Origin of the sequence: Ancylobacter sp. VNQ12 (assembly GCF_049445835.1) — a bacterium.
GTDB lineage: Bacteria > Pseudomonadota > Alphaproteobacteria > Rhizobiales > Xanthobacteraceae > Ancylobacter.
The window spans coordinates 329,614-385,404 of sequence record NZ_JBMSDU010000002.1; the positions used below are offsets into that span (position 1 = coordinate 329,614).

The 55,791-nt window shown below is 68.5% G+C and carries 55 protein-coding genes (2 of these 55 cut by a window edge); 38 read left to right on the top strand and 17 right to left on the bottom strand.

What is annotated here, in order from left to right; translation table 11 throughout:
• The 6 genes from pstS to phoB form a co-directional block, all read left to right on the top strand.
• Positions 1-341, top strand: partial view of a phosphate ABC transporter substrate-binding protein PstS gene (gene pstS / locus ACO2RV_RS05195; protein WP_423290518.1) — the 3' end only. The gene continues 694 nt to the left of window position 1, outside the view; only the last 341 of its 1,035 coding nucleotides appear in the window; the start codon falls outside the window, past its left edge; the stop codon is at positions 339-341.
• 255 nt (positions 342-596) lie between these two features.
• Positions 597-1,574: a phosphate ABC transporter permease subunit PstC gene (gene pstC / locus ACO2RV_RS05200; protein WP_423290520.1), complete on the top strand. Its 978-nt coding sequence runs from the start codon at positions 597-599 to the stop codon at positions 1,572-1,574.
• Between the two features lie 14 nt (positions 1,575-1,588).
• Entirely contained in the window at positions 1,589-2,422 is an 834-nt protein-coding gene (pstA, locus tag ACO2RV_RS05205; RefSeq protein ID WP_423290522.1) for a phosphate ABC transporter permease PstA, read from the top strand.
• An 8-nt stretch (positions 2,423-2,430) separates the two neighbouring features.
• Positions 2,431-3,252, top strand: coding sequence for a phosphate ABC transporter ATP-binding protein PstB (gene pstB, locus ACO2RV_RS05210; RefSeq protein WP_423290524.1), 822 nt, complete (start codon positions 2,431-2,433; stop codon positions 3,250-3,252).
• 22 nt (positions 3,253-3,274) lie between these two features.
• Positions 3,275-3,988 carry a phosphate signaling complex protein PhoU gene (phoU, locus tag ACO2RV_RS05215; protein ID WP_423290526.1) on the top strand — a complete coding sequence of 238 codons (714 nt, stop codon included), beginning with the start codon at positions 3,275-3,277 and terminating at the stop codon, positions 3,986-3,988.
• 50 nt (positions 3,989-4,038) lie between these two features.
• Positions 4,039-4,740 carry a phosphate regulon transcriptional regulator PhoB gene (gene phoB / locus ACO2RV_RS05220; protein WP_423290528.1) on the top strand — a complete coding sequence of 234 codons (702 nt, stop codon included), beginning with the start codon at positions 4,039-4,041 and terminating at the stop codon, positions 4,738-4,740.
• Here the strand turns inward: phoB and ACO2RV_RS05225 are convergent.
• Together ACO2RV_RS05225 and ACO2RV_RS05230 are read right to left on the bottom strand one after the other, a co-directional pair.
• Complete coding sequence (locus ACO2RV_RS05225) at positions 4,704-5,816, bottom strand: bifunctional transcriptional activator/DNA repair enzyme AdaA (protein ID WP_423290530.1); 1,113 nt, start codon at positions 5,814-5,816, stop codon at positions 4,704-4,706. The two genes, phoB and ACO2RV_RS05225, sit on opposite strands and share 37 nt — an antisense overlap.
• 136 nt (positions 5,817-5,952) lie before the next feature.
• The gene (locus tag ACO2RV_RS05230) at positions 5,953-6,717 is read right to left on the bottom strand and encodes an SDR family oxidoreductase (protein WP_423290532.1); all 765 of its coding nucleotides are present in this window, start codon (positions 6,715-6,717) and stop codon (positions 5,953-5,955) included.
• A 129-nt stretch (positions 6,718-6,846) separates the two neighbouring features.
• Here ACO2RV_RS05230 and ACO2RV_RS05235 point away from each other — a divergent pair, with 129 nt between their 5' ends.
• Positions 6,847-7,743 (top strand): LysR family transcriptional regulator, encoded by an 897-nt coding sequence (locus ACO2RV_RS05235; RefSeq protein WP_423290534.1) that lies wholly within the window; start codon positions 6,847-6,849, stop codon positions 7,741-7,743.
• Here the strand turns inward: ACO2RV_RS05235 and ACO2RV_RS05240 are convergent.
• Positions 7,740-9,101, bottom strand: coding sequence for a polyhydroxyalkanoate depolymerase (locus ACO2RV_RS05240; RefSeq protein WP_423290536.1), 1,362 nt, complete (start codon positions 9,099-9,101; stop codon positions 7,740-7,742). The two genes, ACO2RV_RS05235 and ACO2RV_RS05240, sit on opposite strands and share 4 nt — an antisense overlap.
• Before the next feature lie 335 nt (positions 9,102-9,436).
• On the opposite strand from ACO2RV_RS05240, the gene ACO2RV_RS05245 reads away from it, so the two are divergent.
• A complete protein-coding gene (locus ACO2RV_RS05245; protein WP_423290538.1) occupies positions 9,437-10,807 on the top strand; it encodes an ActS/PrrB/RegB family redox-sensitive histidine kinase in 1,371 nt (456 codons plus the stop codon).
• A 122-nt stretch (positions 10,808-10,929) separates the two neighbouring features.
• Complete coding sequence (locus ACO2RV_RS05250; protein WP_423290540.1) at positions 10,930-11,478, top strand: ActR/PrrA/RegA family redox response regulator transcription factor; 549 nt, start codon at positions 10,930-10,932, stop codon at positions 11,476-11,478.
• Between the two features lie 4 nt (positions 11,479-11,482).
• Here ACO2RV_RS05250 and ACO2RV_RS05255 read toward each other — a convergent pair whose 3' ends face one another.
• Entirely contained in the window at positions 11,483-12,304 is an 822-nt protein-coding gene (locus ACO2RV_RS05255) for a class I SAM-dependent methyltransferase (protein ID WP_423290542.1), read from the bottom strand.
• A gap of 99 nt (positions 12,305-12,403) precedes the next feature.
• Positions 12,404-13,402, bottom strand: a complete 999-nt coding sequence (locus ACO2RV_RS05260; RefSeq protein WP_423290544.1) for an adenosine kinase — start codon at positions 13,400-13,402, stop codon at positions 12,404-12,406.
• Positions 13,403-13,531: 129 nt separating this feature from the next.
• On the opposite strand from ACO2RV_RS05260, the gene murJ reads away from it, so the two are divergent.
• Both murJ and trpS read left to right on the top strand, forming a co-directional pair.
• Complete coding sequence (gene murJ / locus ACO2RV_RS05265; protein WP_423290546.1) at positions 13,532-15,064, top strand: murein biosynthesis integral membrane protein MurJ; 1,533 nt, start codon at positions 13,532-13,534, stop codon at positions 15,062-15,064.
• A gap of 98 nt (positions 15,065-15,162) precedes the next feature.
• Positions 15,163-16,194, top strand: a complete 1,032-nt coding sequence (gene trpS, locus ACO2RV_RS05270) for a tryptophan--tRNA ligase (protein ID WP_423290548.1) — start codon at positions 15,163-15,165, stop codon at positions 16,192-16,194.
• Here trpS and ACO2RV_RS05275 read toward each other — a convergent pair.
• Positions 16,166-17,446 carry a sensor domain-containing phosphodiesterase gene (locus ACO2RV_RS05275; protein ID WP_423290550.1) on the bottom strand — a complete coding sequence of 427 codons (1,281 nt, stop codon included), beginning with the start codon at positions 17,444-17,446 and terminating at the stop codon, positions 16,166-16,168. The genes trpS and ACO2RV_RS05275 overlap by 29 nt on opposite strands.
• A gap of 279 nt (positions 17,447-17,725) precedes the next feature.
• Between ACO2RV_RS05275 and ACO2RV_RS05280 the strand changes: the two genes are divergently transcribed.
• The 18 genes from ACO2RV_RS05280 (at position 17,726) to ACO2RV_RS05365 (ending at position 34,198) form a co-directional block, all read left to right on the top strand.
• Positions 17,726-18,223, top strand: coding sequence for a universal stress protein (locus ACO2RV_RS05280; RefSeq protein ID WP_423290552.1), 498 nt, complete (start codon positions 17,726-17,728; stop codon positions 18,221-18,223).
• 9 nt (positions 18,224-18,232) lie between these two features.
• A complete protein-coding gene (locus ACO2RV_RS05285; protein ID WP_423290554.1) occupies positions 18,233-19,186 on the top strand; it encodes a glutathione S-transferase family protein in 954 nt (317 codons plus the stop codon).
• A 99-nt stretch (positions 19,187-19,285) separates the two neighbouring features.
• Entirely contained in the window at positions 19,286-19,840 is a 555-nt protein-coding gene (locus tag ACO2RV_RS05290) for a NifU family protein (protein ID WP_423290556.1), read from the top strand.
• Between the two features lie 103 nt (positions 19,841-19,943).
• On the top strand, positions 19,944-20,627 hold the full coding sequence (tsaB, locus tag ACO2RV_RS05295) for a tRNA (adenosine(37)-N6)-threonylcarbamoyltransferase complex dimerization subunit type 1 TsaB (protein WP_423290558.1): 684 nt from the start codon (positions 19,944-19,946) through the stop codon (positions 20,625-20,627).
• Complete coding sequence (locus ACO2RV_RS05300) at positions 20,624-21,121, top strand: GNAT family N-acetyltransferase (protein WP_423290560.1); 498 nt, start codon at positions 20,624-20,626, stop codon at positions 21,119-21,121. The genes tsaB and ACO2RV_RS05300 overlap by 4 nt, the downstream gene beginning before the upstream one ends.
• Positions 21,122-21,201: 80 nt before the next feature.
• Entirely contained in the window at positions 21,202-21,630 is a 429-nt protein-coding gene (locus tag ACO2RV_RS05305) for a Fur family transcriptional regulator (protein WP_423290562.1), read from the top strand.
• 9 nt (positions 21,631-21,639) lie between these two features.
• Complete coding sequence (locus tag ACO2RV_RS05310; protein ID WP_423290563.1) at positions 21,640-22,428, top strand: lysophospholipid acyltransferase family protein; 789 nt, start codon at positions 21,640-21,642, stop codon at positions 22,426-22,428.
• A gap of 251 nt (positions 22,429-22,679) precedes the next feature.
• Entirely contained in the window at positions 22,680-24,104 is a 1,425-nt protein-coding gene (miaB, locus tag ACO2RV_RS05315; protein WP_423290565.1) for a tRNA (N6-isopentenyl adenosine(37)-C2)-methylthiotransferase MiaB, read from the top strand.
• Positions 24,105-24,220: 116 nt separating this feature from the next.
• On the top strand, positions 24,221-25,312 hold the full coding sequence (locus tag ACO2RV_RS05320; RefSeq protein ID WP_423291046.1) for a PhoH family protein: 1,092 nt from the start codon (positions 24,221-24,223) through the stop codon (positions 25,310-25,312).
• On the top strand, positions 25,309-25,827 hold the full coding sequence (ybeY, locus tag ACO2RV_RS05325; protein ID WP_423290567.1) for an rRNA maturation RNase YbeY: 519 nt from the start codon (positions 25,309-25,311) through the stop codon (positions 25,825-25,827). The genes ACO2RV_RS05320 and ybeY overlap by 4 nt, the downstream gene beginning before the upstream one ends.
• Positions 25,828-25,833: 6 nt before the next feature.
• The gene (locus tag ACO2RV_RS05330) at positions 25,834-27,072 is read left to right on the top strand and encodes a hemolysin family protein (protein ID WP_423290569.1); all 1,239 of its coding nucleotides are present in this window, start codon (positions 25,834-25,836) and stop codon (positions 27,070-27,072) included.
• A 12-nt stretch (positions 27,073-27,084) separates the two neighbouring features.
• A complete protein-coding gene (gene lnt / locus ACO2RV_RS05335) occupies positions 27,085-28,677 on the top strand; it encodes an apolipoprotein N-acyltransferase (RefSeq protein WP_423290571.1) in 1,593 nt (530 codons plus the stop codon).
• Between the two features lie 111 nt (positions 28,678-28,788).
• Positions 28,789-29,199: a helix-turn-helix domain-containing protein gene (locus ACO2RV_RS05340; protein ID WP_423290573.1), complete on the top strand. Its 411-nt coding sequence runs from the start codon at positions 28,789-28,791 to the stop codon at positions 29,197-29,199.
• A 131-nt stretch (positions 29,200-29,330) separates the two neighbouring features.
• Complete coding sequence (gene metK / locus ACO2RV_RS05345; RefSeq protein ID WP_423290575.1) at positions 29,331-30,524, top strand: methionine adenosyltransferase; 1,194 nt, start codon at positions 29,331-29,333, stop codon at positions 30,522-30,524.
• 83 nt (positions 30,525-30,607) lie between these two features.
• Entirely contained in the window at positions 30,608-31,348 is a 741-nt protein-coding gene (gene trmB, locus ACO2RV_RS05350) for a tRNA (guanine(46)-N(7))-methyltransferase TrmB (protein ID WP_423290577.1), read from the top strand.
• Positions 31,349-31,438: 90 nt separating this feature from the next.
• On the top strand, positions 31,439-31,786 hold the full coding sequence (locus ACO2RV_RS05355; RefSeq protein WP_423290579.1) for a hypothetical protein: 348 nt from the start codon (positions 31,439-31,441) through the stop codon (positions 31,784-31,786).
• Positions 31,786-32,229: a phage holin family protein gene (locus ACO2RV_RS05360; RefSeq protein WP_423290581.1), complete on the top strand. Its 444-nt coding sequence runs from the start codon at positions 31,786-31,788 to the stop codon at positions 32,227-32,229. The genes ACO2RV_RS05355 and ACO2RV_RS05360 overlap by 1 nt, the downstream gene beginning before the upstream one ends.
• A gap of 118 nt (positions 32,230-32,347) precedes the next feature.
• On the top strand, positions 32,348-34,198 hold the full coding sequence (locus tag ACO2RV_RS05365) for a tetratricopeptide repeat protein (RefSeq protein ID WP_423290583.1): 1,851 nt from the start codon (positions 32,348-32,350) through the stop codon (positions 34,196-34,198).
• Positions 34,199-34,277: 79 nt separating this feature from the next.
• On the opposite strand, the gene ACO2RV_RS05370 is transcribed toward ACO2RV_RS05365, so the two are convergent.
• From ACO2RV_RS05370 to ACO2RV_RS05380, 3 genes are all read right to left on the bottom strand, one after another.
• Positions 34,278-34,703 (bottom strand): DoxX family protein, encoded by a 426-nt coding sequence (locus tag ACO2RV_RS05370; RefSeq protein WP_423290584.1) that lies wholly within the window; start codon positions 34,701-34,703, stop codon positions 34,278-34,280.
• 205 nt (positions 34,704-34,908) lie between these two features.
• On the bottom strand, positions 34,909-35,424 hold the full coding sequence (locus ACO2RV_RS05375) for a hypothetical protein (RefSeq protein WP_423290586.1): 516 nt from the start codon (positions 35,422-35,424) through the stop codon (positions 34,909-34,911).
• 214 nt (positions 35,425-35,638) lie between these two features.
• Positions 35,639-36,886, bottom strand: a complete 1,248-nt coding sequence (locus ACO2RV_RS05380) for an MFS transporter (RefSeq protein WP_423290588.1) — start codon at positions 36,884-36,886, stop codon at positions 35,639-35,641.
• Between the two features lie 295 nt (positions 36,887-37,181).
• On the opposite strand from ACO2RV_RS05380, the gene ACO2RV_RS05385 reads away from it, so the two are divergent.
• Positions 37,182-37,859, top strand: a complete 678-nt coding sequence (locus ACO2RV_RS05385) for a L,D-transpeptidase (RefSeq protein ID WP_423290590.1) — start codon at positions 37,182-37,184, stop codon at positions 37,857-37,859.
• A gap of 97 nt (positions 37,860-37,956) precedes the next feature.
• Here ACO2RV_RS05385 and ACO2RV_RS05390 read toward each other — a convergent pair whose 3' ends face one another.
• The 5 genes from ACO2RV_RS05390 to ACO2RV_RS05410 form a co-directional block, all read right to left on the bottom strand.
• Positions 37,957-38,451 carry a c-type cytochrome gene (locus ACO2RV_RS05390; protein WP_423290592.1) on the bottom strand — a complete coding sequence of 165 codons (495 nt, stop codon included), beginning with the start codon at positions 38,449-38,451 and terminating at the stop codon, positions 37,957-37,959.
• 259 nt (positions 38,452-38,710) lie between these two features.
• Positions 38,711-39,217, bottom strand: coding sequence for a tyrosine phosphatase family protein (locus ACO2RV_RS05395; protein ID WP_423290594.1), 507 nt, complete (start codon positions 39,215-39,217; stop codon positions 38,711-38,713).
• The gene (locus tag ACO2RV_RS05400) at positions 39,214-39,828 is read right to left on the bottom strand and encodes a YfbR-like 5'-deoxynucleotidase (RefSeq protein WP_423291048.1); all 615 of its coding nucleotides are present in this window, start codon (positions 39,826-39,828) and stop codon (positions 39,214-39,216) included. Before ACO2RV_RS05400 ends, ACO2RV_RS05395 begins: the two co-directional genes overlap by 4 nt.
• Before the next feature lie 35 nt (positions 39,829-39,863).
• Positions 39,864-40,475 carry a DNA-3-methyladenine glycosylase I gene (locus ACO2RV_RS05405; RefSeq protein ID WP_423290596.1) on the bottom strand — a complete coding sequence of 204 codons (612 nt, stop codon included), beginning with the start codon at positions 40,473-40,475 and terminating at the stop codon, positions 39,864-39,866.
• Positions 40,472-41,323 carry a YgfZ/GcvT domain-containing protein gene (locus ACO2RV_RS05410; protein ID WP_423290598.1) on the bottom strand — a complete coding sequence of 284 codons (852 nt, stop codon included), beginning with the start codon at positions 41,321-41,323 and terminating at the stop codon, positions 40,472-40,474. Before ACO2RV_RS05410 ends, ACO2RV_RS05405 begins: the two co-directional genes overlap by 4 nt.
• A gap of 232 nt (positions 41,324-41,555) precedes the next feature.
• Between ACO2RV_RS05410 and ACO2RV_RS05415 the strand changes: the two genes are divergently transcribed.
• Positions 41,556-41,972 carry an Ohr family peroxiredoxin gene (locus ACO2RV_RS05415; protein WP_423290600.1) on the top strand — a complete coding sequence of 139 codons (417 nt, stop codon included), beginning with the start codon at positions 41,556-41,558 and terminating at the stop codon, positions 41,970-41,972.
• 149 nt (positions 41,973-42,121) lie between these two features.
• Here ACO2RV_RS05415 and polA read toward each other — a convergent pair whose 3' ends face one another.
• Positions 42,122-45,067 carry a DNA polymerase I gene (gene polA / locus ACO2RV_RS05420; protein WP_423290602.1) on the bottom strand — a complete coding sequence of 982 codons (2,946 nt, stop codon included), beginning with the start codon at positions 45,065-45,067 and terminating at the stop codon, positions 42,122-42,124.
• 137 nt (positions 45,068-45,204) lie between these two features.
• Here polA and truA point away from each other — a divergent pair, with 137 nt between their 5' ends.
• On the top strand, positions 45,205-45,954 hold the full coding sequence (truA, locus tag ACO2RV_RS05425) for a tRNA pseudouridine(38-40) synthase TruA (RefSeq protein WP_423290604.1): 750 nt from the start codon (positions 45,205-45,207) through the stop codon (positions 45,952-45,954).
• A 365-nt stretch (positions 45,955-46,319) separates the two neighbouring features.
• Here the strand turns inward: truA and ACO2RV_RS05430 are convergent, their stop codons facing one another.
• Positions 46,320-47,654, bottom strand: coding sequence for a dihydroorotase (locus tag ACO2RV_RS05430; protein ID WP_423290606.1), 1,335 nt, complete (start codon positions 47,652-47,654; stop codon positions 46,320-46,322).
• Between the two features lie 198 nt (positions 47,655-47,852).
• Between ACO2RV_RS05430 and ACO2RV_RS05435 the strand changes: the two genes are divergently transcribed.
• Complete coding sequence (locus tag ACO2RV_RS05435) at positions 47,853-48,665, top strand: Crp/Fnr family transcriptional regulator (protein ID WP_423290608.1); 813 nt, start codon at positions 47,853-47,855, stop codon at positions 48,663-48,665.
• Between the two features lie 20 nt (positions 48,666-48,685).
• On the opposite strand, the gene ACO2RV_RS05440 is transcribed toward ACO2RV_RS05435, so the two are convergent.
• The gene (locus ACO2RV_RS05440; RefSeq protein ID WP_423290610.1) at positions 48,686-49,318 is read right to left on the bottom strand and encodes a MarC family protein; all 633 of its coding nucleotides are present in this window, start codon (positions 49,316-49,318) and stop codon (positions 48,686-48,688) included.
• 204 nt (positions 49,319-49,522) lie between these two features.
• Between ACO2RV_RS05440 and ACO2RV_RS05445 the strand changes: the two genes are divergently transcribed.
• From ACO2RV_RS05445 to ACO2RV_RS05465, 5 genes are all read left to right on the top strand, one after another.
• Positions 49,523-50,416, top strand: coding sequence for a TIGR01459 family HAD-type hydrolase (locus ACO2RV_RS05445; RefSeq protein ID WP_423290612.1), 894 nt, complete (start codon positions 49,523-49,525; stop codon positions 50,414-50,416).
• Positions 50,417-50,511: 95 nt separating this feature from the next.
• Positions 50,512-51,474: a bifunctional riboflavin kinase/FAD synthetase gene (locus ACO2RV_RS05450; RefSeq protein ID WP_423290614.1), complete on the top strand. Its 963-nt coding sequence runs from the start codon at positions 50,512-50,514 to the stop codon at positions 51,472-51,474.
• Positions 51,475-51,650: 176 nt separating this feature from the next.
• Positions 51,651-54,710: an isoleucine--tRNA ligase gene (gene ileS / locus ACO2RV_RS05455; RefSeq protein WP_423290616.1), complete on the top strand. Its 3,060-nt coding sequence runs from the start codon at positions 51,651-51,653 to the stop codon at positions 54,708-54,710.
• A 10-nt stretch (positions 54,711-54,720) separates the two neighbouring features.
• Positions 54,721-55,209, top strand: coding sequence for a signal peptidase II (gene lspA / locus ACO2RV_RS05460; protein WP_423290618.1), 489 nt, complete (start codon positions 54,721-54,723; stop codon positions 55,207-55,209).
• A 101-nt stretch (positions 55,210-55,310) separates the two neighbouring features.
• Positions 55,311-55,791 carry the 5' portion of a hypothetical protein gene (locus ACO2RV_RS05465; RefSeq protein WP_423290620.1) on the top strand. 221 nt of this gene lie beyond the right edge of the window, so the window shows 481 of its 702 coding nt (coding positions 1-481); its start codon is at positions 55,311-55,313; its stop codon lies off the right edge, out of view.

Here is a 55,791-nt window from a genome sequence, read left to right on the forward strand (position 1 = left end):
CCGGCAAGGTCGTGAAGCCCGAGACCAAGGCGTTCATGGAAGCCGCCGCCGCGGCCGACTGGACCCATGCCAAGAACTTTGCCGCCTCGATGATCGACACCGCCGGCGAAGGCGCCTGGCCGATCACCTCGGCGACCTACATCCTGCTGCCGAAGAACCCGACCGATGCCGCCCAGTCGGCTGCCGCGATCAAGTTCTTCGACTGGGCCTACGGCAACGAAGGCGACGCGATCGCCGAGAAGCTGCACTACATCCCGCTGCCGGGCTCGGTGGTCGAGGAAGTCAAGAAGGCCTGGGCCAGCGAAGTTAAGGCCGACGGCAAGGCCGTCTGGACGAACTGATCGTCCCTTCCGCCTCAAACAGAGGGCGGCCGTTACGGCGGCCGCCCTTTTCGTCGAACCTTCCGGGCTATACCTTAAGGCGTGGACGTCCGGCGACGGCGGATGCGATGACGGCGGCGCGGGCGACAAGCCATCGCCGACATGCATCACCTGCGCGACGCCCGCCCGTCTGCCGACCAAACCAGCGATGCTCGTGCCGAGCGCGGTACGCCTCCCACGCCCACCCCGTGGCCGGCGCTGTTAGGAACACATGACATGGACGCCACCTTGAGCGGAACGAAGGCGACGCCCGAGCTGCTCGCTGCGCATAAACCGACCGGCCGCATCAGCGATCCCATCTTCGTCGCGCTGCTCTGGGGCAGCGGCGTTTTCGTGCTGGTGCTGCTCGGCCTCATCATCGCCATGCTGTTCCAGGGCGGCTTGCCGGCGTTGCGCGAATTCGGCATCGCCTTCCTCTGGTCCACCTCCTGGAACCCGGTCACCGAGCGTTTCGGCGCCGGCGTCATGGTGTTCGGCACCGTCTTCAGCGCCGTCATCGCGGTGATCGTGGCGCTGCCGCTCTCCTTCGGCATCGCCTTCTTCCTCACCGAGATTGCGCCCGGCCCGCTGCGCCGGCCGATTGGTGTCGCCATCCAGCTGCTCGCCGCCATCCCTTCCATCATCTATGGCATGTGGGGCTTCTTCGTCGTCGTTCCGCTGGTCGCGCTCTATGTGCAGCCGCCGCTGATCGAATGGCTCGGCCCGATCCCGCTGATCGGCGCGCTGTTCCAGGGCCCGCCGCTGGGTGCCGGCATGCTGACCGCCGGCCTCATCCTCGCGCTGATGATCCTGCCCTTCATCACCGCGATGTTCGTCGAGGTGCTGGAATCGGTGCCGCCGATGATCAAGGAATCCGCGTATGGCGTCGGCGCCACGACCTATGAGGTCTATCGCAACGTCTCCGTGCCCTATGGCCGCACCGCCATGGTCGGCGCGGTCATGCTCGGCCTCGGCCGGGCGCTGGGCGAGACGATGGCCGTCACCTTCGTCATCGGCAACGCGACGCGCATGTCGGCCTCGCTGTTCGCGCCGGGCGCCACCATCGCCTCGACCATCGCCAATGAGTTCCCCGAGGCCTCGATCGGCTCGCTGAAGCTGCAGGCCCTGCTCCAGCTCGGTTTCATCCTCTTCGTCATTTCCTTCATCGTGCTGGCGCTCTCGCGCCTGCTCGTCCGGTCGAAGCTCAAGGGCTGAGGGAAGAAACAATCATGGCATCGCTCGCCCGCCGTCGCGCTACCGACCTCACCGTCAAGGCGGTTTCAACCGGCTTCGCCGCCCTCTCCCTGGTGCTTCTCGCCTGGATCCTGTGGACGCTGCTGTCGCGTGGCCTGCCGGCCCTCGGCCCGCACGTCTTCACCAAGATCACCGCGCCGCCCGGCGCGGAAGGCGGCTTGCTCAACGCCATCGTCGGTTCGCTGATCCAGATCGGCGTCGCCCTTGTCATCGGCACGCCGATCGGCCTGATGTGCGGCACCTTCCTCGCCGAGAACGGCCGCGGCACGCAGATCGCCAATGTCGTGCGCTTCGTCAACGACGTGCTGCTCTCCGCTCCCTCCATCCTGATCGGCCTGTTCGTCTACCAGCTGCTCGTCGTTCCCTTCGGCGGCTTCTCCGGTTGGGCGGGGTCCATCGCGCTGGCCATCCTGGTCATACCGGTCGTGGTGCGCACCACCGAAGATATGCTGAACCTGGTGCCGATCGGCCTGCGCGAGGCGGCCTTCGCGCTCGGCGCGCCGCAGTGGAAGGTGGTCACGCTGGTCACCTGGCGCGCAGCCCAGGCCGGCATCGTCACCGGCGTCCTGCTGGCGCTGGCCCGCGCCGCCGGCGAGACCGCGCCGCTCTTGTTCACCTCGCTGGGCAATAATGGCTGGTCCGTGAGCCTCAACGCGCCGATGGCCAGCCTGCCCATCGCCATCTACCAGTACGCCGCCAGCCCCTTCGAGGACTGGGTCGCCCTTGCCTGGGCCGGCGCGCTCATCATCACCGTCGGGGTCCTGACCCTGAACATCCTTTCCCGCCTCGTCCTGGCGAAGATGAAGTGAGACGGACCATGAATTTCGCACCCGATACGTCGATCGACATCGCTTCCGCCGTCAACCGCGCCACCGCGCCGTCCGCCGAGCCCAAGCTCAAGGTCGAGGGGCTGAACTTCTTCTACGGTGACAACCACGCGCTGAAAAACATCAATTTCGAGATCCCCGAGAAGCGCGTCACCGCGATGATCGGGCCCTCGGGCTGCGGCAAGTCCACGCTGCTGCGCATCTTCAACCGGATGTACCAGCTCTATCCGGGCCAGCGCGCGGAGGGCAAGATCCTGTTCGACGGCGTCGACCTGCTCAGCAAGGAACTGGATTCCACCGTGGTGCGCTCACGCATCGGCATGGTGTTCCAGAAGCCGACGCCGTTCCCGATGTCGATCTACGACAACATCGCCTTCGGCGTGAAGCTGCACGAGAAGCTGAGCAAGGCGCAGATGGACGAGCGGGTGGAATGGTGCCTGCGCAAGGCCGCGATCTGGGAAGAGACCAAGGACCGGCTGCACACCTCGGCGCTCGGCATGTCGGGCGGCCAGCAGCAGCGCCTGTGCATCGCCCGCACCATCGCGGTGCGCCCCGAAGTGATCCTGCTCGACGAGCCCACCTCGGCGCTCGATCCGATCTCGACCTCGAAGATCGAGGACCTGATCGACGAGCTGAAGCAGGAATTCACCATCGTCATCGTGACGCACAACATGCAGCAGGCGGCGCGCTGCGCCGACATCACCTCCTTCTTCTATCTCGGCGAGCTGATCGAGGTCGCCACCTCCTCCGAGATCTTCACCAATCCGCGCGAGGCGCGCACCCGCGACTACATCACCGGCCGCTTCGGCTGAACCGGCGGCGGAGGATCAATCCATGACCGAACATATCGTCTCGTCCTTCGACACCGATCTGAAGGAACTCTCGCGCCGCGTCGTCGAGATGGGCGGCCAGGCCGAGCGCCTGGTCACCGATTCCGTCGCCGCGCTGGTGAAGCGCGACGCCGAACTGGCCCAGAAGGTGATCGTGCTCGACGGCCCGGTCGACCTGCTGCAGCGTGAGATCGAGGAAAAGGCCATCCTCACCATCGCCCGCCGCCAGCCGCTGGCCGGCGACCTGCGCGAGATCGTCGCCGCGATGCGCATCGCCAACGATCTGGAACGCATCGGCGATCTCGCCAAGAACACCGCCAAGCGCGTGCTGGCGCTGACCGGCGAGTTCCATCCGCAGAAGCTGGTGCGCGGCGTCGAGCACATGTCGGCGATGGTGCAGGAGCAGCTCAAGGAAGTGCTGGATTCCTACGCCGGCCGCGACGATGCCCGCGCGCTGGAAGTGTGGCGGCGCGACGGCCAGGTGGACGTTCTCTACACCTCGCTGTTCCGCGAGCTCCTCACCTACATGATGGAGGATCCGCGCAACATATCGCTGTGCACGCACCTGCTGTTCTGCGCCAAGAACATCGAGCGCATCGGCGACCACGCGACCAACATCGCCGAGACCGTGCACTATCTCTCGACCGGCCAGCAGCTTGCCGACGAGCGGCCCAAGCAGGACACCTCCAGCATCACGGCGGTTCCGTTCCCGGCGTGAGGGACGGTCACTCTGGCAAGGCCCTCTGGCAAGCGATCGGGACGCCCCCTATGCCGACCAATATTCTGATCGTGGAGGATGAGGAGCCCCTCACCCTCCTGTTGCGCTACAATCTCGAATCCGAGGGCTACGCCGTCGACAGCGTCGGGCGGGGCGACGAGGCGGAGACCCGGCTGCGCGAAAGCGTGCCGGACCTGCTGATTCTCGACTGGATGCTCCCGGGCCTTTCCGGCATCGAGCTGTGCCGGCGCCTGCGCGCCCGGCCGGAGACCGAGCGCATGCCGGTGCTCATGCTCACCGCCCGCGGCGAGGAGACCGAGCGGGTGCGCGGCCTCGCCACCGGTGCCGACGACTATGTGGTGAAGCCGTTCTCTGTGCCGGAGCTGGTGGCGCGCGTGCGCGCGCTGCTGCGCCGGGCCAAGCCCGAGCACATCTCGACGCTGCTACGTGCCGGCGACATCGAGCTCGACCGCGAAACCAAGCGCGTCCACCGCGCCGGCCGCGAGCTGCATCTGGGGCCGACCGAGTTCCGGTTGCTGGAATTCCTCATGCAGTCGCCCGGCCGGGTCTATTCGCGCGAGCAGCTGCTCGACGGCGTGTGGGGCCAGGACGTCTATATCGACGAGCGCACGGTCGACGTGCATGTCGGGCGCCTGCGCAAGGCGCTCAACCGCCCGCGCCAGCCCGACCCGATCCGCACCGTGCGCGGCTCCGGCTATTCGTTCAACGAGATGTTCGCCCGCGCCCATTGATCGGGCGCGGCGGCTGCGGCCTGCGGCGCGCGGTATTGCTGCTCGATCTCCAAGAGCCGCTGCTTGCGCCAGAGGCCGCCGCCATAGCCGGTCAGCGACCCGTCGGCGCCGATGACGCGATGGCAGGGGATGATCAGCGCCAGTTGGTTGGCGCCGTTCGCCCGCGCCACCGCCCGTATCGCCGACGGCTGCCCGACGCGGCGGGCGATTTCCGAATAGCTCACCGTCGCGCCGGGCGGTATCCGCCGCAGCTCGGCCCAGACCGCGCGGGTAAAGGCGCTGCCGTCGAGCGCCAAAGGCGTGGCGAAATGCGCGGAGCGGCCGGCAAAGAAATCGCCGAGTTCGGCGCGGATCTGTTCGGTGGGCGCGAAGCCGCCAATGCCGAGGTCGCCCTTGGCCCGCTGCCGCAGCCGGGCGATCTCGGTGGGCAGTGCCCGGCGCTCGATGAATTCCAGAAGATGGAGATGCGAGCCGCTGGAGATGGCGATCATGTCGCCCAGCGGCGTGGCGATCCAGTCGGCCAGCAGCGCGCCGCGCCCGGCAATGTCGCCCGGCGCACAGCCCAGCAGCCGCGCGAAGGCGGCACGGAAGGCGCTGGCAGATTCGAAGCCGGCTACGTGTTGCGCCTCGATCACCTTGCCGCCCTCATACAGCGTCTCGAACCCCTCGCGCAGGCGGCGCTGGCGCGCCATCTCCAGAAAGGTCATGCCGAAGTGCCGCTTGAAGGTGCGCCGCACCGTCGACAGGTCGAACCCCATGCGCTCGACATGCGTCTCGCTCCAGCGGCGGTCCGGTCGGGCGTCCAGCGCCGCGAGCAGCGCGCCGATGACCGGATCGGCATTCGCCGCCGGCTGCAGCGGATGACAGCGCTTGCAGGGGCGGAATCCGGCCTCGATGCAGGCGCCGATGGTGGCGTGGAAGGTACAGTTTTCCGGCTTCGGTTTGCGCGCGGGACAGGTCAGCCGGCAGAAGATGCCGGTGGTGGCGACGCAGACATAGGCGCGGCCGTCATAGCCCTCGTCGCGGTCGAGAAGGGCGCGGTAGAGCGTGGCGTGGTCGGGCAGGTCGAACAGCATGCGATAGGGGTATCATCTCAGCCGAACCGTGCCGCCGCAAATCGGGCGGTTATTCTTCGCGCTGGCGCGACGCCCGACGTGTAATTCCCTCTCCCCGTTGGGAAGAGGGAGCAGGCCGGCGTTGCGAGCCCACCTCTCAGGTGCGGGTGATCGACAATCCGCCATCGACCAGATGTGCGGTGCCCGACACGAAGGACGAATCGTCCGAGGCGAGATAGAGCACGGCGCGCGCCAGTTCGTCCGGCCGCCCCACCCGCTTGAGCGCATGCAGCCCGGTGATGAAGGACTGCGCCTCGGGCGTGTCATTGGCCTCGCGATACATCTCGGTCTCCACCGCGCCGGGCAGCACGGCGTTGACCCTCACCCCCTGCGGCCCGTATTCGGCGGCGAGCGTCTGGGTCAGGCCGATCAGCCCCGATTTCGAGGCGGCATAGGCGGCAAGGCCGGGAAACGAGGTGGTGTAGCCGACAAAGGTCGAGGTGAAGATCACCGAACCGCCGCCGTTCTTCAGCATCTGCGCGATCTGGTACTTCGCGCCGAGAAACGCGCCGGTGAGGTTGACCGCCAGCGTGTCCTCCCACCCCTTGGCCGAGACGCCGGTGCTTGCCCCCTTCTCACCGAGAGTGCCGGCATTGTTGAAGGCGATGTCGAGCCGGCCATAGCGCTCGGCCGCCAGCGCCACCAGTGCCTGCGCATAGTCTTCCGAGCGCACGTCGCCGGCCAGCGCCACCGCTTCGCCGGCGGCGGCGGTGATCTCGGCGACCAGCGTGTCGAGCTCGTCCTTGCGGCGCGCGCCAACCACGACCTTTGCGCCCTCGGCGGCGAACAGCAGCGCGGTGGCGCGGCCGATGCCGGAACTGGCGCCGGTGATCAGCGCGACCTTGTCCTTGAGACGGGGCATGAAAAATCTCCTTGAATGAACCATCCACCGCCGGGAACGCCGCGGCCTGTGTCACGCAGAAGTATGGCGAGGACACCTCGTCCGGATTAGACTGCTGAAAATGGATTTCATGTCCGGAAAAATCGAACGATGAAACTGGACGGCATCGCCGCCTTCGTCGCCATCGCGGAGGCGGGCTCGATCAGCGAGGCGGCGCGCCGGCTGCGCCTGTCGAAATCGGTGGTCAGCGACCGCCTGGCGCAGCTCGAACACCGTCTCGGCGCCCGTCTGGTGCATCGCTCGACGCGCAAATTGTCGCTGACGGAAGACGGCGCGGCCTTTCTGGAGATGGCCTCGGAATCGCTGCGCGGCCTCGACGCGGCGGTCGCCACGCTGGCCGAGCGGCGCGGCACCCTTGCCGGCCCGCTGCGCCTCTCCGCCCCGGTGACGCTGACGACGCTGCATATCGGCCCGGCGCTCTATCCCTTCCTGCGCCACCATCCTGCGATCGAGCTGAGCATCGAGCTCGACGACCGGGTGGTCGACGCGCAGGCGGAGGGCTTCGACGGCGTGATCCGCCACGGGCCGATGCGCGACAGCCCGCTCACCGCCTGGCGTCTGGCGCGCAGCCGGCGCGTGCTGGTGGCCTCACCCGATTATTTGGAGCGGCACGGCACGCCGCGCGACCTCGCCGAACTCGATGGTCATCGCGGCATTTTCTACACCCACCGCGGCCTCGCCGACTGGCAGTTCGTGGCCGGGGCCGGCCGCGTGCAGGTGCGCGCCAAGGTCGGGCTGCAGGTTAACAACGGCATCGTGATGCGGGACGCCGCCGCGGCCGGGCTCGGCATCTCCATGCTGCCGCTGTTCATCGCCGGGCCGGACATCCGCGCCGGCACGCTGCGCGTGATCGAGGTCGGCGCGGAGCCCGAGGAGGAATTCATCTATGTCGCCCATCCCGAGGGGCGCAATCCCACGGCCAAGCTGCGGGCGCTGGCGGAAGCCTTGCGCGCCGCCTTCGGCGACCCGCTCTATTGGGAAGCCTAGTCCGCATCGCCCGGCGCGTTGTGCCCCTTCTTCGGCCAGTTGTGGTTCAGCACGAAATCGGAGATGCGCGGGGCGATTTCGGCGCGGAAGCGCGAGCCGTTGAACACGCCGTAATGGCCAACCGTGGGCTGGAGGTAATGCGCCTTCATGTCGTCGGGCAGATTCGAGCACAGCTTGTGCGCCGCCCGCGTCTGGCCGACGCCGGAAATGTCGTCGTTCTCGCCCTCGACGGTGAGCAGCGCGACGTTGCGTATCTTCGAGGGGTCCACCCTCTCGCCGCGGTGTGTCATCTCGCCCTTCGGCAGCGAATGGTCGATGAACACGGTCTGCAGCGTCTGGAGGTAATATTCGGCCGGTAGGTCCATGACCGAGAGGTACTCGTCATAGAATTCCCGGTGCTTGGCGGCGGAATCGCCGTCGCCCTTCACCAGGTGGCCGAACATGTCGGCATGCGCGCGCAGATGGCGCTCCAGGTTCATCGCCATGAAGCCATGCAGCTGAAGAAAGCCGGGATAGACCTGCCGCATGACGCCGGCATTGGGCCACGGCACGGTGGTGATGACGTTGCGGCGGAACCAGTCGAGCCCGCGCTCCTCGGCGAAGAGGTTCACCGCCGTCGGGCTCTCGCGCGTGTCGATCGGCCCACCCATCAGCACCATGGAGGCCGGCACGTTGGGATCGCCCATCTCCTCCATGCGCGCCACTGCCGCCAGCACGGGCACGGCCGGCTGGCACACGGCGAGCGCATGCGCCCCGCCGCCGAGATGGCGGAAGATCTCGATGAGGTAATCGACATAGTCGTCGAGGTCGAAACGCCCGTCGGCCATCGGCACGTTACGGGCATCGGTCCAGTCGGTGATGTAGAGGTCGTGGTTCGGCAGCAGCGTCTGCACCGTGCCGCGCAGCAGCGTGGCGTAGTGGCCCGATAACGGGGCGACGATCACCATGCGCGGCTGCGGCCGGCGCGGCGGCACCGGAAAGTCGCGCTGGAAATGCAGCAGCCGGCAGAACGGGCGTTCCCACACCGTCTCGATATGCACGGGAACATGGGTCGCGCCGACCACCGTCTCGTCGATGCCCCAGTCCGGCTTGCCGTAGCGACGGGTCGAGCGCTCGAACATTTCGAGCGCCGCCGACATCGACTTGCCGAATCCGGTGTGGGAGAGCGGGTTGACCGGGTTGCGGTAATAGAGCCGCCCCGCATCCGCCATGACGCGCAACGGGTCGAGCGCCGCATGGCCCATCTCGAACATCCAGTAGAGTGGCTTGGAGAAGGCCGAAACCGTCTCGACCGCCACTTCAGGCGTGCGTGCAGCTTCCGCCGCATCGGGAACGTCGCCGAAAACGCCGATCGCCATGAATGCCTCCGTCTCCAGGCGCGCGATCCGAACGGTCGCCAGATTGGCCGGCCGTCCTCCACCTGTCAGGTCACCCAGCACCGTTCTCCACCGGGTTTTGCCGGTCGTGGCACCTTGTGCGTTGCAGCATAAATAGGAGCTTTCGCGGCCGCGTCAACGATCAGCCGCTCTCGCGCTTTCCCCGCATTCGCGCATAATCGCTCCGGATCCCGGTGATCCGGCCGGGAAAATTCCGCTCAATCGCTTGAATCCAGAGCATTTTTCCTGCCAAGTCGGTGCTTCCGCCATAGCGGAAAAGGCACTGGCGCTCTCGAGGGCATTCAGACGGAGATATCATGATGCTCTCGCTCGACCATCCGATCGGCGAACGTTTCTTCGGCCTCCGGCTGGATACGCTCATCCGCCTGCGCTGGCTCGCCATCTCCGGCCAGACGCTGGCCATTGTCGTGGTGCACTGGCTGCTCGGCTTCACGCTGCCGCTCGGAGCCTGCCTTGCGGTGGTCGCGCTCTCGGCCTGGCTGAACCTGGCCCTGCGGTTGCGCAATCCCGGCGCCCGGCGTCTTTCCGATGTCGAGGCGGCCTGGCTGCTGGCCTACGATATCCTTCAGCTTGCTGCCTTGCTGTTCCTCACCGGCGGCCTCGCCAACCCCTTCGCCCTGCTGTTCCTCGCGCCCGTGCTGATCTCGGCGACGGCTCTATCTCCCCGCACGACCATCCTGCTCGGCGTGCTCGCGGCGGTCTGCGCCGCGCTGGTGGGGCTGTGGCAGATGCCGCTGCCATGGTCGGCGAGCGATCTCGGTGCCGGTCCGGTGCTGCCGCCGATCTACCTCGCGGCAATCTGGTTCGCGCTGGCCATCGCTATCGCCTTCATCGGCGTGCATGCCTGGCGCGTGGCGGAGGAGACGCGCGAGCTCTCCGAGGCGCTGGCCGCGACCGAACTCGTGCTGGCGCGCGAGCAGCACCTCTCGGCGCTGGACGGGCTGGCCGCCGCCGCCGCGCATGAATTGGGCACGCCGCTCGCCACCATCACCGTGGTGGTCAAGGAGATCGCCCGCGCGCTGCCGGCGGAAAGCCCGATGGCCGACGATATCCGCCTCTTGAGCGAACAGGCGGAGCGCTGCCGCTCCATCCTGCGCACTCTGACCTCACTGGAGGCCGGCGACGCCCCGTTCGACCGCATGCGGCTCTCCCACATTCTGGAGGACGTGGTGGAGCCGCATCGCCATTTCGGCATTGCCATCACCGTCACCCTGCCGACCCGCGTCGAGGGCGAACCGATCATCGCGCGCAATCCGGGCCTGCTCTACGGGCTGGGCAACATCGTCGAGAACGCCGTCGACTTCGCGAAGACGCACGTCAACGTCGTCGCCAACTGGAGCGCCGACGACGTCACCGTCACCATCACCGATGACGGCCCCGGCTTCCCGCCCGAACTCATCGACCAGATCGGCGCGCCCTATGTCACCAGCCGCGGACGCAACCGCTGGCGCCGCGAAACCCAGGAGGAAATGGAGGAGAGCAGCGAGGGCCTCGGCCTCGGCGTCTTCATCGCGAAAACCCTGCTGGAGCGCTCTGGCGCCGAACTCGGCTTCGTCAATCGCGCCCTGCCCGCGCATGGCGCCTCGGTCACGGTGCGCTGGCCGCGCCGGCTGATCGACATTTCCGGCGAGCACGAAGCGGAAGGCGAGGAAGCCGCGGACGCGTGAAGGTGGAAGCCGCCAGCTGCGACAATTTTGCGCTCCCGCGCCACCCAGTGTAATCTCCGCGCGCAAACAAAAGCGAATAAGTCAGGACCCAGTTCTCCGCGCGGCGCTCGGGAAGGCCCAAAATGCTCGATGTCACCTCGGATACCCAGGATCGCTCGCTGCTGATCGTCGATGACGATCGCCCGTTCCTGCAGCGTCTGGCGCGTGCCATGGAATCGCGCGGCTTCCTCGTCACCACCGCCGAGACGGTGGCGGATGGGCTGGCCAGCGTCGAGGGCGGCGCCCCGGCCTTCGCCGTAGTCGACATGCGCCTTGCCGACGGCAACGGTCTCGACGTGATCTCGGCGCTGAAGCGCCGCCGGCCGGAAGCGCGCGGCATCATCCTGACTGGCTACGGCAATATCGCCACCGCCGTGACAGCGGTGAAGATGGGCGCCGTCGACTATCTCGCCAAGCCCGCCGACGCCGACGACATCTGCGCCGCGCTGAGCGCGCAGGGCGACTACAAGCCCCAGCTGCCGGAAAACCCGATGTCGGCCGACCGGGTGCGCTGGGAACACATCCAGCGCGTCTATGAATTGTGCGGGCGCAATGTTTCGGAAACAGCCCGGCGGCTTTCCATGCACCGCCGCACGCTCCAGCGCATCCTCGCCAAGCGCGCCCCGCGCTGAACCGTCAGGGGTCGACCGGCGCCTCGCGGAACGCGATCACTGCGCCCACCTCGACGACGTCGGAGAACCGGCCGTCTGGTGCCAGCCGGGCGAGGCCGGCACGCAGTTCCGTCTCGAACGTATCCTGCGCCGCGCCGAGCGCGGCCGGCGAGGTGACCGACCGGGAAAGCGCCAGCCCGACCACGTCGTCGATAGTGCGCTCGCGCGCCAGGATGCGGGCGATCCGCTCCAGCCAGGGGAAGGGCGAGGCGAGCAGCACCGCTTCGTGCGGCATCCAGTCAGGGCTTTGCCGCAGCGTGCGGTCGGCTTGGCGCTGGGGCGCATGGCGGCCGGCCAGTTCGTCGAGCAGCGGGTGATAATCGGGCGATGAATGCACGCGGCGGTCGCCCATCAGCACCACGGCGCCACCCGGCTCGATCAGCCCATCCAGCGCCGCGAGCGTCGCGATCCGGTCCATCCAGTGGAAGGCGCGCCCCATCACCACGGCCCGGTAGCGCCCCAGTGCCGGCGAGAGATCGTAGGACGAGCCTTCGATAAGGGTGAGCCGCACCCCCGCCGCCTCGGCGCCGAGCCGGGCGGCCTCCAGCATGGAGGGCTCGGGGTCCATCGCCGTGACCTCCAGCCCCAGCCCGGCGAAGCCGATAGCCAGCGGCCCCGGTCCGCTGCCGAGATCCAGCAGCCGGTCGCCCGGCTCCAGACCGACCCGGCTCGCCACCGCGCCGATCAGTTCGGGCGGGTAGGGCGTGCGGTAGCGGTCGTAGAAATCCGCCGTCGAGCGGAAACGGTTCGGGTCGAAGGGGATGATCTTCGGTGCTGTTTGGCTCACGACCGGCTCCACCCATCACGCGAGGTGCATAGGCGCAGCATGCCGGCACAACGTGTCGGAGATGGGACAGGCTTCAGCCGAACGGCCGGCCCTGCCGCCTCACACCCGCAGGCCGTTCTCGGCGGCCAGCTGCTTCAGCCCCTGTTCCGGACGGGCGCCGATATGGCTGATGATCTCGGCGGCGGCGAGGGCGCCGAGCTTGAGTGATTCCTCCGGCGAGAAGCCGCGCGCGAAGCCGTGCAGATAGCCGGCGGCGAACAGGTCGCCCGCGCCCGTCGTGTCCACCACCTTCTCCACCGGAAAGGCCGGAACCGCGACGAGATCGCTTCCCGCTACCGACAGCGCGCCCTTTTCGCTGCGGGTGACCACGGCGCGCTTCACGTCCTGCCGCAGCTGCGCCAGCGACGCCTCGAAATCGACCTCGTAGAGCGCGGTCAATTCGCCTTCATTGGCGAAAACGAGATCGACCACGCCCTCGCGCATCAGCTTGAGGAATTCCGGCCGGTAGCGCCAGACGCAGAAGGCGTCGGACAAGGTGAGCGCCACGGTACGGCCGGCCTTGTGGGCGATGTCGGCGGCCTTCAGGAACGCCTCCTTCGCTGCCGGCGGGTCCCACAGATAGCCTTCGAGGTAGGTCACGCTGGCGCTCGCTACCGCCGCCACGTCGACATCGCCGGGCGAGAGGTTCTGCGCCGCGCCGAGATAGGTGTTCATGGTGCGCTCGCCATCCGGCGTGACCAGGATGAGGCAGCGCGCCGTGGCGGGCCCGGTGGCCGCGGGCGGCGTGGCATAGGCGACGCCGGCGGCGCGGATGTCGTGGGCGAAGATGCCGCCCAACTCGTCGTCGCGCACCTTGCCGATGAAGCCGGCGCGGCCGCCGAGCGCGGCGATGCCCACCATGGTGTTGGCGGCCGAGCCGCCGGAAATCTCCACGCCGGGCCCCATGGCGCCGTAGACCGCCTCGGCCCGCTCCTCGTCAATGAGCGTCATGCTGCCCTTCGGCATGCCGTGCCGGTCGAGAAAGGCTTCCTCGGAACGGGCGATCACGTCGACGATGGCATTGCCGAAACCGATCACATCGAGCTGCTGGGCGGTCATGGAAGCGCTTTCCTTGGAGATCGTTCGCGGGCGGTAAGCAGACATGTCGCGGTAGCAGACCGGCGACGCGCCTGCAACGCCTCTCCCGCTGCGCTTTCCCTCGCCTCGCCGGCCCGTTATTGCTCGGGCATGGCCCTGCTGCGTCACGCCTCCACCGTCGCGCTCCTCACCCTCGGCTCCCGCGTGCTGGGCTTTGCGCGCGACGCCGGGGTGGCGGCGCTGTTCGGCACCGGCGTGGTGGCGGATGCCTCCGTCGCCGGCCTCGCCTTGCCGCAGCTGGTCCGCCGCCTGCTCGGGGAAGGTGCGCTCAATGCCGCCGTGCTGCCGCACTTAGGCGGGCGGGCCGGGCCGGAGGGCTCGGACGAGACACGCCGGCGGGCCGGCGCGGCGCTGCTGCTGTTCGGGTTCGCCTCGCTTTTGGTCTCGGCACTGCTTTTCCTCTTAATGCCGCAGGTCATCGCCGTGCTGGCGCCCGGCTTTCCCGAGGATGGCGCGCGCGAAGCCGGCGCGGAATTCGCCGGCCGGCTCAGCGTCATCTGCGTGCCGCTCGCCATGCTCGCCGGCGTCTGCGCGGCGCTGGCCAATGCGGCGGGGCGCTTCGCCCGCCCCGCCTTCGCCCCCGCCGCCGCCAATGTCGTCGTGCTGGTGCTGCTGGCGCTGCTCTGGCTGGCGGGCGCGCATGCGATGTCGGTGGAGACGGCGCTGGCCTGGCTGGCGGCAGGTGCGATCGCCGGCGCCTTCACCCAGTTCCTGTTGAATTTCCATGCCCTACCGCGCGGAACACTGAGCTTCCGGCATGTCGCGACCGAATTCGGGCCTGCCTGTGCCATGCTCAAAGCCGCGTCGCCGACGCTGTTCGCCGCCGCCCTGCCGCAGCTGCGCTTTCTGGTGGCAGCGGCCGCCGCCTCGGGGATATCCGGCGGCGTCGCCGCGCTGTTCTATGCCACGCGCCTCGTCGAACTGCCGCTCGGGCTCATCGGCGCCAGCGCGGGGGCCGTGTTGCTGCCGGCGCTGGCGGCACGCGAGAGGAAGGACCTCGGCGCGCGCGGCATCGAGGCGGCGCTGGCGCTGGCCTTGCCCGCCGCGCTCGGCCTTGCCGTGCTCGCCCACCCCATCGTCAGCGTGCTGTTCAAGCGCGGCGCCTTCGACGCGGAAGCTGCCGAGTTGACCGCCACCGCGCTGGCCTGCCTCGCGCTGTCGCTGCCGTTGCAGGCGGTGGAGAAGATCCTCGCGACCATCGCCTTCACCCATGGCTTCGCCCGGCTGGTCACCGGCGCCGGGCTCGCCGCGCTGATCCTTGGCGGCGGCGTCGGCTTCGCGCTGGCGGCGCGCCATGGCATGGCCGGGCCGGCGCTCGGCGTGCTCGCCTCCAGCGTGATCGGCACCTGCCTGCTCGGGCTCGGCCTCGCCCGGCGCGGTCATCTCACTCTTGGCGGCGCGGCCGGACGACGCATCGCGGGGCTGACGGCCGCCTCCCTCGCCATGGCCGGCGCGGTCACTCTGGCGGGCAGCCTTTCGGAAGGCGCCCTCAAGGCCGGCGGGCTGAGCGCGGCGGCGGCACTGGCGGGGCTCGTGCTGACGGGCATCACAGTCTATGCCGGCGCGGCGCGGCTCACCGGCGCGTTGTCGCTCCGCGAGATAAGGGCCGCGCTGCGGCGCTGAGGGCTACGCCTCGCGCTTGCCCCACCCGGCCTTGCGTGCCATAGCGCCACGCGCGGAGGAATCCGCCGCGACCGCGCATGACGATCAGGACGTCAGACATGGAATTTCAGCAGCGTGTGTTTTCCGGCGTTCAGCCGACCGGAAATCTGCATCTCGGCAACTATCTCGGTGCCATCCAGCGCTTCGTGGCGCTGCAGGACAGCTATGACTGCATCTATTGCGTCGTCGACCTGCACGCCATCACCGTCTGGCAGGACCCGGTCGAGCTGAAGAAGCAGATCCGCGAGGTCACGGCCGCCTTCATCGCCGCCGGCATCGATCCCGCCAAGCACATCGTGTTCAACCAGAGTCAGGTCTCCGGCCATGCCGAGCTCGCCTGGGTGTTCAACTGCGTTGCGCGGCTGGGCTGGCTCAACCGCATGACCCAGTTCAAGGAAAAGGCCGGCAAGGACCGCGAGAACGCCTCGGTCGGCCTCTATGCCTATCCCAGCCTGATGGCGGCCGACATCCTGCTCTACCGCGCCACCCATGTGCCGGTCGGCGAGGACCAGAAGCAGCATCTCGAACTCACCCGCGACATCGCGCAGAAGTTCAACAACGACTTCGGCCCCTCCATCGCCAGCCTCGGCCTCGGGGAAAACTTCTTCCCGCTCACCGAGCCGCTGATCGGCGGGCCGGCGGCGCGGGTGATGAGCCTGCGCGACGGCTCGAAGAAGATGTCGAAGTCGGACCCGTCCGATCTCTCGCGCATCAACCTCACCGACGATGCCGACGCGGTCGCCTCGAAGATCCGCAAGGCCAAGACCGATCCCGAGCCGCTGCCCTCGGAGCTTGACGGACTGAAGGGCCGGCCGGAGGCGGACAACCTCGTCGGCATCTATGCCGCGCTCGCCGTGACGCCGAAGGAACAGGTGCTGGCCGATTTCGGCGGCGGCCAGTTCTCCACCTTCAAGGCGGCGCTGGTCGACCTCGCGGTTGCCAAGCTCGGCCCGATCGGCGGCGAGATGAAGCGCCTTGTGGCCGAGCCCGAGCATATCGACACGATCCTGCGCGACGGCGCCGACCGCGCCCGCGTGCTGGCGGAGGAGACCCTGCGCCAGGTCAAGGATATTGTAGGCTTCGTGCGCTGACCGGTGCCGGCATGCCCGGCATCGGCAGGCGCGCGAGAAGGTCGTCGAGCGGCAAAGGTCGGTCGAGGAAATAGCCTTGCGCCATGTCGACGCCGAGCGCGCCGAGCATCCCCAGTTCGCCGTCGGTCTCCACGCCCTCGGCGGAGATGAAGCAGCCGATCTCGTGCGCGAAGGCGATCAGCCCCTTGGCCAGGGCGCGGCGGCGGTCATCCGTGTCGATGTCGCGCGTCAGGCTCATGTCCAGCTTGATCATGCTCGGCTCGATATCGAGAATGTGGCGCATGCTGGCAAACCCCGCGCCGGCATCGTCCACCGCCACCCGCAGGCCGCGCTCGCGCAACGGCTTCAGCGCGGCGCAAAGCTCCGTGTAATCCGTCACGGTGACGTGCTCGGTGATCTCGACGACAAGGCGTGACACGTCGCGATGGTCCAGCACCGCGTGGAACTCGCCGGCATAGACCAGAGAGGGCGAGGCATTGACGCACAGGAACATCGGCGGCGGCAGCAGGTCGAGCGCCGGGAGCGCCCGGGCGATCGCCTTCAGCTCCAGTTCCGCGCCCAGCCCCACACGCTCGGCCATGTCGAACCACCGGTCGGGGCCGCGCGCGGGCGGAAGATCGAAACGGGCCAGCGATTCCACGCCCCTCATGCGCTGGCGCGAGAGATCATAGATCGGCTGGTACACCATGCGCGGCGCGCCGGACGCCATGGCGTGGCGGATTTCATGCACATCATGACGGTGCACCGCATCAGCCGCTACCGCCTCGTCGACGCGCGCGCCGATCACGTCCGCAAAGGCGTGCATCAGCGCCATGTCGCGCTCGCCGATAGTCGGGTCGCTCGCGCGGCTGAAGCAGCACAGCGTGCCGTAGACCGTCCCGCTCTCGAGCTGGATGGGAACGCTCAGATGCGCGCCGATGGGAATGTCGCGGGTAGCGGGAATGAGCATGGCCGCCGGCAGGCGGCTCGTGTCGGGAATGCAGCCCGGCAGTTCGCCGCGTATCACCTTGAGGCAATAGCCCTCCTCCAGGGAGAGCACGTCACCCCGCTGGATGGGAGCGAACCCGTCGGCGTCGACATGCTCGAACACCCGATCCACCTCGCGGAACCGCGAGATGAACGCAACGTCCATGCCGAGATGGCGTCGAACCGTGCACAGGACCCGGTCGAGCCCGGCATGCAGGACATTCTGTTCGATCAGGTCCGTCAGCGGGCCCGACCGAAACGGCGACGAATGGTCAAGACGGGCCATGGATCCTCCCTATGAGGCCCTACCTTATGCTCCCATCGGTTGTAGCGCCGCTACCAACGCCGCTCGACAACCGCAAGGCTAACACAATTCAATAGAATTCACACACGCATCCGGCTGAAACGTTCGGGCCGCGCGATCGTTCCCTCCGCCGTCCCCCATTCGCGGCGGCGCGCGCGACGCACAGCCTGCGGGATGCTCCCTCCCGCTCCGCCATGTCTGTGATATGAAGCAGGCATGGGCTCGGCCCACCCCGATGCCGACCGTTCCGGAAAAACGTCCATGCCGCGCAGGCGCCAGAGTCACGAGCCCGGACATCAGCGCAAGTTCCTCGTCGTCGTCGACGACACCGCGGAATGTGACCGCGCGCTCTACTACGCCGCGCGGCGTGCCGCCCGCACGCGGGGCAGCGTGGTGCTGCTGAGCGTTCTGGATCTCGCCGACGTGCAGAGCCAGTGGCTCGGCGTCGCCGGGCTAATGCGCGCCGAGGCCACCGACAAGGCGGAGGCCCGGCTCGGCCACTTCGCCGCCCGCGCCCGCTCCATCGCCGCCGTCGACGCCGAGACCGTGGTGCGCGAGGGCAAGATCGCCGACGAGATCCTCAAGCTGGTGGAAGCGGACGAGGACATCGCCATTCTCGTTCTGGCTGCCGGCACCGGCCCGCAGGGGCCCGGTCCGCTGGTCGCCTCGCTCGCCACCGGCATATGGGCGGGCCTCGGCATCCCCGTCACCATCGTGCCGGCCTCGCTTTCGGACACCGAGATCGACGCTCTCGCCTGAGGAACTCGCATGCTCGTCGACGGCAAATGGGTGGAGAACTGGCAGCCGGTGCAGGCCACCGACACCAAGGGTGGTTTCGTGCGGCAGGTCTCCAGCTTCCGCAGCTGGGTGACGCCGGACGGCGCGCCGGGGCCGAGCGGCGAGGGCGGCTTCAAGGCGGAAAGCGGACGCTACCACCTCTACGTCGCGCTGATTTGCCCCTGGGCGTCGCGCACCCTCATCGCCCGCAAGCTGAAGGGTCTGGAGGCGGCGGTGTCGATCTCCATCGTCGAGCCGGCGCTGACCGACCAGGGCTGGCGCTTCGGCCACTATCCCGGCGCCAATGAGGACACGCTCAACGGCGCCACCTACATGCACGAGATCTATACAAGTGCCGACCCGCATTTCACCGGCCGCGCCACCGTGCCGGTGCTGTGGGACAAGGAGCGCGGCACCATCGTCAACAACGAGTCCGCCGACATCGTGCGCATGTTCAATTCCGGCTTCGGTCGGCTGGCGCACCACGCCATCGACCTCTATCCGGAAGCGCTGCGGGGCGAGATCGACGCGCTGAACGCGTTCATCTATCCGCGCCTCAACAACGGGGTGTACCGCGCCGGCTTCGCCACCACGCAGCTCGCCTATGAGGAGGCCTTCGCCGAGGTCTTCGGCATGCTGGACGAGCTGGAGGCGCGGCTCGCGGCCGGCGGGCCGTTCCTCACCGGCGACGCCGTCACCGAGGCGGATATCCGTCTCTTCGTCACGCTGGTGCGCTTCGACGCCGCCTATAACGGCCTCTTCAAGTGCAATCTGCGCCGCCTCGTCGACTACCGCGCCCTGTCGGCCTATCTCGAACACATGCTGGCCCTGCCCGGCGTGCGCGAGACGGTAAGCCTCGACCACATCAAGCGCGGCTACTACTCGATCCGGGCGCTGAACCCGACCGGCATCGTGCCGGCGGGGCCGGAGCTGGGGTGGGCGTGATGCCTTTCGGGGGCTTCCCCTGCGCCCCGCGAGAGCTTATCTAAATTCCAAATTCCCCCGTCGCCGCGGCCTTGAACCCCGGTTGGCAAGGAGCACCCCATGTTCATCCAGACCGAAGCCACCCCGAATCCCGCCACGCTGAAGTTCCTGCCTGGCCGCACCGTGCTCGGCCACGGCACCTTCGAGGCCCGCGACTCGGACGAGGCCGCGCGCTCGCCGCTGGCCGCCCGCCTGTTCGAGATCCCCGGCGTCACCGGCGTATTCTTCGGCTCGGACTTCGTCACCGTGACCAAGGACCGGGCCGAGTGGGCGCATCTCAAGCCCGCCATTCTCGGCGCGATCATGGAGCACTTCGTCTCCGGCCAGAAGCTGCTGCCGGAAGACCATGAGCACGCCGATGACGACGCGTTCTTCGAGGCGAAGGACGCCGGTCTGGTCGACACCATCCGCGAACTGATCGACACCCGCGTGCGCCCGGCCGTGGCCAATGACGGCGGCGACATCACCTTCCGCGGCTACAAGGACGGCGTCGTCTTCCTCGCCATGAAGGGTTCCTGCTCGGGCTGCCCGTCCTCCACGGCGACGCTGAAGAACGGCATCGAGAACCTCTTGCGCCATTTCGTGCCCGACGTGGTCGAGGTGCGGCCGGTCTAATGCGGCGGGCCTGAAAACACCCGCCGCGACGCCAAACGGGCCCGCCGGTCCCTTTTCTTCTGCCGCCGACCATGCGCATCGTGGGCGGCGACAGGTTGTACATATGCTGATTCTTGCCATCGACACCGCGCTGGAAGCCAGCGCCGTCGCGCTCCACGATACCGCGTCCGACCGGACGCTGGCGGTGGCGCGCGTGGCGATGGCGCGCGGCCATGCGGAAGCGATCATCCCCATGGTCGAGCAGGTGATGAGCGCGGCGGGGCTCGGCTTCAACGAGATCGACGCTTTCGCCGTCACCGTTGGACCCGGCAGCTTCACCGGCCTTCGCGTCGGGCTTTCCGCCGCGCGCGGCTTCGGCGTCGCCACCGGACGCCCGGTGATCGGCCTGTCCACCCTCGCCGTGCTCGCCGCCCCGCTGCTGGCCGAGAATGACAGCGTACCGGTGGCGGCGGCGATCGATGCGCGCCACGGCAATGTGTATCTTCAGATGATCGGCGCCGCCGGCCGGGTGCTGGTGGGCCCGCGCGCCATGGCCTTGAAGGATGCCGCGCGCTCGGTCGCCATCGGCCCGGTGCGTCTGGTCGGTTCCGGCGCGGCCCTGCTGATGCAGGCCTGGCCTTCGGGCGAGCGCCCGCCGATCGAGGTCCATGCCGACGCCACCCCCGATCCGGTATGGCTCGCCCGCCTCGCCAGTGTCGCCGATCCCGCCCGCTCGGAACCGCGCCCGCTCTATCTGCGCGACGCCGACGCCAAGCCGCAGACGGCGGCGCGGATCGCGCGGCGGTGAGCGCGGGCTTTCTCGACCGGCTGATTTCGCGCAAGCGCGAGGCGGTGCTGCGTCCGGCGCTGCCCGAGGATGCCGAGGCGCTGGCCGCGCTGCACGCCGCCGCTTTCCGCATCGGCTGGGACATGGCGGAGTTCGAGCGGCTGCTCGCCAACCGCCTCACCCATGCGCTCATCGCCACCAATGGCGTGGGCGGCGCGCCGGTCGGGTTCATCCTGCTCAGCGGCGTCGCGCCGGAGATCGAGATCCTCTCCGTGGCGGTCGTCGGCGCGCGGCGCGGCGAGGGCATCGCCCGACGCCTCGTCGAGACCGCGTTCGGCCGGCTGGCCGCGGAAGGCTTCACCTGCGTCTTCCTGGAGGTGGAGGAAGGCAACGCCGCGGCCTTGCGGCTTTACGAGCATACCGGCTTTCGTGAAATCGGCCGCCGGGCGGGCTATTATCGCAGTGCGTCCGGCGCGCCGCTCGCCGCCAAGGTCATGCGGCGGGATATCGCCTGACGAGATGATTGCCCTTTCCGTGCCGCTTGCGCCATAACGCGCCGAGGGGATGGGTGACCGCGACGGGAGACCGGGCCTAGATGAACGACAAGCCGACCGCCATCGAGGACGCCTGCGTCACGCTGGGCCTACGCATGACCGACCAGCGTCGCGTCATCGCGCGGATCATCGCCGATGCGCAGGACCATCCGGACGTGGAGGAACTGCACCGGCGCGCCGTCGCCATCGACGACCGCATCTCCATCTCGACCGTATACCGCACGGTGAAGCTGTTCGAGGATGCCGGTATCATCGAGCGGCACGATTTCCGCGACGGCCGCTCGCGCTACGAGCCGGTGCCCGACGAGCACCACGACCATCTGATCGACCTGCGCTCGGGCACGGTGGTCGAGTTCCGCTCCGAGGAGATCGAACTCCTGCAGGAGGAGATCGCCCGCAAGCTCGGCTATCGGCTCGTCGGCCACCGGCTGGAGCTCTACGGCGTGCCGCTCGACAAGAAGAAAGGCTGAGCCTTTCCCATGCGCGCCGGCTCGCTGCGTGTCTGGCTGGTGCTGCTGCCGGTCATCGCCATCACGCTGGTCGGCATCCCCCTGCAATGGGCCTCGGTGGCCCTCGGTCTGCCGACCCGGCGGACCATTCCCCTGCTGTACCACCGCATCGTGCTCGCCCTCGTCGGCGTCCGGGTGCGGGTGGTCGGCGCGCCGTCCCCGGCGCGTCCGCTGCTCATCGTCGCCAACCACGTCTCCTGGCTCGACATCGCGGTGCTCGGCGCGCGCCTGCCGCTGTGCTTCGTCGCCAAGGCCGAGGTGGCGCGCTGGCCCGGCGTCGGGCTGCTCGCCAAGCTCCAGCGCACCATCTTCGTCGACCGCACCTCGCGCAGCGCCACCGGCAAGGTGGCCCGCGAAATGGCGGCGCGGATGAATGACGGCGACCCGGTGGTGCTGTTCGCGGAGGGCACGTCGAGCGACGGCAACCGCGTGCTCGCCTTCCGCTCGGCGCTGATCGGCGCCGCCCGGCAGGCCATGGGAGAGGACGGCGCAGGCGCCGCCATCCAGCCGCTCGCCATCGCCTATGTCGGGCAGAACGGCCTGCCGCTCGGGCGCGTCGGGCGCCCCCGGGTGGCCTGGTATGGCGACATGGACCTCGCCCCGCATCTCCTGGAGGTGCTGCGGCGCGGCGCCGTCGATGTCGAGCTGCATTTCGGCACGCCGCTGGACGGCGCGAATCGCAAGGCGGCGACGCAACGTGCCGAACAGGCCGCCCGCACCATGCTGGCCGGCGCGCTGACGGGCAGGGCGCGCGACTGACGTTTTCCGCGCCAGGCGGCACAGGGAAACGGCTGGCTCCCGCCTCACCCGCGCATTCCCTTTTTGAGGGAATCCCGCTACACAGGTCACAAGGTGGCATTTGTGGAGACGTAGACGATCTCGACCCGCGAGCGAGCAGCGAATTGCAGATGCGCCTTGGGAAGGGCGCGTCCGCCGCGTGCCCGCAGTTTCAACGCAATTGGCCGTGCCGCGTCCGCTGGCGTCGCAGGGTCCGGGTCGATCGACACGCAATGAGTGAGCCGCGCAAACTTTACGTCCGCTCCTTCGGCTGCCAGATGAACGTCTATGACGCCCAGCGCATGACGGACACGCTGGCCAAGGAAGGCTATGTCGAGACCGACACCGCCGAGGACGCCGACCTCGTCATCCTCAACACCTGCCATATCCGCGAGAAGGCGGCCGAGAAGGTCTATTCCGAGCTTGGACGCCTGCGCAAAAGCCAGGAAGAGGCCGGCCGCCGGCAGATGGTGGCGGTCGCCGGCTGCGTCGCGCAGGCCGAGGGCGCCGAAATCATCAAGCGCGCCCGCACGGTCGATCTCGTGGTCGGCCCGCAGAGCTATCACAAGCTCCCCGAACTGATCGCGCAGGCCGAGCAGCGCGGCCATAACCGCCGCGCCGGCATCGTCGAGACCGAGTTCCCGGTCGAGGACAAGTTCGACTTCCTTGCCCACCCGACCCGCGCCGCCATCGCCAAGCGCGGCCCCACCGCTTTCGTCACCGTGCAGGAAGGCTGCGACAAGTTCTGCACCTTCTGTGTCGTGCCCTATACGCGCGGCGCCGAGGTCTCGCGCCCGCTCGACAAGATCCTCGACGAGGTGATCCGCCTCGCCGATGGCGGGGTGCGCGAGGTCACGCTGATCGGCCAGAACGTCAACGCCTATCATGGCCTCGATGTCGCCGGCCGCACGGTCGGCCTGCCCGAGCTGGTGCGCCGCATCGCGGAGGTGCCCGGCATTGCCCGCGTGCGCTACACCACCAGCCATCCGCGCGACATGGATGACGAGCTGATCGCCGCCCATCGCGACATGCCCGCGCTCATGCCCTATCTGCACCTGCCGGTGCAGTCCGGCTCCAATCGCATCCTCGCGGCGATGAACCGCAAGCACGACCGTGAGCTGTTCTTCGAGATCGTCGACAAGGTCCGCGCGGCTCGGCCGGACATCGCCTTCTCCTCGGACTTCATCGTCGGCTTCCCCGGCGAGACCGACGAGGACTTCGCCGACACGATGGACCTCGTCGAGCGCGTCGGCTTCGCCAGCGCCTTCTCGTTCAAATATTCCTCACGCCCCGGCACGCCGGCGGCGGGGATGGACGGGCAGCTTCCCGAAGATGTGAAGTCAGCCCGCATCTATGCGCTGCAAGCCTTGCTGGACAAGCAGAAGGCAGCCTTCGACGCGGCCTGCCGCGGGCGGCGCTTCGACATTCTGCTGGAGAAGCCCGGCCGCTTCCCCGGTCAACTCATCGGCCGGTCGCCCTATCTGCAGTCGGTGGTGGTCGAGGCGCCCAGGGAGGCGATCGGCAGGCTGGCCAGCGTGGTGGTGCGCGAGGTCAGCACCAAGAGTCTTTCCGGCGACATCATCGGTGGCGAATTCTTCGCCGGTGACGCTGGGGTGGGCGTGCATTCGGTGAGGCAAAGCGAGAAGGTGGAGGCGTGAACGTGCGTCGACCTGGTTCCGATTCCGACCGTGCCTTGGTTACGGCCCGCGCGAGCGCGACGGGTGCCACATCCAGTGGTTCCACGCGGAACCAGAGCCGCCCGGAGGCGCGCTGGCTGGAGACGCCGGACGACGCACCGAGCCAGGTGGTGCTGGCCTTCGACGACAACCGCCTCGCCAGCCTGCTGTTCGGCCATTACGGGCAGAACCTCGCCTTGATCGAGCGGCGGCTGGAGATCGTCGCCGAGCAGCGCGGCAACCATGTCACGCTGGAAGGTCCGCGCGACGCCTGCGAGCAGGCCCGCCATGTGCTGGAAACGCTTTATGCCCGCCTGAAGAAGGGCAGCGAGATCGCCCCTGGCGACGTCGAGGGCGTGCTGCGCGAGGCCGCTTCGCAGGGTTTCCTGTTCGACTTCGATCCGGCGACGAAGAAGCAGAGCTTCGACGAGATTCAGCTGCGCCGCCGCCCGGTGCGCGCCCGCACCGCCGCACAGGACGCCTATATCCGCGCGCTCAAGCGCCACACGCTGGTGTTCGGCGTCGGCCCGGCCGGCACCGGCAAGACCTGGCTGGCGGTGGCCTATGCCGTGCACCTGCTGGAACGGCGCGTGGTCGACAAGCTCATCCTCTCCCGCCCGGCGGTGGAGGCGGGCGAGCGGCTCGGCTTCCTGCCCGGCGACATGAAGGAAAAGGTCGATCCCTATCTGCGGCCGATCTACGACGCGCTGCACGACCTGATGGACCGCAATTTCGTCGAGCGCGCGCTGACCTCCGGCGAGATCGAGATCGCCCCGCTGGCTTTCATGCGCGGGCGCACGCTGGCCAATGCCTGCGTCATCCTCGACGAGGCGCAGAACACCACCTCGATGCAGATGAAGATGTTCCTCACCCGTCTGGGCGAGAACTCGCACATGATCGTCACCGGCGATCCGAGCCAGATTGACCTGCCGCCAGGCCAGACCTCCGGCCTTGCCGAGGCGGTGGCGCTGCTCGGCAATGTCGAGGGCGTCGAGGTCTGCCACTTCAACGCCGCCGACGTGGTGCGTCACGAACTGGTCGGGCGCATCGTCGCCGCCTATGAGGGCAAGGCCGCCCCGGCGCGGGCGCGGGCCGAGATACGCGCCAACGAGGCCGCGAGCCAGTCGGTCGCCGCTGCCGCCTCGGCCGAGGCGAAGGTCGCCGCCGAACTCGAGGCCCCGCCGCGATGAGCGACGACAGTACCATCGAGGTCGACGTCCTGGTGGAAGCCGATCTGTGGTCGGCCATCCCCGAGGCGGGCGAACTGGTGACGCGGGCGGTGCTTGCCGCCTGCGCGGGGGCGCTGAGCGAATACGAGATAGACATCGACGGCGCCGAAATCGCGGTGAAGCTCACCGATGACGGCGCCATCCGCACGCTGAACCGCGACTGGCGTGGCAAGGATTACGCGACCAACGTGCTGTCCTTTCCGACGCCGGAGATGGCGCGCGCGGGAGGCGATCCCCATCTGGGCGACATCGCCATCGCCTTCGAGACGCTGGAGCGCGAGGCGCTGGCCGAGGGCAAGCCCCTCGCCGACCATCTCGCGCATCTCGCGGTCCATGGTACGCTGCATCTGCTCGGCTACGACCATGAGGTCACTGAGGAGGCCGAGGAGATGGAGGCGATGGAACGCCTCGTCCTCGCGGGGCTGGGCGTTCCCGATCCCTACGCCGAAACCGAACCCGTTCAACAAACGCACTAGAGGCCAATGTCCGCCCCCGCCCCGCATACCTCGTCGCCGAGTTCCGCCGAAGGCCCCTCCGCCGGCCAAGGCAACGCTTCGAGCAGCAGCTCCACCAGCTCGCCGAGCCAGAGTAGGAGCGCCGCCTCCGCGGATGCGCGAGGCGGCCTGTTCGACCGGCTCCGCCATCTCATCGGCGGCTGGCGCTCCTCCGGATCACTGCGCACGGACCTCGCCGAGGCGCTGGCCGGCAATGTCGAGACCGGCACCGACCTGACCGCCACCGAGCGGTCCATGCTCAAGAGCATTCTCGACCTGCGCGAGCTGCGCATCGGCGACCTCATGGTCCCCCGCGCCGACATCGTCGCGGTGCAGAAGGACATCACGCTGGGCGAATTGCTCGCCGTCTTCGCCGAAGCCGGCCATTCGCGCCTGGTCGTCTATGACGACACACTCGACGATCCCGTCGGCATGGTGCACATCCGCGACCTCGTCACCTATCTCACCCAGCGCGCCATGACGCCGCGCCGCGCCGCCGGGCCGCGCAAGCCCTCGGGCGACGAGGGCGAGCACGCGCATGAGCATGTTCGCGAAGGCGCCAAGCCGGTGCCGGCCTTCAACATGAAGGCGATCGACCTCGGCAACTCGCTGAGCGCCGCCAAGCTGATCCGCCGGCTGCTGTTCGTGCCGCCCTCCATGCCGTCCATCGAGCTGCTCGCCAGCATGCAGGCCAGCCGCATCCATCTCGCGCTGGTCATCGACGAATATGGCGGCACCGACGGCATCGTCTCGATGGAAGACCTCGTCGAGGAGATTGTCGGCGACATCGAGGACGAGCACGACGACGATGACGGGCCGCTCATCGCCCGCCAACCGGACGGCACCTTCATCGCCGATGCCCGCGCCAGCCTGGAGGAGGTCGCCGACCTCGTCGATCCCGCCTTCGCCGCCGGCGAGGAAGCGGAGGAAGTCGACACGCTCGGCGGACTGCTGGTCACCATTGCCGGGCGCGTGCCGGTCCGCGGCGAGGTCGTCGCCGGCCCCGGCCCGTTCGAGATCGAGGTGCTCGATGCCGATCCGCGCCGGGTCAAGCGGCTGCGCATCTCGCGCGCGGGCGACGGCACGGCGGCGGCACGGCAGCTGGCGCACAATGCCGAGGCGGCAGCACGCGAGGCTCGCGCCGCCCCCGGCAGTCTGCCCCCGCCCGCCGAGCAGAATGGCGGCCATCGGCCCGACGCCGCACGCAATCCCGATGCCGCAGCCTGAGCAGCCCGCCGCATGATGACGCCGGCACAGTTGCGCGGCGCGCCGGCGCGCTGGCGTGCTCTCGCGGCGCTGGTCGCGGGCGGCGCCTCGGCGCTTGCCATGCCGCCTTTCGGCCTGTGGCCGGTGCTGGCGGCGACGCTGCCGGTGCTGGTGTGGCTCATCGACGGCACGGGCGAGCACCGACGCCTGCGCCCCCGGCTCTCGGCGGCGTTCGGTTATGGCTGGCTGTTCGGCATGGGTTATTTCCTCGCCGGCCTGTGGTGGATCGGCGAGGCTTTCCTCGTGCAGGCGGACGATTTCGCCTGGCTGATGCCCATCGCCGTGCTGCTGCTGCCGGCGGGCATGGCGCTCTATACCGGCCTTGCCTGCGTGCTGGCCCGCCTTCTCTGGCCGCGCGGCCCGGCCCGCCTCCTGGTCTTCGCCGCCGCGCTCACCATCACCGAGTGGCTGCGCGGCACGCTGCTGACCGGCCTGCCGTGGAACAATTTCGGCTATGCGCTGGCCAACGACCTGCGCTTCGCGCAAGGCGCCTCGATCGTCGGGCTCATGGGGTTGTGCTGGCTGACGCTGCTGGCGCTCTCCACCCCCGCCGCCTTGTTCGACGAGGACGAGACGCCGGGCCGGCGGTACGTTCCGCTTGCTCTCGCCGTCGGCGTCCTCGCCCTTGCATGGGGCTTCGGGGAGTGGCGGCTCGCGCACACCGAGGTCGGCACTGTACCTGGCGCGCGGCTGCGGATCATGCAGCCCGACCTGCCGCAGGACCAGAAGTTCCGCTACGACGCGCGCCGCTCGGTTCTGGACCTCTATATCGCCACCAGCGAGAGCGAGGGCGGGCTCGCCGGCGTCACCCATCTGTTCTGGCCGGAATCGGCTTTCCCGTTCTTCTATGAACGCGAGCCCGAGGCCGCCACTCGGATCGCCGCCATGCTGCCGCCGGGGGCGCTGCTGATCACGGGCGCCGCTCGGCTGGAGCCGACACCGGACCAGTTGCGGCCGAAGGCCTATAACAGCCTGCGGGTGATCGATTCCAACGGGCGGGTCATCCTCGACGCCGACAAGGTGCACCTCGTTCCTTTCGGCGAATATCTGCCGTTCCAGGAAACGATGGAGCGCCTCGGCTTCGAGCAGCTCACGCGCCAGCGCGGCGGCTTCGCCGCGGCCACGCAGCGCGGGCTGATGAACATTCCGGGCCTGCCCAGCGCCGTTCCGCTGATCTGCTACGAGGCGATTTTCCCTGACGAGCTGATGCCAGCCGGGCTTGGCGAGGGCACCCGGCCTGGTTTCCTGCTGAACGTCTCCAACGATGCCTGGTTCGGAATCACCCCCGGCCCCTACCAGCATTTCGAGCAGGCCCGGCTGCGCGCCGTGGAGCAGGGCCTGCCGATGATTCGTGCCACCAACAATGGCATCTCGGCCATCGTGGATCCGCTTGGCCGAATTATAGGCACACTACCCCTGGGTGTGCGCGGCATCCTCGACGGCGGGTTGCCAACAGCCCTTCCACCGACAATTTATGCCAATTTTGGCAACCTGATACCATGTTTCCTGCTGGCACTGAGCTTATTGCTGGCACATGTGGTCCAGAGGCGCCAGATGCACGTATAGATTGATCGACGGTGCCTCGTGCTTTGCCTAGACTGATGCTTGTTCGGGCACTGCTTCTCTTCGCCACCTCGGCGGGGGGAGGTATTTTTTTGCTTGTGGTCGGGGAAGCCGATGACGAAAAAGTCTCCCAATCCGGTCGATAAGCATGTCGGCAGTCGCGTGCGAATGCGCCGCATGATGGTCGGCATGAGCCAGGAAAAGCTGGGGGAGAACCTGGGAATCACCTTCCAGCAGATCCAGAAATACGAGAAGGGCACCAACCGCATCGGTGCCAGCCGGCTGCAGCACATCTCGACGGTGCTCGGCGTGTCGGTCGCCTTCTTCTTCGAGGGAATCCCGAGCATCGCGCCCGGCGCGGCGGGCTTCGCCGAGGAAGCGTCTCCGGCCTATGTCTCCGATTTTCTCGCGACGTCGGAGGGCATCGCCCTCACCCGCGCCTTCCTCAAGATACCGGACAGCAAGGTGCGGCGGCGGATCGTCGATCTCGTGGAAGCGCTGGCGGGCAACGACACCCAGGCGTGAGGCCGAACGGCCATAGCGTTCTTTTTTCCGAACGAGTTCGCCCCAAAGACTTGACCCTGCGGCCGGCCCTTGCGAAACAGGCAGGGCCGGATGCTCGTTCACGCGCCGGTGACAATCTGAGGAGCTGACGCGTGTCCCGGCAAGCCTATCTGTTCACCAGCGAATCCGTTTCCGAGGGCCATCCCGACAAGGTTTGCGATCGCATCTCGGATGAAGTCGTCGACGCCTTCTTCAAGCATGGCCCCGAATTCGGCTGGGATCCCAGCCAGCTGCGCGTGGCGGCCGAGACGCTCGCCACCACCAATCGCGTGGTCATCGCCGGCGAGACCCGCGGCCCGGCGCAGATCACCAAGGACTTCCTGATCCATCGCGCCCGTCTTGCCATCAAGGACATCGGCTACGAGCAGGACGGCTTCCACTGGGAGAACGCCGAGATCGACGTGCTGCTGCACGCCCAGTCGGCGGACATCGCCCAGGGTGTCGATTCGGCCAACAACAAGGACGAAGGCGCGGGCGACCAGGGCATCATGTTCGGCTATGCCTGCCGCGAGACGCCCGAACTGATGCCGGCGCCGATCTTCTACGCCCACAAGATTCTCAAGCGCCTGGCCGACGCCCGCCACTCCGGCGAGAGCACCGTGCTCGGCCCGGACGCCAAGAGCCAGGTCACCGTGCGTTACGAGGACGGCAAGCCGGTCGAAGTCACGCAGATCGTGCTGTCCACCCAGCATCTCGATGCCGATCTCTCCTCGCATGACGTGCAGTCGATCGTGGAGCCCTATATCCGCGAGACCCTGCCGCAGGGCTGGATCACCCCGGCGACCATCTGGCATGTGAATCCCACCGGCAAGTTTGTCATCGGCGGGCCGGACGGCGACTGCGGCCTCACCGGCCGCAAGATCATCGTCGACACTTATGGCGGCGCGGCTCCCCATGGCGGCGGTGCCTTTTCCGGCAAGGACCCGACCAAGGTCGATCGCTCGGCCGCCTATGCCGCGCGCTATCTCGCCAAGAACGTGGTCGCCGCCGGCCTTGCCGACCGCGCCACCATCCAGATCGCCTACGCCATCGGCGTGTCGGACCCGCTGGCGATCTATGTCGACCTGCACGGCACCGGCCAGGTCGAGGAAGCCAAGCTTGAAAAGGTCCTGCGCGAGGTCATGAACCTGCGTCCGCGCGGCATCCGCGAGCATCTGGGCCTCAACAAGCCGATCTATGCCCGTACCTCCGCCTATGGCCATTTCGGCCGCGCCCCGGAAGCCGATGGCGGCTTCTCCTGGGAGCGCACCGATCTGGTCGAGGCGATCCGCGCCGCGGTGGCCTGAGCCTCGCGATTGCACTTCCCGGCCATGTCGGGGATAAGCGGGGCGGACGGTAACGTCCGCCCCGTTTGTTTTGTCCCGTGCCGATGACCGATACCGCCGACCATAACGACACCCCCACCGACGACGCGGCCGCCGTGCCGGCGTCCCATCGCGACGCCGCCTTCTATGGCCGTCGCAAGGGCAAGAAGCTGCGCGCCGCGCAGGTCGCCCATCTGGAGCAGGCGCTCCCCTCGCTGGCAATCGACCTCGATGCACTGGCCGGGCGCCCGCTCGACGCGCTGTTCCCGCATCCGGTGCGCGCGGTGCGGCTGGAGATCGGCTTCGGCGGCGGCGAGCATCTGCTGTCCGAGGCCCGGCGCCATCCCGACATCGGCTATATCGGCGCGGAAGCCTTCGTGAACGGCGTCGCCAAGCTGACCACCGCCATCGCCGAGGCCGGCCTCACCAATGTGCGCCTGCATGGCGACGACGTGGTGCCGCTGCTCGACCGGCTGCCCGACGCCTCGCTCGAGCGCATCGACCTGCTCTATCCCGATCCGTGGCCGAAGCGCCGGCACTGGAAGCGCCGCTTCGTGCAGGCCGACAATATCGGCCGCATCGCCCGGCTTCTGGCGCCCGGCGGGCATTTCCGCTTCGCCACCGACATCGAGCACTACGCGGCTTGGACGCTGGCGCGCCTCAACGCCGACCCGCGCTTCCAGTGGACGGCGCGCCGCGCCGACGACTGGCGACTGCCCTGGGAGGGCTGGCCCGGCACGCGCTACGAGGCCAAGGCCAAGCGCGAGGGCCGACGGCCGGGATATTACCAATTCCAGCACATCTGATTACCGCATAGGGTGGAACTGTCTTATGGTTCCTTGCGTTGTCGGGGGCCTCGTCAGGGACGGTTCCAGGGACAGTGCAAGGAGATCGACATGGCCGATACCAACGCGCAGCAGGACTTTGCCAAGCTTTCCGAGGATCTCGCCGTGCTGCGCGCCGATGTCGCCAAGCTGGCGGAGACGCTGACGGTGCTCGCCAAGACGCAGGGCGAGGCGGCAGCGGATGCCGTCACCAGCCGCGTCCGGCAGGGCAAAGAGAAGGCCGAGGCCACTGCCGCCGGGCTCTATGACGAGAGCGTCGCCGCCTATGAGGACGTCAAGGAGCGCGCCGGCGCGCTGGGTGGCGACGTCACCGCCGCCATCGAGCGCAATCCGCTCGGCGCGGTGGCGGCCGCCCTCGGCGTCGGCTTCCTGCTCGGACTGTTGAGCCGGGGCCGCTGATGCTGCGCCTCCTGCTGGGGTTGCTTGGCGTCGAAGTGCGCCACACGGTGCGGCGGGCCACCACGACCGCCCTGCTGTTCTTCTTCGCCGCGCTGCTGCTCGGCGCGGCGATCGTCGCGTTCCTGGTCGCCGGTTATATCCTGCTGGCCGAGCGCTACGACCCGATCGTGGCGGCGTTCATCATCGGTGCCCTCTGCCTCATCGGCGCGCTCATCCTCTTCATTGTCGCCTATGCCCGCACGCGCCGGAGGGCGCCGCCCCCGGCCTATGGCGGGCTGGGCAGCCTCATGGCGGTGCCGCCGACCGCCCCGCCGGCAGCGGCGAACGTGCCGCCGCCCGGCGTCGCCGCGGGTCCCCCACCCCCGCCCATGGCGGCCTCCACGGTGATCGCCGTCGCCGCGGGTGCGGCACTTCTTGGCCTTATTCTTGGCCGACGCATCTGAAACTGTGGCGTAACGGCCCGAGACAGCACCATTGGCACCCCCGGCGATTGTTGCAGGGGGCGCCAAAAAGGACCAATCTGCGACGGGCTTTGGGCCGCGAGTCAGTCAGGCACTCGCCATGGCGCACGCCGCAGGAGGTTACAACTTGACGTTCCGCCGTTTGTCGCTGCGGCCCGGTGCGGCCATTATCGCCCTCGTGACCGCGCTCGGTGCGGTCCCGGCGCTGGCCGAGGCGCCGCCCGACAGCTTCATCTCCCGCTCCTCGCCGGCCGGCAATTACCTCGCCGCGCGCCTCGCCACCGCCGAGCGCGACACCCCGGCGGCCGCCTCCTATTACCGTGCACTGGTGCGCACCTTCCCGCGCAGCGGGGAAATTCTGGAGCGTGCCTTCCTCGCGGTGCTCGCCGAAGGCGAGATCGACGAGGCGGTGGACTACGCCCAGCGCATCGTGCGCATCGATCCCGAACATTCGCTGGCGCGGCTCGTGCTTGGCGTGAAGGCGATCAAGGGCAAGCAGTACGTCACCGCCCGCAGCAATCTGCGCCGGTCCGGGCAGGGCGCGATCGCCGAGCTCAACTCGACGCTGCTCAGCGCCTGGAGCCAGTTCGGCTCCGGCAATCCGCGCGCCGGCGTCGCCGCCATCGACGAGCTGCAGGGCCCGGAATGGTATGCCGGCTTCAAGGATTTCCACGCCGGCCTGCTGCTCGACGCCTCGGGCGCGCGCAAGGAAGCCGGGCCCCGGCTTGAGGCCGCGCTGAAAATCGATTCGCGCACGCTGCGCGTCGTCGATGCCTATGGCCGCTGGGCCTCGCGTTCCGGCAACAAGAAGCTGGCGATCGAGACCTATGAGGCGTTCGACCGGCAGGTGCCGAACGATCCCCTGGTCGAGCAGCAGCTGGCGCAGCTGCGCGCCGGCAAGACGCTGGCGCCGCTCATCACCACGCCGGCCGCCGGCGCGGCGGAAGTACTGTACGGCCTCGGCGCCGCGCTCGGGCGCCAGGGCGGCGAGGACCTCGCGCTGATCTATCTCCAGCTCGGTCACTGGCTCGACCCCTCGCACCCGCTGATCGAGATCACCCTCGCGGACCTCTATGAGAGCCTGAAGCGGCACAATGAGGCGATCGCGCTCTACCGCAGCGTGCCGTCCGATTCGCCCTTCAAGGTGAATGCCGAGGTACAGCTCGGCCTCAACCTCGACGCCGCCGGCGATTTCGCGGGGGCGCGCCAGACGCTGGAAGGCGTGGTCGCCAAGAATCCGAAGGATCAACGCGCCCTCATGGCGCTCGGCGACGTGCTGCGCTCGAACGAGAAATATGCCGACGCCGCCGAGGTCTATACTAAAGCGATCGACCAGTTGCAGGCGCCGACCGGCAGCAACTGGATGCTGTATTATTTCCGCGGCACCGCGTACGAGCGCACCAAGCAGTGGGCGAAGTCGGAAGCCGACCTGAAGAAGGCGCTGGAGCTGCGGCCGGACCAGCCGCATGTGCTGAACTATCTCGGCTATAGCTGGATCGACCAGGGCGTGCATCTCGACGAGGGCATGGAGATGATCCGCAAGGCGGTCTCCCTGCGCCCGGACGACGGCTATTTCATCGACAGCCTCGGCTGGGCCTATTACCGCGTCGGGCGCTACGAGGATTCGGTGCGCGAGCTGGAACGCGCGGTCGAGCTGAAGCCGAACGAGACCGTCATCAACGACCATCTCGGCGACGCCTACTGGAAGGTCGGCCGCAAGCTCGAGGCGCGGTTCAAGTGGAACCATGCGCGCGACCTGAAGCCGGACGCCGCCGAGCTGCAGGAAATCGAGCTGAAGCTCGCCGTCGGGCTCGAGGAGGCCGAGCGCCGCAAAAGCGACAAGCCCGAGATCCAGAAGACCGAGGTCGACCCTTCCGCGGCGACCCAGAAGGCCGAAGCGCCGAAAACCCCGCCCGAGACCGCGCCGGCCAAGCCGGATGGCGGCGGCTGATCGGTCGGACAGGGCGGCAGACGAGCAAAGGGGCGGACCTCCGGGTGGAGATCCGCCCCTTGCCTTTTCAGCCAGGCGCTTAGGCCGTCGCCGGACGGCCCACGAACAGCAGCGGACGCGAGCGCAACGCATAGGCGCCGTCGCCGATCAGCCACAGGGCGAAGGAGGCGACGATCAGGAAGGCGGGATACTCCCAGCCGCCGCCGGTCGCCGAGAACACCCAGCCATTGGGGACGTGCACGCTCGCCGCCGCCGCCATGACGGGGATGAGCAGCAGCGCGACATGGCGGGCATAGACGCCGAGGAGGATGAGGGTGCCGCCGATCAGCTCGATCAGGATGATGGGGCCGGCCAATCCGCTGGGAAAGCCGACGCTGCCGAGATAGCCGGCGAAGCCGCCGACGGTGAAGACGAAATACTTCATGAGGGCATGCGAGATCCACATGACGCCGAGCGCGGCACGCAGCAGGAAGACGCCATAGGGCGCCGAATTGTTGTCGATCATGGCTCGATCCTTGGAAAGTCAGCGACGGGAAGAGGACGCCAGATGGAGCTGCCCAGCGGTGGGCTTCCCCTGCGGCCCGCTTGATGTGCCAAGGTTAGTCGAGCGCAATTCGCAATGCGATAATCAAAAATGTCCGACTGTTCTTGCAAAATTGCAAGGCCGGTGAGTCCATCAATGCCACCTCGCCACAAGCGGCCGGCGCTACTCAGTGCGGGTCGGTGGGAGGCGCCATTTCGTTGGCGACGGTGACTTCGACCGTGGGCGCGGCCGCGGCCGGTTCGGCGGGCTTTGGGCTGGCGCGCTCGGCAAGGCGCGTGCGGCCATTGCCGCGATTGAACTCGCACCACAGGCGGTCGGCACCGGCGAGATTGCCGCGGAAGGCCTTGTCGCTCAGCTTGTCGAGCTCGAAGCAGGGCTGGAAGGCGAGGCCCTTCACCTTGGCGCACACCTTGTCGCCCTTCACCATGATGGTGCCGGCCGGCAGCGTCACATAACGCGCATTGCCCTTGCCGCGCATCTGGATGGTCCCGGCGACGGAACCGTCCGGCATGATGCGGCCGGCGCCGGCCGTGCCCTCATAGCAGGAATAGGAAAAGGTCCGCCCATAGACGAAACGCTGCGCCGCATCGACGTTCATCGGCTCGGCAGATGCCGGCGCCGCCGCCACGAGGGCCGGAGCGGCGAGACACAGGGTAGCCATGAGGGCGGAATGAACGCGCATAAGGGTTTCCATCGTCGGTCAGGCTAGGTTGCGCCGCGAAAGCCCCATCTTGTCAAGCCGAAGCACGCCCTTCGGCGCGCGCCGGGATGCACGCGGCGTGCTCCCTGTGGCACCGACGCAACGCACCCGGCACCACGGCACCTATGGTGAAGCCACAGGGTTAACACCCGGCAAACATCGCGACACGCGGGCGAGCGTCACCCGCCCTCCGGAATCAGGCCGGCTGCGCGGCCCGCTCCACCGGGCGCTCGACGATGGGCAGGTTGATCGCGGCCGAGGCGAAGCTCAGCGCCACCGACAGCCACCAGACAAGGTCGTAGGAGCCCAGCTTCTCATAGAGCAGCCCGCCCAGCCACACGCCGAGGAAGCCACCCACCTGATGCGAGAAGAAGGCAAAGCCGTACAGCATGGCGAGATAGCGCGTGCCGAACATCAGCATCACCAGCCCCGAGGTCGGCGGCACGGTGGAAAGCCACAGCAGCCCGAGCACGATGCCGAAGCCGATCGACACCACCGGCGAGGCCGGCAGCAGCACGAAAGCGGCAATGGCGACGCCGCGCGCGAAATAGATCGCCGCCAGCAGATAGCGCCGCGGCATCCGGCTCGACAGCCAGCCCGACCCCAGCGAGCCCACCATATTGGCCAGGCCGATGGATGCCAGCGTCCAGCCACCAATGGCGATGGAGAGGCCGCGGTCGTTGAGATAGGCCGGCAGATGGGTGGTGACAAAGGCAAGCTGGAAGCCGCAGGTGAAGAAGCCAAGCACCAGCAGCACATAAGAGCGGTGGCGGAACGCTTCGCCAAGCGCCGCGCCGATCGACTGCGGGCGCTCGTCGCCCGCCTTGGGCCGCGCCGGCGCATTGGCCAGCGCAAGGGAGAACGGCATCACCAGCAGCATGGCGAGGCCGAAGATGATCAGCGTCTGCTGCCAGCCGATGCTGGCATTCAGGCCGGCCGCCAGCGGCGGGAACAGGAACTGGCCGAAAGAGCCGGCCGCCGTACCGGCACCGAAGGCCATCGGCCGCCAGCGCTCCGGCAGCATCTTGCCGAAGGCGGCGAGCACGATGTTGAAGGAGCAGCCGGACAGGCCGAAGCCGATCAGCGTGCCGGCGGAGAGATTCAGCAGCGACGGCGTCGACGCATAGGCCATGAGCGCCAGCCCGAGCGCGTAGAGCACCGCGCCGATGCACAGCACGCGCATGACGCCGAACCGGTCGGCAATGGCGCCGGCAAACGGCGTGCCGACACCCCAGAGCAGGTTCTGGATGGCGATGGCGAGGCCGAACGTGTCGCGTCCCCAGCCGAATTCACTGGTCATCGGCAGCAGGAAGATGCCCGAGGACGCGCGCGGGCCGAAGGTCAGCATCGCGATCATGCAGCCGCACAGCACCACGAGGAGCGGCGCACGGTCGGCGAGGCTCGGACGAGCCGACGCGGCGGCGCTGGAGGACGTGCGGGTCATGTCGAACCTCTCCCGGGCGCGCAGATGTCACACGGCGCGCATACGTGGCCGCCTTTTTGGACCAGTTGACGCTGTGGAATAGGACGGCGGCACGGGCAAGGGAAACAAATTGTTTTGAGGTTAGCCATCAGCAAAAGCGATCCTCGCGCCATTACCATGCGCTGCGGCTTCTCGGCCACAGCACCCTGCCAAATGGCCGGCATAACGCCTCCGTGAAGCCGCGCGGGGAAGCGCAGGCCGCCTGGCGGGTTATAGGGGAAGAACTCCTGTCCAGTACCCCCGGTTGCCCCCGCCAATGTCCATCGATCGCCGCCTGTTCCTGCTCTCCGCCCCCCTCGCGCTCGCCGCCTGCACCACCACCCAGAGCCCGCGCGTCAGCTCCGTGCTGCCGCCGTCGATGGACCCGCAATTCCTAAGCATGTACGGGGCGATCAATGACGAGCCGTTCCCGGTGCCGGCGGTCGACCTGTCCGACGTCGATCCGCGCTTCCTGCGGCAGGAGGTGGATTTCCCCACGCGCTATCAACCCGGCACCATCGTGGTCGATCCCAATGAACGTCACGCCTATCTGGTGATGGCGAACAACCGGGCGCTGCGCTACGGCGTCGGTGTCGGCAAGCAGGAAGGCTTCAATTTCCGCGGCGAGGGCGTCATCGCCCGCAAGGCGGTGTGGCCGCGCTGGACGCCCACCCCGGCGATGATCGCCCGCGAGCCGGAGCGCTATGGGCCCTATGCCGCCGGCATGGCGGGCGGGGAAACCAACCCCCTCGGCCCCCGCGCCCTCTACATCTACAAGGACGGCCGGGACACGCTCTACCGCCTGCACGGCACGACGGAGCCGTGGACCATCGGCACCATGGTGTCCTCCGGCTGCATCCGCTTCATGAACCAGGACATCATCGACCTGTATCGCCGCGTGCCGACCGGCACCAAGGTCGTGGTGCTGCCCGCGAGCGGCGCGGCGGTGAGCTGACGCCCACGGCACGCATGGCCGGCGACGTCCCGGAACGGCCGGAAGGCCGTGCCGGGGGTCGCGAATGGCGTGGCCTGCCCTTGCGGCTCGTAGCCGCTTACGGCATGAGCACCGTCAGATAAGGCCCGGACGGCTTTGCCGACGGGCCGGTGATTGCCGGCACCTGGTTGGAGACCGGCGGCAGGCTCATGAGATAGGCCGCCAGCGCGGAGGCATCCGCATTGGTGAGCGCGCCGTAATGCCGCCAGGGCATGGCCGGCGCCAGCACCCGCCCGTCCGGGCGTATGCCGGTACGGATGGCGGCGATGATCTCCTTCTCACTCCAGTTGCCGAGCCCGGTCGCCTTGTCCGGGGTCAGGTTCGGCGGGAAGAACACGCCGAGGCCGGGAATCTGGAACCCGACCTCCGAGCCGCCGAAGGCACGGCCGGCATCCGGCTTGCCGAGGAACACCCCCGGCGTGTGGCAGCCGCCGCAGTCCATGATGGTCGCGAGATATTCGCCGCGCTTCACGCGGCTGTCCTGGGCCTGCGCCCCGGCCGCCGCCACCAGCAGCAGCGCAACCGCTGCCGCTTTCATCACCGATAAGTTCATGCTGTCGCCCCCCAATCAGCGCGGCACGTCCCGCGCAATCCTCCCGGCGGAAACGATCCCGTTCCGCCCCCGTGCGACCCGCTCCCGCAGCGGGCCGGCCTGTCATGTCCAGGGCGATGACTGCCCCGCGAAGCCCGGATTCAAGATGGTTGGATCATGAGGGCGCAATAGCCTCACCGTGATCCTCACGTCGCATTATTGATCCGAACGCCTGCGTTCGGTAGGGGCGGCCCCTGCTGTTTCCCGCCGAAATCGGCGATCAATCGACGGCGAGTTCGAACGGCACGTTCTCCATCGCCTCGGCGCCTCGGCCGATGGCGGCGATCGCGGCGATCATGCGCCCCTGCCGGCCGAGCGCCTCATCCGCCAGCGCCACCAGCAGCGCGTTGGGCGTGGCGATCGGCGAGGCGGCGCGCAGCGCGCGGGCGATGTCGGCCTCGTCGCGCGACGGGTTCAGCGCGCAGGCGGCGATGTAGGCCGAGGCGGTCGAGCGGCTGATGCCGGCATAGCAATGCACCACCAGCGGCGCCCGGCGCGGCCAGCGGCGGGCAAAGCCGAGTATGGCGTCCACATGCTCGCCCGCCGGGTGGATCAGCCCGTCCTGCGGCGCGGTGATGTCGTTGAAGCCGACGAAGAGATGATTGTCGCGCTCGACGCTCGCCGGCAGCGCGACCGGCGTGGCGACATTGATCACGCTCAGCACATGCGCGGCGCGGGTGCGCAGGACGGTCTCCTCGAGGCGGGAGAGCGGGCAGACATGGATCATGGGGCACTCCGAACAGCGGACGGCGACGTGGCGGCGTCCTCCGCCAACTCGCGGAAGCGCGCGAGGAAACGAGCCTTCGCCTCATCCGCGCTCCAGGGGGTGAGATGGTCCCGCTCGGCGGCGATGTCGAGCGGAAAGGGCTGGCCGAAGAACTTGCGGGCTTCCGCCAGCTCGAAACCGGCAAGGCGCGTGGCCTCGAGAAAGGCGCTGGCGCGATCAGCCGCCTTGACCAGCTTGACGAGGTCCGCCGGCCAGTTCGCCGGCAGCCCGAAGCGCAGGCTGACCGCCGCCAGCAGGCGCGCTTCCACCGCCTTGTAGTCGCCGCCCAGCACCGCCTTGAACGGGCTGATCATGTCGCCGACCACATATTCCGGCGCGTCATGCAGCAGCATGGCGAGGCGCCAGCGCCGATCGAGCTCGCGGCCGCGCGCCAGCGCCTGCCGGCGGGCGATCAGCTCGACCAGTACCGAATGCTGCGCGACGGAGAAGATGTGCTCGCCGCGCGTCTGTCCGTTCCAGCGGGCGACGCGGGCGAGGCCATGGGCGATGTCCTCGATCTCGATGTCGAGCGGGGACGGGTCGATCAGGTCGAGCCGCCGGCCCGACAGCATGCGCTGCCAGACGCGTGCCGACGTGCCGCCGAACGTCACCGCCCCGCCTCCGCCTCTGCCGCCCGCGCGGCGGCGCCGTGGCGGTGACAGGTGACGGCATGATCGTCCACCATGCCGACCGCCTGCATGAAGGCGTAGACGATGGTGGGGCCGACGAAATTGAAGCCGCGCGCCTTCAGTTCCTTCGACATGGCCACCGCCACCGGCGAGGTGACGATGGGCGGATCGCCGGGATTGCGGGCATTGTCGAGCACCGGCCCGTTGATGCCCCATAGGAGCTTCGAGAAGCCGGGCCCGCGCTCCTGAATATCGAGCCAGACCTGCGCCGAGCGGATGGTGGAGACGATCTTGGAGCGGTTGCGCACGATGCCGGCGTCGAGCATCAGCGCCTCGACCTTTTCCGGCGTGTAGCGGGCGATGATCTCCGGCTGGAAACCGTCGAAGGCGGCGCGGAATCCGTCGCGCTTGCGCAGGATGGTGATCCAGGCAAGGCCGGCCTGGAAGCCGTCGAGGATCAGCTTCTCGAACAGCGCCCGGTCGTCATATTCCGGCACGCCCCATTCCTCGTCGTGATAGGCGACGTAGAGCGGGTCGGTGCCGCACCAGGCGCAGCGCGTGACGCCGTCGTCATGCTGATGAACCCTCATGCCGCATCTCCCGTACCGGGCACGGCGAAGGACACCCAGCCCGGCTTCTCCGGCACCAAGGCGGCACCATCCGCCTCGACGACATGGCCGCCGGCACGCGCTTCCTCCAGCCGGTCGAGCCGCACCAGGCCGAGCGCGCGCCCGTCCGTGCCCGAGCCGAGGCGGCCGATGGTCTTGCCGCCGGCGAGGATGGGCGTGCCTTCGGCCGGCGGGCGCCCGCACACCGCGAAGGGGATGATGCGGGTGCGCGCCGTGCCGCGATGCTGCATGCGGCTGACGATCTCCTGGCCGACATAGCAGCCCTTGTCGAAATCGATGCCGCCGAGCTGGTCCATGTCGGCCTCGTGCGGGAACGCGTCGCCATAGAGGAAATCCATGCCGCCCTCCGGCACGCCGAGCGCGATGCGGTGGGTCTGCCAGTCGGCCTCGGGCACGGTCGCCAGCTGCGCCGCCTCCGCGGCCGGCAACAGGAAGCGGCGGCCGAGCGCGGGCAGGCGCGGGTCGTCATAGGCCAGCGTGTCGACCAGCGGGCTCGCCCCGCCCCAGGCGACGGCGACGACGAGGTCGTCCAGCACGCCGATCTCGACCTTCGCCCGCAGCCGGTAGAGCTGCAGGCGCTTGATCAGATCCGCCAGTACCACGCGCGGCGCATCGAGCCGGAAACCGCCCTCGGTGGCAAGGACGATCATGTCGGCGATGATCTTGCCCTGCGGCGTCAGCAGCGCGGAAAAGCGCGCCTCGCCCGGCTCGGTCGGCGTGCGGGCGGTGAGCAGATTGTCGAGGAAATGGGCGGCGTCAGTCCCCGCGATGCGGGCGACCGCACGCTCCTTCAGGATCGCGATCGGCATGAGGCACGTTCCATGGACAGGACATCGGGCAGCCCGCTGGGCGGGCCGGGTCGACCAGAGGTAAGCCGTCCCACGCCGCCGGGCAAGCGCAAACTGGAACGTATCATGAACACATACAACGTCGTGCACGCCCGCAACGCGGCGTGCGCTTCCGGTTGCCGCGCTCAGGCGTCGCACCATCTTAGCAAGCGGGGCCCAGACTGCGCCCACGGTCCATCACAGGGAGGAAATCATGTCCGGCACCGTTCTTTTCACCGGCACCGCCACCGCCATCGGCGGGCGCAACGGCCACTCGCAGACCAGCGACGGCTCGGTCTCGGTCGATCTCGCCATGCCGCATAACGGCACGCTCGATCCCGGCAAGACGACGCCGGAGCATCTGTTCGCCACTGGCTACGCCGCCTGTTTCGGCTCGGCGGTCGAGGCGGTCGGACGGATGAAGAAGCTCGACGTCACCGGCGCCGCCGTCACCGTCGCGGTGTCGCTGGTGAAGGGCGATGACGGCTTCAGCCTCGCCGCCAAGCTCTCGCTCAAGGCGCCGGCGCTGACTAAAGAGGAGACGCAGGAGGTGCTGGAGGCCGCACACCAGATGTGCCCCTATTCCAAGGCGACGCGCGGCAACATCCCGGTGGAACTCAGCGTGGGGTGAGGGAGCAGCCTGCACCTCTCCCCGTTGGGGAGAGGTCGGCGCGCAGCGCCGGGTGAGGGGCTGCGACGCTCCCGAATTCAAAGCGTCGCAGCCCTCACCCCGACCCTCTCCCCCACGGGGAGAGGGGGCTTGTCGCTCCCGGCCCGGTGCTAGTGCGCCTCGTCCCAATTGTCGGCGGCGCGGGCGTCGACCTTGAGCGGCACCCGCAGCGACACCGCCGGGAACGGCGCCAGTTCCATCACCTCGCGTACCACCTTCACGGTGTCGGCGATCTCGTCGTCCGGCACCTCGAAGATCAGTTCATCGTGCACTTGCAGCAGCATGCGGCCGGAGAGCTTCGCCGCCTCCAGCGCGCCGTCCATGCGGGCCATGGCGCGGCGGATGATGTCCGCCGCCGTGCCTTGCAGCCGGGCGTTGATCGCGGCGCGCTCGTTGAAGGCACGGATCGACGGGTTCTTGGCGGATATGTCGGGATAGTGGCAGCGCCGGCCGAACAGCGTTTCGACATAGCCGTGCTCACGGGCGAAGGCGCGCGTCTCGTCCATATAGGCACGGATGCCGGGGAAGCGCTCGAAATAGCTCTTGATATAGGCCCCCGCCTCCTCGCGCGGGATGGAGAGCTGGTTGGCGAGGCCGAAGGCCGAGATGCCGTAGATGATGCCGAAATTGATCGCCTTGGCGCGCCGGCGCACCTCGGCCGGCATGCCCTCGATCGGCACGCCGAACATTTCCGACGCCGTCATGGCGTGGATGTCGAGCCCATCCTGGAACGCCTGCCTGAGTGACGGCGTGTCGGCGATCTCGGCGAGCAGGCGCAGCTCGATCTGCGAATAATCGGCCGAGATCAGCTTGTGGCCCGGCGCGGCGATGAACGCCTTGCGGATCTTGCGGCCTTCCTCGGTGCGCACCGGGATGTTCTGCAGGTTCGGCTCGGAGGAGGAAAGCCGGCCCGTGGTCGTCGCGGCGAGCGCGAACGAGGTGTGCACGCGCCCGGTCTCGGGGTTCACATAGGACGGCAGCGCATCGGTATAGGTGGATTTCAGCTTTTGCAGCTGGCGCCAGTCAAGAATGCGGCGCGGCAGTTCGTGGCCCTGCTCGGCCAGTTCCTCCAGCACGTCGGCCCCGGTCGACCAGGCGCCGGTCGGGGTCTTGCGCCCGCCGGGGATCTGCATCTTGCCGAACAGGATGTCGCCGAGCTGCTTGGGCGAGCCGGGGTTGAAGCTCTCGCCCGCCATTCCGGAGATTTCCGCCTCCAGCCGGCCCATGCCTTGCGCGAACTCGCCGGAGAGGCGCGAGAGCAATTGCCGGTCGATGGTGATGCCGCGCGCTTCCATCTTCGCCAGCACGGTGACCAGCGGGCGCTCCAGCGTCTCGTAGACGCGCGCCTTGCCCTCGGCGACGAGGCGGGGTTTCAGCACCCGCCAGAGGCGCAGCGTGACGTCGGCATCCTCGGCGGCGTAATCGACCGCCTTCTCGATGGTGACGCGGTCGAAGGTGACGGCGCCCTTCCCCTTGCCGGCGACCTCCTCGTATTTGATCGGCGTGTGGCCGAGCCAGCGGATCGACAGCGGGTCCATGCCGTGCGGCGACACGCCGGCATCAAGCACGTAGGAGAGCAGCATCGTGTCGTCGTAAGGGCCGACGTCGACGCCCTCGCGCATGAAGATCAGCCAGTCATATTTGAGGTTCTGGCCGACCTTCAGCACGCCGGGATGTTCCAGCAGCGGCTTGAGCGCGGCGATCGCCTCGCGGACCGGAATCTGGTCGGGCAGGAGCCCTTCGCTGAACAGGCCCTCGTCGCCGCCCTTGTGGGTGAGCGGAATGTAGCAGGCCTCGTTCGGCGCGACGGCGAGCGAGACGCCGACCAGTTCCGCCTGCATCGGGTCGAGGCCGGTAGTCTCGGTGTCGACCGCCACCACGCCGAGATCGAAGGCGCGGAACACCCACTCCTTCAGCCGCTCCAGCGTGCGCACCGTCTCGTATGTCGAGCGGTCGACCGGCGTCGCGGTCGCCTGCGCGACGCGCGACGCGGCGAGTGCCTGCGGCGTCAGGGCGTCCTCACCAGCGGGCGTGGCATCGGCATCGGCCGGCGCGGCGGGCGTACCGGCGTCGGGATCGAGCCCGGCGGTGAGCAGCGCCGTCTCGGAGCCGCCCGCCCGCAGCCCGGCATCGGGCTCGATGGCGGACGCGTCGATCTCATAGGCTTCGGCGACGCGGCGGGTGAGGGTGTTGAACTCCATCGCCTTGAGGAAGGCGATGAGCTTCTTGCCCTCGGGCTCGACCACGGCGATGTCGTCGAGCGGCACGTCGAGCGGCACGTCGCGCTTGAGCGTCACCAGTTCGCGCGACAGCCGCGCCTGGTCGGCGAACTCGATCAGGTTCTCGCGCCGCTTGGTCTGCTTGATCTCGGAAGCGCGCGCCAGCAGCGTGTCGAGGTCGCCATATTCGCCCAGCAGCTGCGCGGCGGTCTTGATGCCGATGCCCGGCACGCCCGGCACGTTGTCGACGGAATCACCGGCGAGCGACTGCACGTCGACCACCTTCTCCGGCGCAACGCCGAACTTCTCGAACACCTCGTCGACGCCGATCGCCTTGTCCTTCATCGGGTCGTACATGCGCACGCGGGTGCCGTCGACGAGCTGCATCAGGTCCTTGTCGGAGGAGATGACGGTGACGAGCGCGCCCTTGGCCTTGGCCAATTCGGCATAGGTCGCCATCAGGTCGTCCGCCTCGAAGCCGGACTGCTCGACGCAGGCGAGGTCGAAGGCGCGGGTCGCCTCGCGGATCAGCGGAAACTGCGGGACCAGGTCCTCCGGCAGATCCGGGCGCTGCGCCTTGTAAAGCGGGTAGATGTCCTTGCGGAAGGTTTGCTCGGACTTGTCGAACACGACGGCAAGATGAGTCGGCGCCGGGGAAAAGCCCTGCGCGCGCACCAGCTTCCACAGCATGTTGCAGAAGCCCGCCACCGCCCCGACCGGCAGCCTGTCGGAGGAGCGCGTCAGCGGCGGCAGCGCATGGTAGGCGCGGAAGATATAGGCGGAACCGTCGATCAGGACGACATGGTCGCCGGCTTCCAGGGGATCGTGTTCGGGCATTTCGGGCTCCGTTTCGGGCCGCACGATGCCCCATGCGTATCGGCCGGGCAACCGTGGTGAACGCCGTCATGCCCAGTCGTGACGGGCGAGCAAATCGGGAAGGATGACGGCAGGCCGTCGCGGCGCTACAGAGCACCATGCCCCGCTACAAGCTCACCATCGAATATGACGGCACGCCCTTCGTCGGCTGGCAGATCCAGGCGATGGGCGCCACCGTGCAGGGCGCGTTGACCGATGCCGTCGCGCGCTTCACCGGCGAGCAGGTGCATGTGCAGGGCGCCGGCCGCACCGATGCCGGCGTGCATGCCACCGGGCAGGTCGCCCATATCGAGCTGAGCCGGGACTGGCGGCCGGACACGGTGCGCGACGCGATGAACGCGCATCTGCGCCCGCACCCCATCGCCGTGCTCGCGGCGGAAAGGGCGGCGGACGATTTCCACGCCCGCTTTTCCGCCACCGGCCGGCGCTATGTCTACCGCATCATCATGCGCCGGGCCGACCTCGCACTGGAACGCGACCGGGCATGGCGGGTGCTGCGCCCGCTGGATGCGCCGGCGATGGCGCAGGGCGCGGCGCGGCTGGTCGGCCGGCACGACTTCACCACCTTCCGGGCGATCGGCTGCCAGGCCGCCTCGCCGGTGAAGACGCTCGACCGGCTGGAGGTGGAGACCGTCGCGCTCGATTTCGGCGCCGAGATCCGCGTGCATGCGCAGGCGCGCTCGTTCCTGCATCATCAGGTGCGCTCCATGGTCGGCACGCTGGTGAAGGTCGGCGAGGGTGCCTGGACGCCGGACGACGTCACCCGCGCGCTGGAAGCGAGGGACCGCACGCGCTGCGGCCCGATGGCGCCCTCCGCCGGGCTTTATCTCGCGGAAGTGACGTATTGAAAGTAGGTCGGCAGTTGTTTTGCAACTATGTCCGGCGATGCTATATTATTCATGGAGTGAGGAGTCAGGCGCGAGCCCGATCCCTCTTTTCCTAGAGCATGAATTGGACCCGGAGAGTGACTTGCCAGCCACTCCGGGTCCTTTTCATATCTAGGGTAACGCTAAGTGGGATGAGCCACATCGCGTACCTCCAGTTCGAGAGCGAGGCTGTCGCCACAGCCGGGTAGCCCATCTTCCCGGTGCGCCGGCTGGCTCGGCGCCGCTGCTTCCGCCCGCGAACAGCGCCATGTTACCGCAAGACGACACCGGCGAAACCTGCGGTCGCGGCCGCTTATGATACCCGCGTCGCGCCGACCGCGCCCTGCTTAGCCCTTCGCCAGCGTCTCCAGAAACCGCACCGGCGCGCCGTGCGCGGGCGAGGTCAGCTCGCCTTCCCACATCACCTTGTGGCCGCGCACGAAGGTGCCGACGGGCCATCCCGTCACCTCGACCCCGTCATAGGGCGTCCAGCCGGGCTTGGAGGCGATCCACGCATTGCGGATGGTCTCGCGGCGCTTCAGGTCGACAATGGTGAAGTCGGCGTCATAGCCGACCGCGATCCGCCCCTTGGTCGCGATGTTGAAGATGCGCGCCGGACCGGCCGAGGAAAGGTCGACGAAGCGCTCCAGCGACAGCCGGCCGGCATTCACATGGTCGAGCATGGTCGGCACCAGCGTCTGCACGCCGGTCATGCCGGAGGGGCTGTCGGGATAGGGCTTGGCCTTCTCCTCCAGCGTGTGCGGCGCGTGGTCGGAACCGAGCACGTCGACCACGCCCTCGGCGAGGCCGCGCCACAGCGCCGCCTTGTGATGCGCCTCGCGCACCGGCGGGTTCATCTGCACCAGCGAGCCGAGGCGCTCGTACCAGCTCGCATCCATGGTGAGGTGGTGCGGCGTCACCTCGACGGTGGCGACATCCTTCTGGGCGCGCAGATAGACGATCTCCTCGGCCGAGGTGACGTGCAGCACATGCACGCGCTTGCCCTCCTCGCGCGCGAGATTGACGAGGCGCGTGGTGGCGGTGAGCGCGGCGATCTCGTCGCGCCAGACCGGATGCGAGGAGGCGTCGCCCGGCACCCGCATTTCCCGGCGCTCGGAAAGGCGCGGCTCGTCCTCGCAATGGAAGGCGGCGCGGCGGCGGATCACCCTCAGGATGGCGCGCACGCCGGGATCGTCCGCCACCAGCAGCGAGCCGGTGGAGGAGCCGATGAACACCTTCACGCCCGGCACGCCGGGCAGCATCTCCAGCTCCGGCAGGTCGTTCACATTGTCATGCGTGCCGCCGACGAAGAAGGCGAAGTCGCAATGCATGCGGCGGGTCGCACGGGCGATCTTGTCGGCCAGCGCGTCGCCGGAGGTGGTGAGCGGATTGGTGTTGGGCATCTCGAACACCGCCGTCACGCCGCCCATCACCGCGGCGCGCGAGCCCGATTCGAGGTCTTCCTTGTGCTCCAGCCCCGGCTCGCGGAAATGCACCTGCGTGTCGATGACGCCGGGCAGGATGTGCAGACCGGTGCAGTCGATGGTCTCGCCGGCCTGCGAGGCGTCGAAAGAGCCGATGCCGACGATGCGTCCGGCCCGCACGCCGACATCGCGCCGGCCGACCCCGTCCTGATTGGCCACGGTGCCGCCCTTGAGGAGCAGGTCGAAGGTCTGGGTCATGGGATCCTCGCCGGTGGTGAACGCCCCGCCCTCGCGCAGGCCGGTGACGCTCTTACGCCATAAGCCGGGAAACGTGAACGGGGATCGCGTACTCCCACGCTGGGCTTACCATCAGCCCGGCTGTCCGGGCGCTTGCGTGCAGGAGTGAACATTCGGCGCGCCGGTGCGTTATTGCCCCCGACCACAGGGAGATCTCGCATGACGCGCAACGCCGCCGCCGATGTGGAAATCGCCAACGGCATCGAACCCTCCTCGGGCGGAAACAACCTGCTCGGCGCCTTGCGCCCGGCCGATTTCCTGCTGCTCCGCCAGCAGTTGCGCCGCATCGACCGGGCGGCCGGCGCGGTGCTGTACGAGCCCGGCGACGATGTGCGCTCGGTGTATTTTCCCTGCGGCCAGACCCTCGTCTCCTTCATGGTGATGCTGGACGACGGGCGCCCGGTGGAGATCACCACCATCGGCCGCGAGGGCGCGGTGGGCGGCATCGTCTCGCAGGGCCGGCTGCCGGCCTATGCCCGCGCCGTGGTGCAGATCGGCGGGCCGCTGCTGCGCCTCGACGTCGCCGATCTCGAGCGCGCCAAGCAGACCTCGCCGCCACTGAACAATCTGTTCGCGCGCTATGCCGACTGCCTGCTGGCACAGGTCTTCCAGTCGGTCGCCTGCAATGGCGCGCACTCGATCGAGCAGCGCGCCGCCAAATGGCTCTCCGCCGCGCTGGATCGTACCGGCGACGAAACAATTCGCCTCACCCAGGAGCAGCTGGCCGCCATGCTGGCCGTCGGGCGCTCCTATGTCAGCCGGGTGCTGCAGGAGCTGCGCCGCAGCGGCGCGGTCGAGCCGGGGCGCGGCCGGCTGGTGATCAAGGATCCCGAGCGGCTGCGGGCGATGAGCTGCAGCTGCCACAACACGATCCGCCGGCATTTCGACGACGTGCTGGGCGGCGTCTATCCCACCGGGAACGAGGTCGCCGGCGGCCCGGTCATCACCAACGGCCCGGCGTTCAGGCCGTGAGCGCGTTCAAGTGAGGGCATTCACGTCAGGCCGGGGAACAGCGAGCGCAGGCTTGCCACCAGCATTTCCATGGCGATGGCGGCAAGCACCATGCCCATCAGCCGCTTGGTGACGCTCATCACCGTGGGCGACACCACCCGGCCGATGAACGGCCCGGAGATCAGCGTCGCGCCGAGCAGGGCGACGAAGACCAGCATGCCGGCGCCGAGCGCGACGATCTGGTCGCCGTCCCGCGCGTCATGGGCATAGACGATGAGCGCCGAGATCGTGCCCGGCCCGAGCAGGATGGGAATGGCCAGCGGGTAGAAGGCGACATTGCTGGCGCTGTTGAAGGTTGCCTTTTCGGCGCCGGAGCCGCCATGGGTGGCGCTGTCCTCACCATGCAGCATGGACAGCGCGATGAGCAGCACGATCAGCCCGCCGGCGAGGCGGAAATGATCGACGTCGAGGCCGAAGAAGCCGAGAATCGCGCTGCCCGCCAAGACCGAGACGACGCAGCCGACCGCCACCGTCACGGTGACGAGAATGGCAGTTCGCCGCTGTTCGCCCTCGCTCATGTCGGAGGTCAGCGACAAGAAGATCGGCAGGTTGGCGATCGGGTTCATGATCGCGAACAGCGCCGCGAACACCTTGGCCGCGAAGGCGAAATCCATGTTTCCTCGTCTCCCGTGTCGCCTCCTTTTAGCAGCACTCGCCCGCTGCTGTCCGCCACGATGTCATGGGTGAGGGAGGATCGGCCTGCGGCCGTCCGGGATGACAATGAGAGGATGTGTCGCCGGCCCGCTCGCCCGTCGGCGCATGGCACGCCCACGGCGACAGACCTTGTGCGCCGGGCGGCGGCATGGCATGCGCGGAGCATGCACGCTCCAGACCTGCACGCCCCCGCCCTGCCGCCCGTCATCGCCTCCTTCGCGGAGCTCGCGCCGACTTACGACGTCATCCTCTGCGACGTCTGGGGCGTGCTGCATAACGGGGTCGCCGCCTTCGCGCCCGCCGCCGACGCGCTCAGGCGCGCCCGCGCCCTGGGGATCACGGTGATCCTCGTCTCCAATGCCCCGCGTCCGCGCGAAGGCGTGGCGAAAATCCTCGACGGGCTCGGCGTGCCGCGCGATGGCTACGACACCATCGTCACGTCTGGCATGGTGACGAGCGCGCTGCTGGCGGACCGTCCGGGAACGAAGTTCTGGCATCTCGGCCCGGAGCGCGACATCGGCATCTATGACGGGCTCGACCTCGTCTTCACCGGGCTGGAGGACGCCGAGCTGATCGTCTGCACCGGCCTGTTCGACGACACGGTCGAGACGCCGGAGGACTATGCCGACCGGCTGAAGGCGGCGCGGGCACGCAACCTGCCCTTCATCTGCGCCAACCCTGACATCGTGGTGGAGCGCGGCGGCGACCTCATCTGGTGCGCCGGCGCCATCGCCGAGGCCTATGCCGCGCTCGGCGGCGAGGTCGTGTTCTGCGGCAAGCCGCATCGGCCGATCTACGAGACCGCCTTCGCCACCGCCCGCGCGCTGCGCGGTGGCGACACGCCGCCTGCCCGCATCATCGCCATCGGCGATGCACTGCGCACGGATCTGGCCGGCGCGCTGGGCGTCGGCATCGACTGCCTGTTCGTCGCCGCCGGCATTCACGCCGGCGAGCTGGGCCTGGAACATGGCGGCGCGGTCGATCCGAAGGCGCTGGCGCGCCTGCTTGGCGACGGCCCCGGCAATCCCACCGCCGTCACCGCGCGCCTCGCCTGGTGAGGAACCCGTGTTGGTGCGCATTGACGCGGCCGGACAGCGGCGCCACTAAATCGGCCCGATGTCCCGTCCCCGCGTAACGCGATGATCCCCGCGCAATGACCCACGCCCCCGTCGACTCGCACCATCGGCCGCATCCCTTCCGCATCCTGCGCGATCCCGGCAGCCTGCCGGCCGAACTCGCGCATCCCGTCGTCGCCATCGGCAATTTCGACGGCGTGCATCGCGGCCACCGGGCGGTGATCGGCACGGCAATCGACCAGGCGCGCTCGCTCGGCTGCCCGGCGCTGGCGCTGACCTTCGAGCCGCATCCGCGCGCCTTCTTTCGCCCGTCCGAGCCGCTGTTCCGGCTGACCCCGGAGCCGATGAAGCTGAAGCGCCTCGCCGAAACCGGGCTCGACGGCGCGCTGGTGATGAGCTTCGACGCCGCGCTGGCCGGGCTCGACGCGGAGGAATTCGTCGCCGAACTGCTGGTGCGCCGGCTCGGCGTGTCCATGGTGGTGGCGGGCTACGACTTCCATTTCGGCAAGGGGCGCGGCGGCTCGCCGATTTTCCTGCGCGAGGCCGGCAGGCGCCACGGCTTTCCCGTCGAGATCGTGCCGCCGCTGCTCGACGAGGGCGCGCAGATCTCCTCCAGCGTCATCCGCTCGGCGCTGGCGCAGGGGCGGGTCGAGCAGGCCGCCGACATGCTCGGCGCCCCCTGGGAGATCGAGGCCGAGGTGATCCATGGCGACAAGCGCGGGCGCGAGCTCGGCTATCCCACCGCGAACATGCGCCTCGACCCGGCGATCACCCTCGCCCATGGCATCTATGCCGTCACGGTCGAGATCGACGGCGTTCGCCACAAGGGCGTGGCGAGCTTCGGCCGCCGCCCCACCTTCGACGACGGCGCGCCACGGCTGGAAAGCTTCATCTTCGACTATTCCGGCGACCTCTATGGCCGCACGCTCCCCGTCGCGTTCCACGCCTATCTGCGCCCCGAGCTCAAGTTCGACAGCATCGAGGCGCTGATCGCGCAGATGGACATCGACAGCACCCGTGCGCGGGCGGCGCTGGAGTAGGCACCTTCCGTCATCCCGGCCGGAGCGCAGCGGAGAGCCGGGATCGTCCTCCGTCACGTCACGCGATCCCGGATCGGGCCGGCGGCCCGTCCGGGATGACGATTTCCTGTAGCGCCCCCGCCCTTGCACCGCCCCGGCGCTGCGCTTAAACCGTGCGGCAGTGTAAGGAGCGCCTGATGACGAGCCGCAACAGCGATGGTCGCAATGTGAACGAGCCTGCCGACGAGACGGCGGCGCGCGATTATTCGTCGACCCTGTTCCTGCCGCAGACCGAATTTCCCATGCGCGCGGGCCTGCCGCAGCGCGAGCCGGAACTGCTGGCGCGCTGGGAGCGCATCGACCTCTATGGCCAGCAGCGCAAGGCCGGCGAGGGCCGCGCGCGCTTCGTGCTGCATGACGGCCCGCCCTATGCCAACGGCAACATCCATATCGGCCATGCGCTCAACAAGATCCTGAAGGACGTGGTGGTGCGCTCCCAAGGCGCGCTCGGCCACGATTCCAATTACGTCCCCGGCTGGGACTGCCATGGCCTGCCGATCGAATGGAAGATCGAGGAGCAGTACCGCGCCAAGGGCAAGAACAAGGACGAGGTGCCGGTCGTCGAGTTCCGCCAGGAATGCCGCGCCTTCGCCGAGGGCTGGATCGACGTGCAGCGCGCCGAGTTCAAGCGCCTCGGTGTCGAGGGCGACTGGTCGCACCCCTATGTGACCATGAGCTATGACGCGGAAGCGCAGATCGCCCGCGAGATCATCAAATTCGCCGGCAACGGCCTGCTCTATCGCGGCTCCAAGCCGGTGATGTGGTCGGTGGTCGAGCGTACCGCGCTGGCGGAAGCCGAGGTCGAGTATCACGACCACACCTCGACCACGATCTTCGTGAAATTCCCTGTCACCGGCTATCGCAAGAGCGCGGCGACCGCCGGCGGCCTGCCCAAGGGGCTGGAGCCGGCGGAGCAGGCGGCCAATATCCACCTGTTCCCCTCCTATGAGGGCGCCTCCATCGTCATCTGGACGACGACGCCCTGGACCATCCCCGGCAACCGCGCCATCGCCTTCTCGCCGGATGTGACCTATGCGGTCTATGAGGTGACCGAGGCGCCCGCCGACAACTGGGCCAAGGTGGGCGAGCACTTCATCCTTGCCGACAAGCTGGCGGAAGAGGTCTTCAAGGCCGCCCGCGTCACGGCTTACGAGCGCCACCGCGAGGTCGACCCGACCCATCTCGTCTGCGCCCACCCGCTCAAAGGCATCGAGGGCACGCACGGCTATTTCGACTTCGCCGTGCCGGTGGTGGCCGGCGACTATGTGACCGATGATGCCGGCACCGGCTTCGTGCACATCGCGCCGGGCCATGGCGCCGACGACTTCAACCTCTACATCGCCGAGAAGCTCGGCGAGGTGCCGCACACGGTCGGCCCGGACGGGCGCTATTACGACCATGTGCCGCTGTTCGCCGGCCATCGGGTGATGGACGACAAGGGCAAGGACGGCGACGCCAACGACGTGGTCATCAAGGCGCTCGTCGCCGCCGACCGGTTGCTTGCGCGCGGCCGGGTCAAGCACCAGTACCCGCATTCGTGGCGTTCCAAGGCGCCGGTGATCTTCCGCAACACGCCGCAATGGTTCATCGCGATGGACAAGGACATCGCGGCGGCGGACGGTTCCACGACCGCGGGCGACACGCTCAGGGCGCGCGCGCTGGGCGGCATCGCCGGCGTCGACTGGGTGCCGGCCTCGGGCCAGAACCGCATCAACGGCATGATCGAGAACCGCCCGGACTGGGTGGTCTCGCGTCAGCGCGCCTGGGGCGTGCCGATCGCCGTCTTCGTGCGCGACGCCGGCGACGGCAATGTCGAGATCCTGCGCGACGAGAAGGTCAACAAGCGCATCGCCGAGGCCTTCGCGGTCGAGGGCGCCGATGCCTGGTACAAGGACGGTGCCGCCCAGCGCTTCCTCGGCACCGACTACAGCGCCAATGAATGGCACAAGGTCGATGATATCCTCGACGTGTGGTTCGATTCCGGTTCCACCCACGCCTTCACGCTGGAAGTGCGCGACGACCTGAAGGTCGACCGCGCCTTTTCCGGCGGGCCGGACCGGGTGATGTATCTGGAAGGCTCGGACCAGCATCGCGGCTGGTTCCACTCCTCGCTGCTGGAGAGCTGCGGCACGCGCGGGCGCCCGCCCTATGACGTGGTGCTGACGCACGGCTTCGTGCTCGACGAGCAGGGCCGCAAGATGTCGAAATCGGTCGGCAACGTCGTCGCGCCGCAGGAGGTCATCAAGTCCTCCGGCGCCGACATATTGCGCCTGTGGGTCTGCGCCTCGGACTATTCCGACGATCTGCGCATCGGCCCGGAGATCCTCAAGACCACGGTCGAGACCTATCGCAAGCTGCGCAACACGCTGCGCTGGCTGCTCGGCTCGCTGCACCATTACCGCGAGGCCGAGCGCGTCGCCTATGTCGACATGCCGGCGCTGGAACGCATGGTGCTGCACCGGCTGCACGAACTCGACAGGACGGTGCGCGAGGCCTACGCCGCCTTCGACTTCAAGCGCGTGCACGCGGCGCTGTCGTCCTTCATGACCACCGAGCTGTCGGCGTTCTATTTCGACGTGCGCAAGGACGCGCTCTATTGCGACCCGATCTCCTCGGTGACGCGCCGGGCGTGCCTGACCGTGCTCGACGAGGTGTTCAGCCGCCTCGTGGTCTGGCTGGCGCCGATCCTGCCGTTCACGGCGGAAGAGACCTATCTGTCGCGTTTCCCCTCGGAGACCGGCTCGGTGCACCTGCTCACCTTCCCGGAAACGCCGGCAAAGTGGCGCAACGAGGCGCTGGCCGACGAGTGGCGCAAGATCCGCCTCGTGCGCCGCGTCGTGCTGGGCGCGCTGGAAGTGGAGCGCGCCGCCAAGCGCATCGGCTCCAGCCTGGAGGCGGCTCCGATCATCCATGTCACCGATGCGAACCTGTTCGCGGCGGTGAGCGCGGTGGACCTCGCCGAAGTGTGCATCACCTCCGACGCGCATCTGATGCCGGACGAGGGCCCGAAGGACGCGTTCCGGCTGCCGGACGTGCCGGGCGTCGCCGTCGTGCCGGCCAAGGCGGTCGGCGAGAAATGCGCCCGCTCGTGGAAGATCTCCCCGCTGGTCGGCACCGATCCGGAATATCCGGACGTGACGCCGCGCGACGCCATCGCGCTGCGCGAGCTCGCCATCGCCCGCCGGGCCGCCGAATGAAGCCGCTGCCGTGAAGCTGCGTCTTTCCGGTCCGCTGACGCTCTATGGCGGCGCCTTCGCGCTCGCCGCGCTGGTGATCGACCAGGGCTCGAAGCTCGCCGTGCTGCATGGCGTCGATTTCGGCGACAGCGGCATCGTGCATGTGCTGCCCTTCCTCGACCTGGTGCGGGCGTGGAACACCGGGATCAGCTACGGCCTGTTCTCGCAGGGTATCGACGGCTGGTGGCTGCTCGGCGGGCTGAAGCTCGCCGCCGCGGTGCTGTTCTGGTTCTGGCTGGCGCGCGTCGACCGCAGGATCGAGGCCGCCGCGCTCGGCCTTTTGATCGGCGGGGCGCTCGGCAACGCCATCGACCGCGCCGCCTATGGCGCGGTGTTCGACTTCGTCTCGCTGCACGCCTTCGGCTTCTACTGGTACGTGTTCAACCTGTCGGACGCCGCCATAGTTGCCGGCGTCGGCCTGCTTTTGTATGACTCGCTGCGCGGGGGCGCCGCAAAATAGCCGTCCTGACGTGGAAGCTGCGGATTAAGCAGGCATTCCATGTGTGACGCGGACCGAGGCGGTCGAACGGACGATCCGCCGAAGCCGCAGGAGACGATCGGATGACGAAACGACCCCTCACGATGACGGCCGGCCGCTCCACGGCCTGGATGTCCGGCATCCTCGGCGCGGCCGTTCTGGTAGCCGGCGCCGTCGGCACATCCCCTGCCTCGGCGCAGGAAGACAATTTCACCGAGCAGCTGCTGACCACCCTCGGCCTGGTCGCCCCGCCGCCGCCGGATATCAATTATCGCGAACGCGCCCCGCTGGTGGTGCCGCCCTCGGGTGACGTGCTGCCGCCTCCGCGCAGCGCCGATTCCATCACGCAGAACCCGGCCTGGCCGAAGGACGACGACATGGAGCGCGCCAAGGCCGAAGCGAAGGCCGCACGCGCCGTGCCCGCCAACTTCAACGACAAAGAGTCGGCGCGCGCGCTCACGCCGGCCGAGGTGGCCCGCGGCATCAACCCGAACGCCCCCGCCGGACGTGGCCGGGCCGAAGCCGAGAACAACTCGCTCCGGCAGGATTGGCTGAAACCGGGAA

Bases quoted from the DNA above. Each gene is read 5' to 3' on its own strand.
- pstC (WP_423290520.1), top strand. From the start codon at position 597: ATGGACGCCACCTTGAGCGGAACGAAGGCGACGCCCGAGCTGCTCGCT.
- pstA (WP_423290522.1), top strand. From the start codon at position 1,589: ATGGCATCGCTCGCCCGCCGTCGCGCTACCGACCTCACCGTCAAGGCG.
- pstB (WP_423290524.1), top strand. From the start codon at position 2,431: ATGAATTTCGCACCCGATACGTCGATCGACATCGCTTCCGCCGTCAAC.
- phoU (WP_423290526.1), top strand. From the start codon at position 3,275: ATGACCGAACATATCGTCTCGTCCTTCGACACCGATCTGAAGGAACTC.
- phoB (WP_423290528.1), top strand. From the start codon at position 4,039: ATGCCGACCAATATTCTGATCGTGGAGGATGAGGAGCCCCTCACCCTC.
- ACO2RV_RS05225 (WP_423290530.1), bottom strand. From the start codon at position 5,816: ATGCTGTTCGACCTGCCCGACCACGCCACGCTCTACCGCGCCCTTCTC.
- ACO2RV_RS05230 (WP_423290532.1), bottom strand. From the start codon at position 6,717: ATGCCCCGTCTCAAGGACAAGGTCGCGCTGATCACCGGCGCCAGTTCC.
- ACO2RV_RS05235 (WP_423290534.1), top strand. From the start codon at position 6,847: ATGAAACTGGACGGCATCGCCGCCTTCGTCGCCATCGCGGAGGCGGGC.
- ACO2RV_RS05240 (WP_423290536.1), bottom strand. From the start codon at position 9,101: ATGGCGATCGGCGTTTTCGGCGACGTTCCCGATGCGGCGGAAGCTGCA.
- ACO2RV_RS05245 (WP_423290538.1), top strand. From the start codon at position 9,437: ATGATGCTCTCGCTCGACCATCCGATCGGCGAACGTTTCTTCGGCCTC.
- ACO2RV_RS05250 (WP_423290540.1), top strand. From the start codon at position 10,930: ATGCTCGATGTCACCTCGGATACCCAGGATCGCTCGCTGCTGATCGTC.
- ACO2RV_RS05260 (WP_423290544.1), bottom strand. From the start codon at position 13,402: ATGACCGCCCAGCAGCTCGATGTGATCGGTTTCGGCAATGCCATCGTC.
- murJ (WP_423290546.1), top strand. From the start codon at position 13,532: ATGGCCCTGCTGCGTCACGCCTCCACCGTCGCGCTCCTCACCCTCGGC.
- trpS (WP_423290548.1), top strand. From the start codon at position 15,163: ATGGAATTTCAGCAGCGTGTGTTTTCCGGCGTTCAGCCGACCGGAAAT.
- ACO2RV_RS05275 (WP_423290550.1), bottom strand. From the start codon at position 17,446: ATGGCCCGTCTTGACCATTCGTCGCCGTTTCGGTCGGGCCCGCTGACG.
- ACO2RV_RS05280 (WP_423290552.1), top strand. From the start codon at position 17,726: ATGCCGCGCAGGCGCCAGAGTCACGAGCCCGGACATCAGCGCAAGTTC.
- ACO2RV_RS05285 (WP_423290554.1), top strand. From the start codon at position 18,233: ATGCTCGTCGACGGCAAATGGGTGGAGAACTGGCAGCCGGTGCAGGCC.
- ACO2RV_RS05290 (WP_423290556.1), top strand. From the start codon at position 19,286: ATGTTCATCCAGACCGAAGCCACCCCGAATCCCGCCACGCTGAAGTTC.
- tsaB (WP_423290558.1), top strand. From the start codon at position 19,944: ATGCTGATTCTTGCCATCGACACCGCGCTGGAAGCCAGCGCCGTCGCG.
- ACO2RV_RS05305 (WP_423290562.1), top strand. From the start codon at position 21,202: ATGAACGACAAGCCGACCGCCATCGAGGACGCCTGCGTCACGCTGGGC.
- ACO2RV_RS05310 (WP_423290563.1), top strand. From the start codon at position 21,640: ATGCGCGCCGGCTCGCTGCGTGTCTGGCTGGTGCTGCTGCCGGTCATC.
- miaB (WP_423290565.1), top strand. From the start codon at position 22,680: ATGAGTGAGCCGCGCAAACTTTACGTCCGCTCCTTCGGCTGCCAGATG.
- ybeY (WP_423290567.1), top strand. From the start codon at position 25,309: ATGAGCGACGACAGTACCATCGAGGTCGACGTCCTGGTGGAAGCCGAT.
- ACO2RV_RS05330 (WP_423290569.1), top strand. From the start codon at position 25,834: ATGTCCGCCCCCGCCCCGCATACCTCGTCGCCGAGTTCCGCCGAAGGC.
- lnt (WP_423290571.1), top strand. From the start codon at position 27,085: ATGATGACGCCGGCACAGTTGCGCGGCGCGCCGGCGCGCTGGCGTGCT.
- ACO2RV_RS05340 (WP_423290573.1), top strand. From the start codon at position 28,789: ATGACGAAAAAGTCTCCCAATCCGGTCGATAAGCATGTCGGCAGTCGC.
- trmB (WP_423290577.1), top strand. From the start codon at position 30,608: ATGACCGATACCGCCGACCATAACGACACCCCCACCGACGACGCGGCC.
- ACO2RV_RS05355 (WP_423290579.1), top strand. From the start codon at position 31,439: ATGGCCGATACCAACGCGCAGCAGGACTTTGCCAAGCTTTCCGAGGAT.
- ACO2RV_RS05360 (WP_423290581.1), top strand. From the start codon at position 31,786: ATGCTGCGCCTCCTGCTGGGGTTGCTTGGCGTCGAAGTGCGCCACACG.
- ACO2RV_RS05365 (WP_423290583.1), top strand. From the start codon at position 32,348: ATGGCGCACGCCGCAGGAGGTTACAACTTGACGTTCCGCCGTTTGTCG.
- ACO2RV_RS05370 (WP_423290584.1), bottom strand. From the start codon at position 34,703: ATGATCGACAACAATTCGGCGCCCTATGGCGTCTTCCTGCTGCGTGCC.
- ACO2RV_RS05375 (WP_423290586.1), bottom strand. From the start codon at position 35,424: ATGCGCGTTCATTCCGCCCTCATGGCTACCCTGTGTCTCGCCGCTCCG.
- ACO2RV_RS05380 (WP_423290588.1), bottom strand. From the start codon at position 36,886: ATGACCCGCACGTCCTCCAGCGCCGCCGCGTCGGCTCGTCCGAGCCTC.
- ACO2RV_RS05385 (WP_423290590.1), top strand. From the start codon at position 37,182: ATGTCCATCGATCGCCGCCTGTTCCTGCTCTCCGCCCCCCTCGCGCTC.
- ACO2RV_RS05390 (WP_423290592.1), bottom strand. From the start codon at position 38,451: ATGAACTTATCGGTGATGAAAGCGGCAGCGGTTGCGCTGCTGCTGGTG.
- ACO2RV_RS05395 (WP_423290594.1), bottom strand. From the start codon at position 39,217: ATGATCCATGTCTGCCCGCTCTCCCGCCTCGAGGAGACCGTCCTGCGC.
- ACO2RV_RS05400 (WP_423291048.1), bottom strand. From the start codon at position 39,828: ATGCTGTCGGGCCGGCGGCTCGACCTGATCGACCCGTCCCCGCTCGAC.
- ACO2RV_RS05405 (WP_423290596.1), bottom strand. From the start codon at position 40,475: ATGAGGGTTCATCAGCATGACGACGGCGTCACGCGCTGCGCCTGGTGC.
- ACO2RV_RS05410 (WP_423290598.1), bottom strand. From the start codon at position 41,323: ATGCCGATCGCGATCCTGAAGGAGCGTGCGGTCGCCCGCATCGCGGGG.
- ACO2RV_RS05415 (WP_423290600.1), top strand. From the start codon at position 41,556: ATGTCCGGCACCGTTCTTTTCACCGGCACCGCCACCGCCATCGGCGGG.
- polA (WP_423290602.1), bottom strand. From the start codon at position 45,067: ATGCCCGAACACGATCCCCTGGAAGCCGGCGACCATGTCGTCCTGATC.
- truA (WP_423290604.1), top strand. From the start codon at position 45,205: ATGCCCCGCTACAAGCTCACCATCGAATATGACGGCACGCCCTTCGTC.
- ACO2RV_RS05430 (WP_423290606.1), bottom strand. From the start codon at position 47,654: ATGACCCAGACCTTCGACCTGCTCCTCAAGGGCGGCACCGTGGCCAAT.
- ACO2RV_RS05435 (WP_423290608.1), top strand. From the start codon at position 47,853: ATGACGCGCAACGCCGCCGCCGATGTGGAAATCGCCAACGGCATCGAA.
- ACO2RV_RS05440 (WP_423290610.1), bottom strand. From the start codon at position 49,318: ATGGATTTCGCCTTCGCGGCCAAGGTGTTCGCGGCGCTGTTCGCGATC.
- ACO2RV_RS05445 (WP_423290612.1), top strand. From the start codon at position 49,523: ATGCACGCTCCAGACCTGCACGCCCCCGCCCTGCCGCCCGTCATCGCC.
- ACO2RV_RS05450 (WP_423290614.1), top strand. From the start codon at position 50,512: ATGACCCACGCCCCCGTCGACTCGCACCATCGGCCGCATCCCTTCCGC.
- ileS (WP_423290616.1), top strand. From the start codon at position 51,651: ATGACGAGCCGCAACAGCGATGGTCGCAATGTGAACGAGCCTGCCGAC.